General features: G+C 60.1%; 45 protein-coding genes and 2 pseudogenes. 27 read left to right on the forward strand and 20 right to left on the reverse strand.

Features of this window, described 5'->3' with window-relative positions:
• Positions 1 to 97 precede the first annotated feature (97 nt).
• Positions 98 to 1,276, forward strand: coding sequence for an NO-inducible flavohemoprotein (gene hmpA / locus UB23_RS25965; RefSeq protein ID WP_045062108.1), 1,179 nt, complete (start codon positions 98 to 100; stop codon positions 1,274 to 1,276).
• 199 nt (positions 1,277 to 1,475) lie between these two features.
• On the opposite strand, the gene UB23_RS25970 is transcribed toward hmpA, so the two are convergent.
• The 5 genes from UB23_RS25970 to UB23_RS25990 all read right to left on the reverse strand — a co-directional run bounded on the left by UB23_RS25970 (position 1,476) and on the right by UB23_RS25990 (position 6,792).
• On the reverse strand, positions 1,476 to 2,102 hold the full coding sequence (locus UB23_RS25970; protein ID WP_045062109.1) for a helix-turn-helix transcriptional regulator: 627 nt from the start codon (positions 2,100 to 2,102) through the stop codon (positions 1,476 to 1,478).
• An 81-nt stretch (positions 2,103 to 2,183) separates the two neighbouring features.
• Positions 2,184 to 3,320, reverse strand: coding sequence for an NAD(P)/FAD-dependent oxidoreductase (locus UB23_RS25975; protein ID WP_045062110.1), 1,137 nt, complete (start codon positions 3,318 to 3,320; stop codon positions 2,184 to 2,186).
• A 143-nt stretch (positions 3,321 to 3,463) separates the two neighbouring features.
• A complete protein-coding gene (locus tag UB23_RS25980; protein WP_045062111.1) occupies positions 3,464 to 4,411 on the reverse strand; it encodes an ornithine cyclodeaminase family protein in 948 nt (315 codons plus the stop codon).
• A 140-nt stretch (positions 4,412 to 4,551) separates the two neighbouring features.
• Entirely contained in the window at positions 4,552 to 6,039 is a 1,488-nt protein-coding gene (gene rhlB, locus UB23_RS25985; RefSeq protein ID WP_045062112.1) for an ATP-dependent RNA helicase RhlB, read from the reverse strand.
• Positions 6,040 to 6,135: 96 nt separating this feature from the next.
• Positions 6,136 to 6,792, reverse strand: coding sequence for an alpha/beta hydrolase (locus UB23_RS25990; protein ID WP_045062113.1), 657 nt, complete (start codon positions 6,790 to 6,792; stop codon positions 6,136 to 6,138).
• A 469-nt stretch (positions 6,793 to 7,261) separates the two neighbouring features.
• Here UB23_RS25990 and UB23_RS25995 point away from each other — a divergent pair, with 469 nt between their 5' ends.
• The 4 genes from UB23_RS25995 to UB23_RS26010 all read left to right on the forward strand — a co-directional run bounded on the left by UB23_RS25995 (position 7,262) and on the right by UB23_RS26010 (position 11,424).
• Positions 7,262 to 8,293, forward strand: coding sequence for an amino acid ABC transporter substrate-binding protein (locus tag UB23_RS25995; protein WP_045062114.1), 1,032 nt, complete (start codon positions 7,262 to 7,264; stop codon positions 8,291 to 8,293).
• A 65-nt stretch (positions 8,294 to 8,358) separates the two neighbouring features.
• Positions 8,359 to 9,540, forward strand: coding sequence for an amino acid ABC transporter permease (locus tag UB23_RS26000; protein ID WP_045062115.1), 1,182 nt, complete (start codon positions 8,359 to 8,361; stop codon positions 9,538 to 9,540).
• A 10-nt stretch (positions 9,541 to 9,550) separates the two neighbouring features.
• Positions 9,551 to 10,648, forward strand: coding sequence for an amino acid ABC transporter permease (locus tag UB23_RS26005; protein WP_045062116.1), 1,098 nt, complete (start codon positions 9,551 to 9,553; stop codon positions 10,646 to 10,648).
• An 11-nt stretch (positions 10,649 to 10,659) separates the two neighbouring features.
• Positions 10,660 to 11,424 carry an amino acid ABC transporter ATP-binding protein gene (locus UB23_RS26010; protein ID WP_045062117.1) on the forward strand — a complete coding sequence of 255 codons (765 nt, stop codon included), beginning with the start codon at positions 10,660 to 10,662 and terminating at the stop codon, positions 11,422 to 11,424.
• 73 nt (positions 11,425 to 11,497) lie between these two features.
• Here the strand turns inward: UB23_RS26010 and UB23_RS30430 are convergent, their stop codons facing one another.
• Together UB23_RS30430 and UB23_RS29845 are read right to left on the reverse strand one after the other, a co-directional pair.
• Positions 11,498 to 12,853 (reverse strand): S8 family peptidase, encoded by a 1,356-nt coding sequence (locus UB23_RS30430; RefSeq protein ID WP_201777879.1) that lies wholly within the window; start codon positions 12,851 to 12,853, stop codon positions 11,498 to 11,500.
• Positions 12,854 to 12,996: 143 nt separating this feature from the next.
• A complete protein-coding gene (locus UB23_RS29845; RefSeq protein WP_160298074.1) occupies positions 12,997 to 13,140 on the reverse strand; it encodes a hypothetical protein in 144 nt (47 codons plus the stop codon).
• 256 nt (positions 13,141 to 13,396) lie between these two features.
• On the opposite strand from UB23_RS29845, the gene UB23_RS26020 reads away from it, so the two are divergent.
• The 5 genes from UB23_RS26020 to UB23_RS26040 all read left to right on the forward strand — a co-directional run bounded on the left by UB23_RS26020 (position 13,397) and on the right by UB23_RS26040 (position 17,308).
• The gene (locus UB23_RS26020; RefSeq protein WP_045062157.1) at positions 13,397 to 14,056 is read left to right on the forward strand and encodes a FadR/GntR family transcriptional regulator; all 660 of its coding nucleotides are present in this window, start codon (positions 13,397 to 13,399) and stop codon (positions 14,054 to 14,056) included.
• Positions 14,046 to 15,353 (forward strand): CynX/NimT family MFS transporter, encoded by a 1,308-nt coding sequence (locus UB23_RS26025; RefSeq protein WP_045062119.1) that lies wholly within the window; start codon positions 14,046 to 14,048, stop codon positions 15,351 to 15,353. The genes UB23_RS26020 and UB23_RS26025 overlap by 11 nt, the downstream gene beginning before the upstream one ends.
• 112 nt (positions 15,354 to 15,465) lie before the next feature.
• Entirely contained in the window at positions 15,466 to 15,936 is a 471-nt protein-coding gene (locus UB23_RS26030) for a nuclear transport factor 2 family protein (RefSeq protein ID WP_045062120.1), read from the forward strand.
• A gap of 40 nt (positions 15,937 to 15,976) precedes the next feature.
• Positions 15,977 to 16,285: a GIY-YIG nuclease family protein gene (locus UB23_RS26035; RefSeq protein ID WP_045062121.1), complete on the forward strand. Its 309-nt coding sequence runs from the start codon at positions 15,977 to 15,979 to the stop codon at positions 16,283 to 16,285.
• Between the two features lie 84 nt (positions 16,286 to 16,369).
• Positions 16,370 to 17,308, forward strand: coding sequence for a glutathione S-transferase family protein (locus tag UB23_RS26040; protein ID WP_045062122.1), 939 nt, complete (start codon positions 16,370 to 16,372; stop codon positions 17,306 to 17,308).
• 80 nt (positions 17,309 to 17,388) lie between these two features.
• Here UB23_RS26040 and UB23_RS26045 read toward each other — a convergent pair whose 3' ends face one another.
• Positions 17,389 to 17,739, reverse strand: coding sequence for a glutaredoxin family protein (locus tag UB23_RS26045; RefSeq protein WP_045062123.1), 351 nt, complete (start codon positions 17,737 to 17,739; stop codon positions 17,389 to 17,391).
• Positions 17,739 to 18,743, reverse strand: a complete 1,005-nt coding sequence (gene yejK / locus UB23_RS26050; protein ID WP_045062124.1) for a nucleoid-associated protein YejK — start codon at positions 18,741 to 18,743, stop codon at positions 17,739 to 17,741. The genes UB23_RS26045 and yejK overlap by 1 nt, the downstream gene beginning before the upstream one ends.
• A 484-nt stretch (positions 18,744 to 19,227) precedes the next feature.
• On the opposite strand from yejK, the gene UB23_RS26055 reads away from it, so the two are divergent.
• Complete coding sequence (locus UB23_RS26055) at positions 19,228 to 19,509, forward strand: HU family DNA-binding protein (RefSeq protein ID WP_007905514.1); 282 nt, start codon at positions 19,228 to 19,230, stop codon at positions 19,507 to 19,509.
• A 187-nt stretch (positions 19,510 to 19,696) separates the two neighbouring features.
• On the opposite strand, the gene rlmF is transcribed toward UB23_RS26055, so the two are convergent.
• From rlmF to UB23_RS26085, 5 genes are all read right to left on the reverse strand, one after another.
• Entirely contained in the window at positions 19,697 to 20,713 is a 1,017-nt protein-coding gene (gene rlmF, locus UB23_RS26060) for a 23S rRNA (adenine(1618)-N(6))-methyltransferase RlmF (protein ID WP_045062125.1), read from the reverse strand.
• Positions 20,714 to 20,947: 234 nt separating this feature from the next.
• Positions 20,948 to 23,794, reverse strand: coding sequence for a valine--tRNA ligase (locus UB23_RS26065; protein WP_045062126.1), 2,847 nt, complete (start codon positions 23,792 to 23,794; stop codon positions 20,948 to 20,950).
• A 227-nt stretch (positions 23,795 to 24,021) separates the two neighbouring features.
• The gene (locus UB23_RS26075; protein WP_045062128.1) at positions 24,022 to 24,387 is read right to left on the reverse strand and encodes a hypothetical protein; all 366 of its coding nucleotides are present in this window, start codon (positions 24,385 to 24,387) and stop codon (positions 24,022 to 24,024) included.
• A gap of 8 nt (positions 24,388 to 24,395) precedes the next feature.
• Complete coding sequence (locus UB23_RS26080; RefSeq protein ID WP_045062129.1) at positions 24,396 to 24,824, reverse strand: DNA polymerase III subunit chi; 429 nt, start codon at positions 24,822 to 24,824, stop codon at positions 24,396 to 24,398.
• A 149-nt stretch (positions 24,825 to 24,973) separates the two neighbouring features.
• Positions 24,974 to 26,464 (reverse strand): leucyl aminopeptidase, encoded by a 1,491-nt coding sequence (locus UB23_RS26085; RefSeq protein WP_045062130.1) that lies wholly within the window; start codon positions 26,462 to 26,464, stop codon positions 24,974 to 24,976.
• 400 nt (positions 26,465 to 26,864) lie between these two features.
• On the opposite strand from UB23_RS26085, the gene lptF reads away from it, so the two are divergent.
• The 8 genes from lptF (at position 26,865) to pdxJ (ending at position 35,295) form a co-directional block, all read left to right on the forward strand.
• On the forward strand, positions 26,865 to 27,983 hold the full coding sequence (gene lptF, locus UB23_RS26090) for an LPS export ABC transporter permease LptF (protein WP_045062131.1): 1,119 nt from the start codon (positions 26,865 to 26,867) through the stop codon (positions 27,981 to 27,983).
• Positions 27,976 to 29,037: an LPS export ABC transporter permease LptG gene (gene lptG, locus UB23_RS26095; protein ID WP_045062132.1), complete on the forward strand. Its 1,062-nt coding sequence runs from the start codon at positions 27,976 to 27,978 to the stop codon at positions 29,035 to 29,037. Before lptF ends, lptG begins: the two co-directional genes overlap by 8 nt.
• 171 nt (positions 29,038 to 29,208) lie before the next feature.
• Positions 29,209 to 31,008, forward strand: coding sequence for a translation elongation factor 4 (lepA, locus tag UB23_RS26100; protein WP_045062133.1), 1,800 nt, complete (start codon positions 29,209 to 29,211; stop codon positions 31,006 to 31,008).
• Between the two features lie 5 nt (positions 31,009 to 31,013).
• The gene (gene lepB, locus UB23_RS26105; RefSeq protein WP_045062134.1) at positions 31,014 to 31,868 is read left to right on the forward strand and encodes a signal peptidase I; all 855 of its coding nucleotides are present in this window, start codon (positions 31,014 to 31,016) and stop codon (positions 31,866 to 31,868) included.
• 184 nt (positions 31,869 to 32,052) lie between these two features.
• Entirely contained in the window at positions 32,053 to 32,742 is a 690-nt protein-coding gene (gene rnc / locus UB23_RS26110) for a ribonuclease III (protein ID WP_010463056.1), read from the forward strand.
• Complete coding sequence (gene era, locus UB23_RS26115; protein WP_045062135.1) at positions 32,735 to 33,637, forward strand: GTPase Era; 903 nt, start codon at positions 32,735 to 32,737, stop codon at positions 33,635 to 33,637. The genes rnc and era overlap by 8 nt, the downstream gene beginning before the upstream one ends.
• Before the next feature lie 170 nt (positions 33,638 to 33,807).
• Positions 33,808 to 34,497, forward strand: coding sequence for a DNA repair protein RecO (gene recO / locus UB23_RS26120; RefSeq protein ID WP_045062136.1), 690 nt, complete (start codon positions 33,808 to 33,810; stop codon positions 34,495 to 34,497).
• A 51-nt stretch (positions 34,498 to 34,548) separates the two neighbouring features.
• Positions 34,549 to 35,295, forward strand: coding sequence for a pyridoxine 5'-phosphate synthase (gene pdxJ, locus UB23_RS26125; protein WP_045062137.1), 747 nt, complete (start codon positions 34,549 to 34,551; stop codon positions 35,293 to 35,295).
• 98 nt (positions 35,296 to 35,393) lie between these two features.
• Here the strand turns inward: pdxJ and mltF are convergent, their stop codons facing one another.
• Positions 35,394 to 36,854 (reverse strand): membrane-bound lytic murein transglycosylase MltF, encoded by a 1,461-nt coding sequence (mltF, locus tag UB23_RS26130; RefSeq protein ID WP_082069248.1) that lies wholly within the window; start codon positions 36,852 to 36,854, stop codon positions 35,394 to 35,396.
• 274 nt (positions 36,855 to 37,128) lie between these two features.
• On the opposite strand from mltF, the gene purL reads away from it, so the two are divergent.
• The 4 genes and pseudogenes from purL to UB23_RS26145 all read left to right on the forward strand — a co-directional run bounded on the left by purL (position 37,129) and on the right by UB23_RS26145 (position 42,162).
• Entirely contained in the window at positions 37,129 to 41,025 is a 3,897-nt protein-coding gene (gene purL, locus UB23_RS26135) for a phosphoribosylformylglycinamidine synthase (protein ID WP_045062138.1), read from the forward strand.
• Between the two features lie 5 nt (positions 41,026 to 41,030).
• Positions 41,031 to 41,342, forward strand: a complete 312-nt coding sequence (locus UB23_RS26140; RefSeq protein ID WP_045062139.1) for a Nif3-like dinuclear metal center hexameric protein — start codon at positions 41,031 to 41,033, stop codon at positions 41,340 to 41,342.
• A 240-nt stretch (positions 41,343 to 41,582) separates the two neighbouring features.
• A pseudogene (locus UB23_RS28930) lies at positions 41,583 to 41,860 on the forward strand (type II toxin-antitoxin system RelE/ParE family toxin).
• 14 nt (positions 41,861 to 41,874) lie between these two features.
• The gene (locus tag UB23_RS26145; RefSeq protein ID WP_082069249.1) at positions 41,875 to 42,162 is read left to right on the forward strand and encodes a HigA family addiction module antitoxin; all 288 of its coding nucleotides are present in this window, start codon (positions 41,875 to 41,877) and stop codon (positions 42,160 to 42,162) included.
• A 52-nt stretch (positions 42,163 to 42,214) separates the two neighbouring features.
• Here UB23_RS26145 and UB23_RS26150 read toward each other — a convergent pair whose 3' ends face one another.
• Both UB23_RS26150 and xseA read right to left on the reverse strand, forming a co-directional pair.
• Positions 42,215 to 43,036 (reverse strand): peptidoglycan DD-metalloendopeptidase family protein, encoded by an 822-nt coding sequence (locus UB23_RS26150; protein WP_045062140.1) that lies wholly within the window; start codon positions 43,034 to 43,036, stop codon positions 42,215 to 42,217.
• A gap of 3 nt (positions 43,037 to 43,039) precedes the next feature.
• Positions 43,040 to 44,419 carry an exodeoxyribonuclease VII large subunit gene (gene xseA, locus UB23_RS26155; protein ID WP_045062163.1) on the reverse strand — a complete coding sequence of 460 codons (1,380 nt, stop codon included), beginning with the start codon at positions 44,417 to 44,419 and terminating at the stop codon, positions 43,040 to 43,042.
• Between the two features lie 207 nt (positions 44,420 to 44,626).
• On the opposite strand from xseA, the pseudogene UB23_RS28935 reads away from it, so the two are divergent.
• The 4 genes and pseudogenes from UB23_RS28935 to guaA all read left to right on the forward strand — a co-directional run.
• Positions 44,627 to 44,891 (forward strand): annotated as a pseudogene (locus UB23_RS28935) (sulfite exporter TauE/SafE family protein); the annotation flags it as partial.
• Between the two features lie 162 nt (positions 44,892 to 45,053).
• Entirely contained in the window at positions 45,054 to 45,602 is a 549-nt protein-coding gene (locus UB23_RS26165; RefSeq protein WP_045062141.1) for a hypothetical protein, read from the forward strand.
• A 219-nt stretch (positions 45,603 to 45,821) separates the two neighbouring features.
• On the forward strand, positions 45,822 to 47,291 hold the full coding sequence (gene guaB / locus UB23_RS26170; protein ID WP_045062144.1) for an IMP dehydrogenase: 1,470 nt from the start codon (positions 45,822 to 45,824) through the stop codon (positions 47,289 to 47,291).
• Positions 47,292 to 47,390: 99 nt separating this feature from the next.
• Positions 47,391 to 48,968, forward strand: a complete 1,578-nt coding sequence (gene guaA, locus UB23_RS26175) for a glutamine-hydrolyzing GMP synthase (RefSeq protein WP_045062146.1) — start codon at positions 47,391 to 47,393, stop codon at positions 48,966 to 48,968.
• 268 nt (positions 48,969 to 49,236) lie between these two features.
• Here guaA and UB23_RS26180 read toward each other — a convergent pair whose 3' ends face one another.
• The 3 genes from UB23_RS26180 to UB23_RS30435 are packed head-to-tail and all read right to left on the reverse strand — an operon-like array spanning position 49,237 to position 50,469.
• The gene (locus UB23_RS26180; protein ID WP_082069250.1) at positions 49,237 to 49,782 is read right to left on the reverse strand and encodes a hypothetical protein; all 546 of its coding nucleotides are present in this window, start codon (positions 49,780 to 49,782) and stop codon (positions 49,237 to 49,239) included.
• Positions 49,783 to 49,806: 24 nt separating this feature from the next.
• Positions 49,807 to 50,133, reverse strand: coding sequence for a hypothetical protein (locus tag UB23_RS26185; RefSeq protein WP_045062148.1), 327 nt, complete (start codon positions 50,131 to 50,133; stop codon positions 49,807 to 49,809).
• 24 nt (positions 50,134 to 50,157) lie between these two features.
• Positions 50,158 to 50,469, reverse strand: coding sequence for a hypothetical protein (locus UB23_RS30435; protein ID WP_010655636.1), 312 nt, complete (start codon positions 50,467 to 50,469; stop codon positions 50,158 to 50,160).
• Positions 50,470 to 50,877: the final 408 nt, after the last annotated feature.

Genomic DNA, 50,877 nt, shown 5'->3' on the forward strand with positions numbered 1-50,877 from the left:
ACTATATAGTTGGTAAGCTATTGATATATATGAAAATTAAATCTGGCATGAAAACTGATACGTAAGGGCAAACGAATAGAAACCCAGGAGTTACCTTATGCTGAGCGCTCAAGATCGTGCCATCGTCAAATCCACCGTGCCGTTGCTGGAAAGCGGTGGCGAAACATTAATTACCCATTTCTACCGGATGATGCTCTCCGAGTACCCTGAAGTGCGCCCTTTGTTCAACCAGGCCCACCAGGCCAGTGGTGACCAGCCGCGTGCCCTGGCCAACGGTGTGCTGATGTATGCCCGTCACATCGATCAACTCGACCAGTTGGGTGATCTGGTGGCCAAGATCATCAACAAGCACGTGGCCCTGCAAATCCTGCCGGAGCATTACCCGATCGTTGGCAGCTGTTTGCTGCGTGCCATTTCCGAAGTGCTGGGTGACGAGATCGCCACGCCTGAAGTGATGGCCGCCTGGGGCGCTGCCTATGGTCAGCTGGCCGATATCCTGATCGGCGCGGAAAAAAGCATCTACGACCAGAAGGAACAGGCACCTGGCGGCTGGCGTGGCGCGCGGGAGTTCATCGTGGCGGCCAAGGTCGAGGAGAGTGCGGAGATCATTTCGTTCTACTTCGAGCCTGCCGACAAGGGCCCGATCCTGGCAGCAGAGCCTGGCCAGTACATCGGCATGAAACTGGTACTCGATGGTGAAGAAATTCGCCGTAACTATTCACTGTCGGCCTTGACCAATGGCCAATACCGCATCAGCGTCAAGCGTGAGCACGGCGGTCGTGCCTCCAACCACCTGCACGATCAACTGCACGTCGGTGCGTCCATCCAGCTGTTCCCGCCATCGGGTGAATTTACCTTGAGCGCCAGTAACAAACCCCTGGTGCTGATCAGTGGCGGCGTTGGTATTACCCCGACCCTGGCGATGCTTGAGGCGGCGCTGGCAACTGAGCGTCCGGTGCACTTCATCCATTGCGCGCGCAATGGCAGCGTCCATGCGTTTCGTGACTGGATCGACGGGCTTGCCGAACGTCATCCGCAGCTCAAGCGGTTCTACTGCTATGCCGAAGATGACGGCGTGAGCCCGGCGGCGCACAAGGTGGGGGTGTTGAGCCAGGAACAGTTAGGCGAGTGGTTGCCGCAGGAACGCGATCTGGATGCCTATTTCCTTGGGCCCAAGGGCTTCATGGCGGCGGTCAAGCGCCATCTCAAGGCGCTGGGTGTGCCGGAGAAGCAAAGCCGCTACGAGTTCTTCGGGCCAGCATCCGCGCTGGAATAGCCACCGCACCTTTTGCACGGGCGGATTGCAAAGGTGTAGCTGATGGCCTTATCGCGGGCAAGCCTTGCCCCCACAGGTGGTGAGGTCTGGCAGTGGCGGCAAGCCCTGTAACCACAGTCGGTGAGATCTGTGGGAGCAAGGCTTGCCCGCGATGAGGCCTGTACAGTCACCCTTGCAAGCCGGCCCCGGGAGAGTCAGGTCAGCCCTTGAGTTCCTTCAAATGTTTGTAAACCGTCGCCCGTCCCATGTTCAGGACATTGGCCACATAGTTGGAGGCGCTTTTGCCTTTGAAGGCGCCTTCGGCGTGCAGAGCCAGGACCAGTTCGCGTTTGTGGTCGCGGGTCAGCATGCTCAGGCTCAGCTGTCGCTCGCGCAGCCAGGCATGGAGGAAGGTGTTGATCCGCTCCTGCCAGTCATCACGGAACAGTGAGTCCGGTTGCGGTATCAGCTTGCTCGGCGACAGGAAAAGATCCAGCGCCGCCTTGGCGTTTTCGAACAGCGAAATATTCAGATTGATGCACAGCACCGCCAAAGGATGGCCAGCGCTGTCACGCAACACGCTGCTCAGGCTGCGAATTTTCTGACCATCCCAGTTGAGCTTTTCATACGGCCCGATGTTTCGTTCGCTGACCTCTTCACTGAGCATGTCTTCCAGCGAGGAATCGTCACCGACTTCACGTTTCGACAGGTTGTTGGCGATGTAGTCGACTTTCTGCGTGCGCAGATCGTGCAGCACCACTTCGGCATGGGGAAAGAACAGCGTCGCAATCGCGTCGCTGATGGCTCGGTAGTTATCCAGGGCCGGATCTTTCTCGGGGGCGTTCATTCAGTGGTGCTCCGGGCGACGTCAGCGCCCATAAGGCAGGGCGCTGGAAGTTTGCAGCAAACGGGAGTGGACGTCACCTGACTACCCCTGCTGGTTCAGGCGGGCGGGGGCGAGCATGGCGGCATTGAGGCCGAATTTCGACAGGGCTTCCGGCAGGTCCTGGCCGCGCACCAGTGCAGCGCTGGCCTGGCCCATCGCCGGAGAGGTCTGAATCCCGTAACCGCCTTGAGCCGCCACCCAGAACAGTCCAGGTACCTGCGGATCGAAGCCGGACAGCAAATCGCCGTCGCTGACAAAACTGCGCAAGCCCGCCCAGGTGCGGGTCGGGCGGCGGATGGTCAGGGTGGTGGCCTCCTCGATCTGGTAGATGCCCATGGCAATGTCCAGCTCTTCGGGTTGCACATCATGGGGTTCGACCGGGTCGGCATTGGCTGGGGAGCCAAGGAACATCCCGGCGTCGGGCTTCATGTAGAAGGATTCATCCAGGCTGACCAGCATCGGCCAGTGGTGGATGTCCACGCCTTCGGGCCCGGCAAAGATGAACGCCGCGCGGCGCTTGGGTTGCAGGCCCAGTGGCTGCGCGCCAGCGAGGGCGCCGATTTTGTCCGCCCAGGCGCCTGCCGCATTGATGATGACCGGGGCGCTAAAGGTTTGGCCGTCGGTTTGCACCTGCCAGATGCCCTCGGCGTCCCGGCTCAGGCTCACCACCTGAGTATCGGTCAGAACCTGGCCCTGGTTGCGGCGGATTCCGCGCAGGTAGCCCTGATGCAGCGCATCGGTGTCAATGTCGCTGGCGGTCGGGTCATAGATGGCGCCATGAACTTTTTCCCGGCGCAAGATCGGCAGGCGCACGCACGCTTCCTCGGCGCTGAGCAGCTGCATCTGCGGCACTGTGGCCTTGGCGCTCAGGTACTGGTTCTGCAGTTCGGCAGGGTCGCCGCTGAAGTCCACCGTCATCTCGCCGCGCGGGGTCAGCAGTGGATGTTCGCAGAAGCCTGGCGGTGGTGCATCGAAGAAATCCCGGCTGGCCTGGGTCAATGCCCGAACCTGTGGTGTGCCGTAAGCGGCGGTGTACAACGCCGCGGAACGGCCGGTGGAGTGGTAGCCCGGATGGGATTCGCGTTCGAGCACAATCACCCGCGCGTGCTGCGACAGCCAGAAACCGGTGGAAGCGCCGGCAATGCCGCCGCCGATGATGATGAAGTCTGCCTGGCTCATGCATGTCTCCTGTAGAGCGCGGATGCCATTGATATAGAGGAACACTGTGGGAGCCGGGCTTGCCCGCGATTGCATCACCGCGGTGTACCTGACAGAGCGCTGCGCCTGAATCGCGGGCAAGCCCGCTCCCACAGGGTCAGGTGTTAATGCTGTAGTTGGTAAAGGGCATTCGCCAGTGCGATGTCTTCCAGGCCCAGACCGATCGAGCGGAAGAACACGTGGCGATCGTAGGCCGGACGCTGCACTTTTTCGCTCATCAGCTCGGGCAGGTCGCCGACGATACTGTCCTTGTCCCAGCCATGCTGTTCGCCGGCAATCAGCATTTCCCCGGCCGAACCGGGCGTGGTCACACGATAGTCGCAGAACACCTGCATGGCGTTGAGGCATTGCGGCGGCACTTCGTGAGCCCGTGGCGCGTTGGTGCTGATGGAGGTGATCAGGGCCGGTTTGCTCAAGGTGGACGGGTCGATGACCGGGCCGGCGGAGGAGGTACACAGCATAATCACGTCAGCGTCCAGGACGGCCGCTTCGCGACTGGAAACCAGCGTCAGGCGCGGATCAAGCCCTGTGAGCCGTGCCTTCGCTTCAGCGTCAAGACCGTCCAGGCTCGGGGAATACAGGTTGATGCTCTGCCAGGCACGCAGGCCCTTCACGTAATGCAGGTGCGCCTGGGCCACCTTGCCGCTGCCGATAATTGCCAGGCGCTGCGCTGTTGGCGGCGCCAGGGCATCGACCGCCACGGCGGTGGTCGCCGCCGTACGTGCCGTGGTCAGTTCACCGGCATCACAGAGCAACAGCGGTTGACCAGTCTGCATCGACATCAGCAGCGTCCACGCCGTCACCAACGGGCCTTGCTCGCGCACGATGTAAGGCGACGTCTTGACCCCATAAACGCCATCTTTGGCCAGCACGCCCAAGTAGTTGATGAAGTCGCCAGCGCCTTGGGGGAATTCAACCAGTTGCTGCGCCGGTTGCACCGCGTGGCCTGCGGCCAGGTCACGGAACAGTTTGCGCAGGATCTGCGGCACGTCGATTTGATCGAGCAACTCGCGTGCTTGAGGTTGGGTGATCACGTAAGGCGTGCTGGACATGAACGGCTCCGGAGACTGCATCTGAACTATTTTGTCTATTATGGACTTTTAGTTTATTCCGGCAAGCTCCGTTCGAGAAAAACCAGGCAAAAAAAAGCGCAGTCCGTTGCCGGCTGCGCCTCTTCTACTGCGGCCCGTATTTACGGGCGCTTACGCTCAACCGCCCGCAACAAATGGGTCGGCGGCGTCTCGCAGCTGATCTTGCGACCCAGCAGTGCCTCGATGGACGGCAACTGGTAGGAGTCGTCTTCACCGGCGAAGCTGATGGACACGCCATCGGCGCCCGCACGTCCGGTGCGGCCGATACGATGCACGTAGTCGTCCGGCATTTCCGGCAGGGTGAAGTTGATCACGTGGCTGATGCCGTCAATGTGAATGCCGCGACCGGCAACATCGGTGGCGACCAGCACGCGGATCTTGCCTTCGCGGAAGCCTTCCAGCGTCTTGATGCGCTTGTGCTGCGGTACGTCACCGGACAACTGCGCGGCGTTGACGCCATCACGCACCAGCCGTTCTTCGATGCGACGCACTTCGTCCTTGCGGTTGGCGAACACCATCACCCGCTCCCAGCCGTTGTCGTTGACCAGGTTGTAGAGCAGTTTGTATTTGTCGGCACCGGCAACGGCGTAGATGTGCTGCTCGACGTTTTCGCTGGCGACGTTCTGCGACTCGATCTCGACGATCGACGGCTCGGTGGTCCATTGCTTGGCCAGGTTCATCACGTCTTCGGTGAAGGTCGCGGAGAACAGCAGCGTCTGACGCTCGTTCTTCGGCGGGGTCTGGCGAATGATCTGCCGCACCTGCGGAATGAAACCCATGTCGAGCATGCGGTCGGCTTCGTCCAGGACCATGACTTCGACCATGTCCAGGTGCACGTCGCCGCGCTGGTTGAAGTCCAGCAAACGGCCGGGCGTGGCCACGAGGATGTCGCAGTGACGGGCTTCGAGATGCTTGAGCTGCTTGTCGAAGTCCATGCCGCCAACGAACGTCATGACATTGAGGCCGGTGTACTTGGTCAGGTCAGCGGCGTCCTTGGCAATCTGCACCACCAGTTCCCGGGTTGGCGCGATGATCAATGCCCGTGGCTCGCCCATGTAGCGCTCTTTGGGCGGCGGGGTTTGCAGCAACTGGGTGATGATCGAGATCAGGAACGCAGCGGTCTTGCCGGTGCCGGTCTGGGCGCGGCCGATGGCATCCTTGCCAGCGAGGGTAAAGCCCAGCACCTGGGCCTGGATCGGCGTGCAATACGGGAAGCCCAGGTCCTGGATGGCGTGCATCAGCTCAGGGGCGAGTTTGAAATCGTGGAAACGGGTTTTGCCTTCCTGGGGTTCGACGACGAAGTCTTCGAGTTTCCAGGGAATAACCGGTGCCTTGGGCTTGGGTTCGCGACGCGGCCTGACAGGCTTGGGGGCTTCGCTGCGCGGCGGCTCGTCGGCTGTTACCTCGACAGTGGGGGCAGCCGGTGGGGTCATCGGCTCGTGCTTGGGTACCGCTGCGGTGGCGGTCCGGCCAGACTGATTACCGTCGGCGCGGTGGCTGGGTGAGTGAGACGGAGCGCTGGAGGCTGGCGCGAGCTGCTCAGTCTCGCTTTTACCGAACATTTTCTTGAGTGCTTTGAGCACGGTCATCTCATCAATTGATTAAGGAATGTACGCCGGCCAGTGTAATGCAAGAATCGGGCGCGGCGTAGTGTGATGATCAAAGGCAGCTTTTACACAGTCTGTTTAGCGTAGGCGCTCGGTCAGCCAGGCGCCGATATCGCTGATCTCTTCGGGTAACACTTCGTGCCCCATTGGGTATTCCTGCCATGTCACGGTGACACCACGGGCCTTCAAGTGCTCGTAGGCACTGCGCCCCATCGAATTTTGCACCACGTCATCGTACTGGCCGTGCAGGCACAGCACGGGAATACGCTGCTGGCTGGCGGAAATGTCCAGCGCGTCGCTGAACGTCGGAGCGTAGGTGGAGAGGGCAAGTACGCCACCCAGCGGGCCTTGCCATTTCAGGAAGGCCGCGTGCAACACCACGGCACCGCCCTGGGAAAAACCGGCGAGAAAAATTCGCGAGGCGTCTATTCCGCTGGCGCGCTCAGTTTCGATCAAGTCCAGCACCCGTTTTGCTGACTCATCCAGCTGCTCGCGGCTGATTGCCCGGGCCGGGCTCATGGCCAATATGTCGTACCAGCTTGGCATCTCGTAGCCACCATTAATGGTGACCGCGCGCGTGGGTGCCTGGGGTAAAACAAAGCGGGTGCTCAACAAGGTTTCCTGCAACGCTTCGGCCACTGGCAGGAAGTCATAACGGTCGGCGCCCAGGCCGTGCAGCCAGATAACACAGGCGTCTGCTGGCTTGACGGGTTGAAGAATCAGGGGCTCGGTCATGTTCGCTCCATTTTTGTGCGTGCGCTCTCATTGAGTGCGAGATCTGAGTGCGCGTCTGGTTGATCAGTTAAGAAGATGTCGCAAGGTTACAAGTTTTGCTATTGACCTGTCTTTGAATCGCTTTGGCGGGCGGTCTGGTACGGGCTTTGCTATGGGAAAACCCGAGCAATCAATCCAGCGACTGGCGGTAACACTATCAGTGTACTGCTGGTGGCGGGATAGCAACAAAAATCCGGTGATGGATGTTCGCCAGTGGCCGCTACGGGCTTCGCGAACGTGAAGGGCTACAGCCCGTTCGGCCGACTGGTGAGAAGTGAGTGATCCATGATGTGGATTTTCTCCTACTAGACTCATAGCTAAGGTCCTACGTCGCTTGACCCTAAAAAAAGCCAACACGGGTCAACAACGCCTCATAAGGGTGCGACTGGACTCACGCTCCGACACAACAAGAGCAAAACTGGAGGTTTGAATGAAGATGTTGAAATCCACCCTGGCCGTCGTGACTGCAGCCGCAGTACTTGGCGTCAGCGGGTTCGCTCAGGCGGGTGCAACCCTGGATGCAGTGCAGAAGAAAGGTTTTGTACAGTGCGGTGTAAGTGACGGCCTGCCGGGTTTCTCGGTTCCGGACGCCACTGGCAAGATCCTCGGCATCGATGCTGACTTCTGCCGCGCTGTAGCCGCTGCCGTATTCGGCGACGCGACCAAGGTTAAATTCAGTCAGTTGAACGCCAAGGAGCGCTTCACCGCGCTGCAGTCCGGCGAAATCGACATCCTGTCGCGCAACACCACCATGACCAGCTCCCGTGACGCGGGCATGGGCCTGAAATTTCCAGGCTTCATCACCTACTACGACGGCATCGGCTTCCTGGTAAACAACAAGCTGGGCGTCAAGAGCGCCAAGGAACTGGACGGTGCAACCATCTGCATCCAGGCCGGTACCACCACTGAGCTGAACGTTTCCGACTACTTCCGTGGCAACGGTCTGAAATACACCCCGATCACCTTCGACACCTCCGACGAAAGCGCCAAGTCGCTGGAATCCGGTCGTTGCGACGTGCTGACCTCCGACAAGTCCCAATTGTTCGCCCAGCGCAGCAAGCTGGCCGCGCCGAAAGACTACGTGGTTCTGCCGGAAACCATCTCCAAGGAGCCACTGGGCCCTGTCGTGCGTAACGGCGATGACGAGTGGCTGGCGGTGGTCCGCTGGACTGGCTACGCCATGCTCAACGCTGAAGAAGCCGGCATCACTTCGAAAAACGTCGAAGCTGAAGCCAAGGCCACCAAGAACCCGGACGTCGCTCGTATGCTCGGGGCTGACGGTGAATACGGCAAGGATCTGAAACTGCCGAAAGACTGGGTCGTACAGATCATCAAGCAAGTAGGTAACTACGGCGAAGTGTTCGAGAAAAACCTCGGCAAGGGCACCCCGCTGGAAATCGACCGTGGCCTGAACGCGCTGTGGAACAACGGCGGCATTCAATACGCACCACCAGTGCGCTGATGGTTCTATCACCCGGTGGGCCAACCGCCGGGTGATGTTCTGTTCCATTCTTTGCGGGGCACTTCATGCAAAATTCAATCGGCGCACCAAAGCAGAGGCTCAGCCTCAGCGATCCCAAAGTGCGTGCGTGGCTATTCCAGATCATCACCATTGTGGCGGTGGTCTCGCTGGGCTGGTTTCTGTTCGACAACACCCAGACCAACCTGCAACACCGGGGCATCACTTCCGGCTTCGACTTTCTGGAGCGCAGTGCCGGTTTCGGCATCGCTCAACACCTGATCGACTACACCGAATCGGACAGCTATGCCCGGGTGTTTGTCATCGGCCTGCTCAATACGCTGCTGGTGACGTTCATCGGCGTGATCCTGGCGACGATCCTCGGGTTCATCGTCGGCGTGTCACGGCTGTCAAAAAACTGGATTATTGCCAAGCTGGCGACGGTGTATGTAGAGGTTTTCCGCAACATTCCGCCGCTGCTGCAGATCCTGTTCTGGTATTTCGCGGTATTCCTGACCATGCCAGGACCGCGTGCCAGTCATAACTTTGGCGATACCTTCTTTGTCAGCAGCCGTGGCCTGAACATGCCGGCGGCGTTGGCGTCTGATGGTTTCTGGCCATTCGTGGCCGGCGTGGGCGTGGCCATTGTCGCTATCGTGCTGATGTGCCGCTGGGCCAACAAACGTTTCGAAGAAACCGGCGTGCCATTCCACAAGTTCTGGGTCGGCCTGGCGCTGTTTCTGGTGATCCCGGCACTGTGCGCGTTGATCTTCGGCGCGCCGGTGCATTGGGAAATGCCCAAGCTGCAAGGCTTCAACTTCGTCGGTGGCTGGGTATTGATCCCCGAACTGCTGGCGTTGACCCTGGCGCTCACCGTGTACACCGCGGCATTCATTGCCGAGATCGTGCGCTCGGGCATCAAGTCGGTCAGCCATGGCCAGACCGAGGCGGCGCACTCCCTGGGGCTGCGCAACGGTCCGACCCTGCGCAAGGTGATCATCCCGCAAGCCCTGCGCGTGATCATTCCACCGCTGACCAGCCAATACCTGAACCTGGCGAAAAACTCCTCGCTGGCTGCCGGTATCGGTTATCCGGAAATGGTTTCGTTGTTTGCCGGCACGGTGCTGAACCAGACCGGACAGGCGATCGAGGTGATTGCCATCACCATGAGCGTGTACCTGGCGATCAGTATCAGCATTTCCCTGCTGATGAACTGGTACAACAAGCGCATTGCGCTGATCGAGCGGTAAGGAATAGCGCATGAGTACTCATATTTTCAAACCTGACATGCCGCCACCGGACCGCAGTATCGGTGTGGTGGCGTGGATGCGCGCCAACATGTTCTCCAGCTGGCTCAACACCCTGCTGACCCTGTTTGCGTTCTACCTGATCTACCTCGTGGTGCCGCCGATCCTCAGCTGGGCGATCATCAATGCCAACTGGGTCGGGACCAGCCAGGCCGACTGCACGAAGGAGGGCGCCTGCTGGGTGTTCATTCAGCAGCGCTTCGGCCAGTTCATGTACGGCTACTACCCGGTGGACATGCGCTGGCGCGTGGACCTGACCGTGTGGCTGGCGGTTATCGGCGTGGCCCCGTTGTTCATCTCGCGCTTCCCGCGTAAAGCGGTGTACGGGCTGAGCTTCCTGGTGCTGTATCCGATCATTGCCTGGTGCCTGTTGCACGGTGGTGTGTTTGGCCTGACCCAGGTGGCGACCAGCCAATGGGGCGGCCTGATGCTGACCCTGGTGATCGCCACCGTAGGGATTGCCGGCGCCTTGCCGCTGGGTATTGTCCTGGCACTGGGGCGGCGCTCGAACATGCCGGCGATTCGCGTGGTCTGTGTGACCTTCATCGAATTCTGGCGCGGCGTGCCGTTGATCACGGTGTTGTTCATGTCCTCGGTAATGCTGCCGTTGTTCCTGCCAGAAGGCATGAACTTCGACAAGCTGCTACGGGCCCTGATCGGCGTGATCCTGTTCCAGTCGGCCTATGTGGCCGAGGTGGTGCGCGGTGGCTTGCAGGCGATTCCCAAAGGTCAGTACGAAGCAGCCGCAGCGATGGGCCTTGGCTACTGGCGCTCGATGGGCCTGGTGATCCTGCCGCAAGCCCTGAAGCTGGTGATCCCTGGCATCGTCAACACCTTCATTGCGCTGTTCAAGGACACAAGCCTGGTGATCATCATCGGCCTGTTCGACCTGCTCAACAGCGTCAAGCAAGCGGCCGCCGACCCGAAATGGCTGGGCATGGCCACTGAAGGCTACGTGTTCGCCGCCCTGGTGTTCTGGATTTTCTGTTTTGGTATGTCGCGCTATTCCATGCATCTGGAACGCAAGCTCGACACTGGCCACAAGCGTTAGGAGTTCTTTTTATGAGCGAAGCAATTAAACAGCCTGTGAGCCCTGAAGGCATTATCCAGATGCAGGGCGTGAACAAGTGGTACGGGCAGTTTCACGTACTCAAGGACATCAACCTGAACGTCAAGCAGGGCGAGCGAATCGTCCTGTGCGGCCCGTCGGGTTCCGGCAAATCCACCACTATTCGCTGTCTTAATCGCCTGGAAGAACACCAGCAGGGGCGCATCGTGGTCGATGGCGTGGAGCTGACCAACGACCTCAAGCAGATCGAGTCGGTGCGTCGCGAAGTCGGCATGGTGTTCCAGCACTTCAACCTCTTCCCGCACCTGACCATCCTGCAGAACTGCACCTTGGCGCCGATGTGGGTGCGCAAGATGCCCAAGCGCAAGGCCGAGGAAATCGCCATGCACTACCTGGAACGCGTACGCATTCCGGAGCAGGCGCATAAATTCCCGGGGCAACTGTCCGGCGGTCAGCAGCAGCGCGTGGCGATTGCCCGTGCCCTGTGCATGAAGCCGAAAATCATGTTGTTCGACGAACCGACTTCGGCACTCGACCCCGAGATGGTGAAAGAGGTGCTGGACACCATGATCGGCCTGGCCGAAGACGGCATGACCATGCTTTGCGTGACCCACGAAATGGGCTTCGCTCGTACCGTGGCCAACCGCGTGATCTTCATGGACAAAGGCGAGATCGTTGAACAGGCGGCGCCGAATGACTTCTTCGACAACCCTCAGAATGAGCGCACCAAGCTGTTCCTGAGCCAGATCCTGCATTGATCGACGCTCGGCAGTGAAATAAACCCGGACTGAGTGCCGGGTTTATTTTTTTCCAATCGACAACCGGCTGCTATCAGCTGGTCTTTTTATCCAAGGCCAACTGCACTGCCTTCAATGCATTGAGCCTGCCGTGACCGTAATAGTGGCTATGGCCATTCTGATCATATTCTCCCATCGCTCCATCCAGGAAATGAGTGATCTTGTCGCAACAGTCAGCAAGGATCGAGCGAACCTCGGTGCGTGTCAGCGCGGGGTTGGCCGATAAAACCAGAGCCGCCACCCCGGCGGCGCCGGGGCAGGCGCTCGACGTTCCGCCAAAGCTCTCGGTGTAGTTGCCCCACAAGTCACCTTGCCCAAGGGCTTTGTCGTTGTAGCCATTTCTTCCTCGCAGATCTGTTGTCCATATGCCGCGGGTGCGAGCGGGAAAACTGCTGGGCTGGAAATTGTAATCCGGGTGCTGTTCCTGATCGCTGGGAAACGCGCACCAGATGGCTTTTCCGTAATCACTGTAGGCGCTGCGGCGGCTGTGGTCGTTGCAGGCGGCTACGGCCATGACCAGTGGATGGCTGGCATAACCATCATTGTCGACACTTTCACTGCCATTGCCGGCGGCGAAGAAAATCGGGCAGCCCTTGCCCTTTCGCCCTCTGAGCGCGGCGAAATTGATGGCCAGGCGAATACTGGCGGGTAACGGATGGACTTGATGATGGGCCGGATCCATAGGGTCGGCCCAATTTCCGTCCGGAGGGCCCCAACTGCAACTGATGATGTCCGCGCCATTGAGCGCAGCCCAGACGAAAGCGTTCGCTTCGGTCTGACCTCCAAGTGACTCCGCGTCACCCAGGCTGATCGGCATCAGTCTTGCTCTGGGTGCGACTCCGCTTGCGCCATGCAGGCCATCGGCACAGGCGACACCTGCGGCGGCGGTACCATGGCTTTCATCGGCGTGCTGAGGGCGCGGGTCAGCTCCGGGTTGCCTGGGGTTTCTGTAGCTCCTCGGGGCGACGATCTTGTCGGCCGAGGTGAATTCGGGATGGTCGATATCAAAAGCATCGTCTATGACGGCGATCACTACATTCGCGCCCAGACTCAGGGCGTGGGCCGCCTCGACGTTGGCACTGGCATCAATTTCATACTGATAGCTTACAGTGGTTTTTTTCAGGTGCCACTGATTGGGGTGGATAGTGCGTGAGTGACGTTTTGTCAGGAGTTCAGGATGGCAGTACTCCACATCCTCACGTTCGAGCAAGGTCAGGGCCTGATTGAATACCTGTGTGCCGCAGCCTTCTCCTGGCGTCACGAAATAAGCGTTTTGTGCGTAAACGACTTTTGTCTTGATCGTCAGTCCTGCTTCTTCGAGTACGGTTTCGCAGGCCAGCGAGTCGTGTGAGTCGATAAACTTGATGAAGATATTTTCGGTATAGATCACGGGTTCCCTGGTGTCCCCCGCCACCAGGACGCTGCCGGCGAAACGCACGTTGGGTAGTTGACGCAAGCAGCGCTTGCAGGCCTGCAGATTCCCGGAGTCGGCTGGCAGCTTGAAAACGCTCAGTCCTGACGACTCGAAATGAATCACCCGTTGTGCATGGTCCAGGGGGGGGCGGTGGTGTCGAGAAGGGCTGGCAAGCCGGGAAGGGTTCGGACGACGACCAGATCAGGGGCAGTGTCCAGAAAGAATGAAGGTTCTGATTTGTTGCCGTATTTGAATTCCTGCATAGCGTGTTCCTTGTCTGTGTGAAGTTAGGAGGCGCTGAAGCACGCCCCAAGGCAGTGCCTTGGGTGCAGGAAGTCTATTGGCCGGGTGCAGCGATCATCTATCGGAAAGGCCTGAGGCTGTTGCGGGAAAGTTCCTCAATATCTGTCGGATGTGAGCTGGCTGTTCTACCTGGATGGAGCAGCGGTTGCCTTTAGGAGCAAACCTGACTAACATGTCAGGAAATACATCCTATGATTGGATGACTGCAAGGGTGTCTTGGCTCAGATGTCTCCATTGGTAAAAAGATCTCTGGTCGACCAGGCGTTGGATCAGCTTCGTTTACGCATTACCGAAGGCACGTGGACTGTGGGCCAACGCCTGCCCACCGAACCCGAGTTGTCCGCAGAGCTCGGTATCAGCCGTAATACCGTGCGTGAAGCCATGCGCGTGTTGGCCTTTTCCGGATTGATTGAGATTCGCCAGGGTGACGGTAGTTACTTGCGCGCGGTGATCGATCCACTCGACACCCTCAAAGCGCTGTCCCGCTGCTCTCATGAGCAGGCCCGCGAAACCCGGCACATTCTTGAAGTCGAGGCCATTGGCCTGGCCGCCTTGCGCCGCACTGACGAAGACCTGGTGGCCTTGCGTGAAGCACTGGGGGTCAGCGGCAGCCACTACCATGGCGATCTCGACAGCTACATCGCCTGCGACCTGGTGTTTCACCGGCGCCTGGTCGATGCCGCACACAACCCCACGCTCAGTGAGCTGTATCGCTACTTCTCCAGCATCGTCGGTGCGCAACTGCGCCAGACCCTGAACATCACCCCACGGCGCCAGGAAGTGTTCGACCTGCATATCGAACTGCTGGACGCCGTCGAGCAACGTGACCCGGAACGGGCCAAAGCCCTGTCCAGGCAGTTGATCAATGAACCTTGAACACGAGAAAACCATGTCCAGCCGTAACAGCAACATCCCTGAAGCCAAACGCACGGCAGAGCTCGAAGAGCTGCTGATCGACGCCGAGGCCGATGACGACGAGGTGCAGAACAGCCATCCGATCCTGCGCCGGCCCTGGCTGCTGTTGCTGGGCCTGATCCTGGTGGCATTGAACTTGCGCCCGGCGCTGTCGAGCATGGCGCCGATGCTCAGTGACGTGTCGAAAAGCCTCGGATTATCGGCGGCCCAGGCCGGTCTGCTGACCACCTTGCCGGTGCTGTGCCTCGGCCTGTTCGCACCGCTGGCACCGATCCTGGCGCGCCGTTTCGGCGCCGAACGGGTGGTGCTGGGCATTCTGCTGACGCTGGCCGGAGGAATCATCCTGCGCAGTTCGTTTGGCGAAATCGGCCTGTTTGCCGGCAGCGTGCTGGCGGGTGCCAGCATTGGTGTGATCGGCGTATTGCTGCCGGGTATCGTCAAGCGCGACTTTGCCAAACACGCGGGTACCATGACCGGGGTCTACACCATGGCCCTGTGCCTGGGGGCAGCGATGGCCGCAGGCGCCACCGTGCCGCTGAGCGAACATTTCGACCAGAGCTGGGCAACGGGCCTGGGCTTCTGGGTTATTCCGGCGTTGGTCGCGGCGCTGTTCTGGCTGCCGCAAGTCGGGCACAAACACGGTGCGCACAATGTCGCCTACCGGGTTCGCGGTTTGCTGCGTGACCCGCTGGCCTGGCAAGTGACCCTGTACATGGGCCTGCAATCGTCCCTGGCGTATATCGTGTTTGGCTGGTTGCCTTCGATCCTGATCGGTCGCGGCCTGACGCCGACCCAGGCGGGGCTGGTTCTGTCCGGCTCGGTGATTGTGCAGTTGGCCAGTTCCTTGGCGGCTCCCTGGCTGGCGACTCGCGGCAAGGACCAGCGCCTGGCCATCGTGGTCGTTATGGCTTTGACCCTCAGTGGCCTGTTCGGGTGCCTGTATGCGCCGATCGATGGCTTGTGGGGCTGGGCGATTCTGCTCGGGCTGGGACAGGGCGGGGCGTTCAGCCTGGCGCTGACCCTGATCGTGCTGCGCTCGCGAGATGCCCACGTAGCGGCGAACCTGTCGAGCATGGCCCAAGGCTTCGGCTACACCCTGGCATCCATGGGGCCATTGGCGGTCGGCATCGTGCATGACTGGACCGGCGGCTGGGCGGCGGTCGGCTGGATTTTCGGGGTCATCGGCCTGGGCGCGATCCTTGCCGGCCTGGGAGCCGGGCGATCGTTGTACGTTCAAGTAGTCAGCGAAAAACTCTGACACCTCGGACACTATCGGTATTCGGCCCACGAATGCCGATAGTGTTCCGCGAATTGGCAGGCTATCGTGCGGGCAGTCTTCAAAACTGTTTTGCAACCCAGGGAGCCTGCACATGAGTGATGCCCACCAAGCATTGATTACCCGGTTTTACCAGGCTTTCCAGCGGCTGGATGCCGAGGCCATGAGCGCCTGCTACACCGATGACGTGGTGTTCAGTGACCCGGCCTTCGGTGAACTGCATGGGCGTGATGCGGGTGATATGTGGCGCATGCTCACCACTCGCGCCAAGGACTTTTCCCTGACGTTCGACGACGTGCGCGCCGACGAGCGCACCGGGAGTGCACATTGGGTGGCGACGTACCTGTTCAGCCAGACCGGCAATACCGTGGTCAACGACATCCAGGCGCGGTTCGTGTTTCGCGACGGAAAAATCTGCGAGCACCACGACCTTTTTGACCTGTGGTCCTGGTCGCGCCAGGCGCTGGGTTTAAAAGGTCTGCTATTGGGCTGGTCGCCCTTGGTAAAAAACGCCGTTCGGGCCCAGGCCTTGAAGGGGTTGAAGGCATTCCAGGCCGGGCGCTGATAAGATCGCCACTTGTTTCTTTTCCAATCCAGATCGTCAATTGAACAGTCTCAGCCAAACGTCTGTTAGCGCCGTCGAAACGCCGCTGGTCAGCAAGCCCTGGTTCGTCTACCTCGTACGTGCCGCCAATGGTTCACTGTACTGCGGGATCAGCGACGACCCCGTGCGCCGCTTCGCCACTCACCAGCGGGGTAAAGGTGCGCGCTTCTTCCTCTCAAGCCCGGCCGTGGCCCTGGTGTACACCGAGGCCTGTCGCGACAGGAGTGAAGCGCTACGTCAGGAGCGGCTGATCAAGAAACTCAGGAAAAGCGCCAAGGAGTGCCTGGTCGCGAACTATCAATCTGACTGATCAGTTCCCATCAGGCAGACCCGTAGGCCGCCTGCCGATTGCGCGCTAAGCTGCTGACTCCTAATTCGCGCGGCGGAGCCGAGCATGTCCGAGTTGATCCTGCATCATTACCCGACGTCCCCTTTCGCCGAAAAGGCCCGCCTGTTGTTGGGTTTCAAGGGGCTGTCCTGGCGCTCGGTGAAGATTTCACCGGTGATGCCCAAGCCTGACCTCACCGCCTTGACGGGTGGCTATCGCAAGACGCCGGTGTTGCAGGTCGGTGCAGACATCTACTGCGACACTGCGTTGATTGCCCGGCGCCTGGAGCAGGAAAAAGCCTTGCCGGCACTCTTCCCGGAAGGTCAGGAGATGATCGCTGCGTCCTTCGCCGCCTGGGCGGACTCAGTGGTGTTCCAGCATGCCGTTAGCCTGGTGTTCCAGCCGGAATCTGTCGCCGTGCGTTTTGCCAGCCTGCCGCCGGAAGCAATCAAGGCCTTCCTGGCGGATCGCGCCGGGCTGTTCAGTGGTGGCAGCGCCACCCGCGTGTCTGCCGAGCAAGCCAGGCACCAGTGGCCGACGATCATGGCGCGACTCGAACAGCAACTGGAGCGCGAGCAGGGTGATTTCCTCTTCGGCGAGCCGTCGATTGCCGATTTCGCCCTGGCGCATCCACTGTGGTTCCTCAAGGCGACGCCGGTCACTTCGCCGCTGGTCGATGGGTATCCGGCAGTGTCAGCCTGGTTGGGCCGCGTCTTGGGCTTTGGCCATGGGGCTGCGAGCGAGATGACTGCAGAGCAAGCGCTTGAGGTGGCACGCAGCGCTACACCGGCGCAGTTGCCGCAGGAACGCTTTGCAGAACCTAACGGTTTCGAGGCGGGTCAGCGGGTAGTGATTGCGGCCACGGATTATGGGGTTGATCCGGTGGCGGGTGAGTTGGTGTTTGCCGGAAGTGAAGAGCTGATTCTGCGTCGCGAGGATGAGCGGTGCGGGGTGGTGCATGTGCATTTCCCGCGATTCGGGTTTCGTCTCGAAAAGCAGCGGTAGATCAACAGATCCCAGCCTCCGGCAGTTCCTGAATTAGAGCGGTGCTCATCTGCAGGCGCTGCCGAAGGCTGCGATCTTGTTTATTTCAAGGCTGCGAGTATGGCGTCCGGGTCATACCCGCGAATCAACGTCCCGTTTACATCGATGATCGGAATGCCGCCGCCACCCAGCGCCTCGTAAGCCTTGCGCGCCTGGGCATCCTTCTCGATATCGAACTCCTTGTAGGGAATGCCTTTCTGGTCGAGAAACCGTCGGGTCAACTTGCAGTAACCACACCATTCAGTGGCGTAGAGCACCACATCGGCCTTGGCCTGGGTCTGCTCCGATACCACCTGGGACGGATTGAACACCCGCTCGATCTTGCCCCAGTTCTGATAGACCACGATCACCAGCAGGATCAGCAGGAATTTTTTCAGCACGCCCCGCAGCATCAGTTGCGACGCTTGAGCTGATCGGTGAGCTGGGTTGGCAGGCCCTTGATGATCAGGGTGCCGGCTTCTTCGTCGTACTCGATCTTCGAGCCCAGCAGGTGCGCCTCAAAGCTGATGGAGAGGCCCTCGGCACGGCCCGTGAAACGACGGAATTGATTCAGGGTACGTTTGTCCGCAGGGATCTCCGGAGACAGGCCGTAGTCCTTGTTGCGGATGTGATCGTAGAACGCCTTAGGACGTTCTTCATCAATCAACCCGGACAGTTCCTCCAGGCCCATGGGCTCACCCATCTTGGCCTGGCTGCTGGCGTAGTCCACCAGCGTCTTGGTTTTCTCCCGGGCGGACTCTTCCGGCAGGTCTTCGCTTTCAACGAAATCACTGAAGGCCTTGAGCAGCGTGCGGGTTTCACCGGGGCCGTCGACGCCTTCCTGGCAGCCGATGAAGTCGCGGAAGTACTCCGAGACCTTTTTCCCGTTCTTGCCTTTGATGAACGAAATGTACTGCTTGGACTGCTTGTTGTTCTGCCACTCCGACACGTTGATCCGCGCCGCGAGGTGCAGCTGACCCAGGTCCAGGTGGCGGGACGGGGTCACATCGAGCTGCTCGGTCACGGCGACGCCTTCGCTGTGATGCAGCAGGGCGATGGCCAGGTAGTCAGTCATGCCTTGCTGATAGTGTGCAAACAGCACGTGCCCACCGACCGAGAGGTTGGATTCCTCCATCAGCTTCTGCAGATGCTCCACCGCCACCCGGCTGAATGCCGTGAAGTCCTTGCCGCCTTCGAGATACTCCTTCAGCCAGCCGCTGAACGGGTGCGCCCCGGACTCGGCATGGAACAAACCCCATGCCTTGCCTTGTTTGGCGTTGTAGCTCTCGTTGAGGTCGGCAAGCATGTTCTCGATGGCGCTCGACTCAGGTAACTCTTCGTCGCGGGCATGCAGAACTGCAGGCGTGCCGTCGGGTTTTTTGTCGATCAGGTGGACGATGCAATGGCGGATCGGCATGGGCTTCTCGGCTGATTGTAGAGGGGAGGGCGCGCTCCCCGAAAAAGCGCCCAGTGTACCGCAACTAGGTATGCATGCCCTTTGTAGGAGCTGCCGAAGGCTGCGATCTTTTGACTTTGCTTTTTAAACAAAAAAGATCAAAAGATCGCAGCCTTCGGCAGCTCCTACGGGGGTTGAGGGGCAATTTGCGGGTGCGCAGCGGCCCTTATGCTGTTTTTTAACGTTTTAGACCAATAAAGCTGACCAAATGGGTAGCTAGAGGCGGATATTTCCCCGTCTCTGTGCTAGTTTTGCCCGGTCTTGCGCGAAGTCACTGCGTTAAGCGTGCATTCAGCATTTGTCAGGTCGAACCAAACCCTGATTTCGGTATCTATAACCCCGATCCCGTGGTTATTGGCCGAGGGTGCCAGATCCAGAAGATCGGGCTCGATGGCTGACACTGCACTCTGCAATCCATATGAATTTGATAGGGAAGGAACACTACATGGCTCTTACTAAAGACCAACTGATCGCCGACATCGCTGAAGCTATCGACGCGCCAAAAACCACCGCGCGTAATGCTCTGGACCAACTGGGCCAAATCGTTGCCGATCAGCTGGAAAATGGCGGCGAAATCACTCTGCCAGGTATCGGCAAATTGAAAGTGACCGAACGTCCTGCCCGTACTGGCCGCAACCCTTCGACTGGCGCTGCCATCGAAATCGCTGCCAAGAAAGTTATCAAGCTGGTTGTGGCCAAAGGCCTGACCGACGCTGTTAACAAGTAAGACGTGTAAAAAAACCGTGCTCCGGAGCGATCCGGGCACGGTTTTTTTGTGCCTGTGATTTGCCGGAGGGCTCGAACCATCGCGGGAGTATCACCGCTGTAGGCGCTGTCGAGTGAAACGAGGCTGCGATCTCTTGATCTTTCACAACAACATCAAGAGATCGCAGCGTGCCGCAGCGCCTACGGTCTCAGCGAGCCCAGCGCTGACGCCAGATTTGCTGTTCGCTCTTGGTCTGGAACGTCCAGGCGACGAAACGGCTTTTCTTCTGCCCCTGGGACATTTCCACGACCTGGCTTTCCAGCACGCCGGCCTTTTTCAGGGCGATCTCGATCGCGGGCAGGTTCGACGCCTTGGACACCAGGGTGCTGAACCACAGCACCTTGTGCTGGAAATGCGCGCTCTCGGCGATCAATTGAGTCACGAAGCGGGCCTCGCCGCCCTCGCACCACAGTTCAGCCGACTGGCCACCAAAGTTCAGCACCGGCAGCTTGCGTTTCGGGTCGGCGCGACCCAGTGCGCGCCATTTACGCTCGCTGCCCTTGGTGGCTTCGTCCATCGAGGCGTGGAACGGCGGGTTGCACATGGTCAGGTCGAAGCGTTCGCCCGGCTCCAGCAACCCCAGCAGGATGTGCTTGGGGTTGGTTTGCTGGCGCAACTGAATGGCCTTGTTCAGCCCGTTGGACTGGACGATGGCCTTGGCAGCGGCCACGGCGGTCGGGTCGATTTCCGAGCCGAGGAAGTGCCAGCGGTAGTCGCTGTAGCCAATCAGCGGATAGACGCAGTTGGCGCCCATGCCGATGTCGAGCACCTTGACCGGCGCGCCACGGGGGATTTCGCCGTCATTGACGCTGGCCAACAGGTCGGCCAGGAAGTGCACATAGTCGGCACGCCCCGGAACCGGCGGGCACAGGTAATCCGCCGGGATGTCCCAGTGGGCCACGCCGTAGAACGACTTGAGCAGCGCGCGGTTGAACACCCGCACCGCGTCCGGGCTGGCGAAGTCGATGCTTTCCTTGCCGTATGGGTTGGTGATCACGAACTTCGCCAGTTCGGGCGTGGTCTTGATCAGCGCCGGGAAGTCATAACGACCCTGGTGGCGGTTGCGCGGGTGCAGGCTGGCCTTTTCGCGGGGCTCGACGGCTTTGGCCGGGGTCGCGGATTCGGGCTTCTTGCGCGCAGGGCGGGGTGTGCGGGGGGCGTTCATGGGTGTGATCGATTCGGGTATGGCTGAAAGTGACGGGCATTGTCCCACATTAGCTACCCAATGACGCATATCCCCTGTAGGAGCTGCCGAAGGCTGCGATCTTTTGATCTTGATTTTGAAGATCAAAAGATCGCAGCCTTCGGCAGCTCCTACAGGGGGCGGTGTTTGTGGGTGAGTGGCAGGCACAAAAAAGGGAGGCCATTTCTGGCCTCCCTTTTTCATTGCGATTTGCCGTTACAAACTGGCAATCCGCGCATGCTGCTCGGCCAGTTTGCCCAAAGCCTGTTGCGCTTCGGCCAGTTTGGCGCGTTCCTTCTCGATGACTTCGGCCGGCGCCTTGTCGACGAAACCGGCGTTCGACAGCTTGCCGCCCACGCGCTGGACTTCACCTTGCAAGCGCAGGATTTCCTTGTCCAGGCGTGCCAGCTCGGCGTCCTTGTCGATCAGGCCGGCCATTGGCACAAGCACTTCCATCTCGCCGACCAGGGCGGTCGCGGACAGTGGTGCTTCTTCGTCTGCTGCCAGCACAGTGATCGACTCGAGGCGCGCGAGCTTCTTCAGCAGGGCTTCGTTTTCGCTGAGACGACGCTGGTCTTCGGCGCTGACGTTCTTCAGGAACAGGTTAAGCGGCTTGCCTGGACCAATGTTCATTTCGGCGCGAATGTTACGCGTGCCGAGCATCAGCGTTTTCAGCCATTCGATGTCATCTTCGGCGGCTGCGTCAATGCGCTCTTCATTGGCCACTGGCCAAGGCTGCAGCATGATTGTCTTGCCTTCGATGCCGGCCAGCGGCGCGATACGCTGCCAGATTTCTTCGGTGATGAACGGCATGAACGGGTGCGCCAGGCGCAGGGCGACTTCCAGTACGCGAACCAGGGTGCGACGGGTGCCGCGCTGGCGTTCGACCGGCGCGTTTTCGTCCCACAGCACCGGCTTGGACAGTTCCAGGTACCAGTCGCAATACTGGTTCCAGATGAACTCGTACAAGGCTTGTGCGGCCAGGTCGAAGCGGAACTGGTCGAGTTGACGGGTCACTTCGGCTTCGGTGCGTTGCAGCTGCGAGATGATCCAGCGATCCGCCAGGGACAGTTCGTAGGCTTCGCCGTTCTGGCCGCAGTCTTCGCCTTTGTCCAGCACGTAGCGCGCCGCGTTCCAGATCTTGTTGCAGAAGTTGCGATAGCCTTCGACGCGGCCCATGTCGAACTTGATGTCGCGACCGGTGGAGGCCAGCGAGCAGAAAGTGAAGCGCAGGGCGTCGGTGCCGTAGCTGGCGATGCCGTCGGCGAATTCGTCGCGGGTCTGCTTCTCGATCTTCTTCGCCAGTTTCGGCTGCATCATGCCGGAAGTGCGTTTCTGCACCAGATCTTCCAGCTCGATGCCGTCGATGATGTCCAGCGGGTCAAGGACGTTACCCTTGGACTTGGACATCTTCTGGCCCTGGCCATCGCGCACCAGGCCGTGCACATACACGGTCTTGAATGGAACCTGCGGCGTGCCGTCTTCGTTTTTCACCAAATGCATGGTGAGCATGATCATCCGGGCAACCCAGAAGAAAATGATGTCGAAACCGGTCACCAGCACGTCGGTGGAGTGGAACTTCTTCAGGAATTCGGTCTGCTCAGGCCAGCCGAGCGTGGAGAACGTCCACAGGCCCGAACTGAACCAGGTGTCGAGTACGTCGTTGTCCTGTTGCAATGCCACGTCCGGGCCGAGGTTGTGCTTGGTGCGCACTTCGGCTTCGTTGCGACCGACGTAGACTTTGCCCGACTCGTCGTACCAGGCCGGGATCCGGTGACCCCACCACAGCTGACGGCTGATGCACCAGTCCTGGATGTCACGCATCCACGAGAAGTACATGTTTTCGTATTGTTTCGGCACGAACTGGATGCGGCCGTCTTCAACGGCAGCAATTGCAGGCTCGGCCAAAGGCTTGGTCGACACGTACCACTGGTCGGTCAGCCACGGCTCGATGATGGTGCCCGAGCGATCGCCTTTCGGCACTTTCAGGGCGTGATCGTCGACGCTGACCAGCAGGCCGGCGGCGTCGAAGGCGGCAACGATTTGCTTGCGCGCCTCGAAGCGGTCCAGGCCTGCGTATTCAGCCGGGATCTTGCCGTCGATGCTTTCGTTCAGTGTGCCGTCGAGGTTGAACACCTGGCAGGCCGGCAAGACGGCGGCGTTCTTGTCGAAGATGTTCAGCAGCGGCAGGTTGTGACGCTTGCCGACTTCGTAGTCGTTGAAATCGTGGGCCGGGGTGATTTTCACACAACCGGTGCCGAACTCAGGATCGCAGTAATCGTCGGCGATGATCGGAATGCGGCGGCCGACCAGCGGCAGCTCGACAAATTTGCCGATCAGGGCTTTGTAGCGTTCATCGTTCGGGTTAACGGCCACGGCGGCGTCGCCGAGCATGGTTTCCGGGCGAGTGGTCGCGACGATCAGGAAGTCGTTGCCTTCAGCGGTTTTCGCGCCGTCGGCCAACGGGTACTTGAGGTTCCACAGGAAACCTTTCTCGTCGTGGTTTTCCACTTCGAGGTCGGAAATCGCCGTGTGCAGCTTGGTGTCCCAGTTGACCAGGCGCTTGCCGCGGTAGATCAGGCCGTCTTCGTGCAGGCGCACGAATGCTTCCTTGACCGCTTCAGACAGGCCGTCGTCCATGGTGAAGCGCTCGCGGCTCCAGTCTACGGACGAGCCGAGGCGGCGGATCTGGCGGCTGATGTTGCCACCGGACTGATCCTTCCATTCCCAGATTTTCTCGAGGAATTTCTCGCGACCAAGATCGTGGCGACTCTGACCCTGGGCTTCGAGTTGACGCTCCACCAGCATCTGCGTAGCGATACCGGCGTGGTCGGTACCCGGCTGCCACAGAGTGTTGCGACCCTGCATGCGGCGGAAACGGATCAGGGCGTCCATGATCGCGTTGTTGAAGCCGTGCCCCATGTGCAGGCTGCCCGTCACATTCGGCGGCGGGATCATGATGGTGTAGGACTCGCCCGCGCCTTGCGGGGCGAAGTAATTCTCAGACTCCCAGGTGTTGTACCAGGAAGTTTCAATGGCGTGCGGCTGGTAGGTCTTATCCATGCGCGGCGGGACCCTATTGGCATTAATTCAGGAAAAGCCGACGAGTATAGCGGGGCATGGGGCGAAGGGCGAGCAGGGGCGGACAGGGCGCGTCATCTCTCACGGTGCGAACACGGTAGGAGCTGCCGCAGGCTGCGATCTTTTGATCTTGATCTTTTCCGGAATAGTCGAAGATCGAAATCAAAAGATCGCAGCCCGCAGCAGCTTCTGCAGTGCCAGGGTGGGGGCTACTCGTACTGGCTGAGCAACCGCTCCATCCGCGCCGCCAGTCGGCGTTTGATTTCGGTTTCGATGTGCGGCGCAAAGTCGTCGATCACGTCTTGCATGATCAGCATGGCAGCGGCGCGCAGTTCGCCGTCCAGATGCAGCAAGGCGTCCGGGCCTTTATCTTCGGCAGCCGGGGCAGGGGGCGGTTCGCTGGCGGCTGGCGGGTTGCCGGCAGCCTCGAACAGCATGGGGATCTGTTCCTGATCCTCGTCCTCGACCGTGTCGGTCAGCAACGGTGGTTGCAGGTTGTCATCGCCGAGCAGTTGGCGGATCGACTCGAGGTCGTCCAGCAGATGCGCGGACTGTTGCTGTTTTGGCGTGTCCATCGGAATACTCAGAGTCGCTGTAAACGGTGGTCTTGCAAAGGATAGCCCTGTTCGCGATAGAAACGGAAACTCTCCCGCGCGGCCTGGCGAATCACCGGGTCTTCCACCACCACTTCCGCCACGCGGGCGAACTTGTTGGCAAAGGTCGGTACTTTCAGGTCGAGATTAACCAGCAGGTCCTGATGTTGACCGCAGTCGTCTCCCAGGCCCAGCACAATCAAACCCTGCGGCTCGCTCTCGGCGGGGCCATGGGGCACGAAACTTTCGCCCTTGAACGCCCAGAGGCGTGCGTCGAGATCGTCACGTTGGCTCGCATCGCTGCAATGCAGGTAGATGCGATGGCCCATGCGCCAGGCTTTTTCAGTGAGCTTGCAGGCGAAATCCAGCCGCGCCGACGGATCGGCGCTGGGCAGGATATAGAAGTCGACTTTGGTCATTGCGGTTCCTGGAATCAACTTCCGCGGAATCTGTAGGAGCGAGCTTGCTCGCGAAGGTCGTCAACGATTACGCGGGAAACCAGGTTAATCGCGGTGATCTTGAGTTTTTCGCGAGCAAGCTCGCTCCTACAGTGGTCAGTGAGCGATATTTAGGCTTTGGCGCGGTCCAGCAGGTACTGGGTCAGCAGGGGCACCGGACGGCCAGTGGCGCCCTTGTCCTTGCCGCCGCTGGTCCAAGCGGTGCCGGCGATGTCCAGGTGCGCCCAGTTGAGGTTCTTGGTAAAGCGCGACAGGAAGCAGGCTGCGGTGATGGTGCCGGCTTTCGGCCCGCCAATGTTGGCGATGTCGGCAAACGGGCTGTCGAGCTGTTCCTGGTACTCATCGAACAGTGGCAACTGCCAGGCACGGTCGTCTGCGGACTGACCGGCGCTGAGCAGCTGGCCGATCAGTTCGTCGTTGTTGCCCAGCAGGCCGGAGGTGTGTGCGCCCAGGGCGACGACACAGGCGCCGGTCAGGGTCGCGATGTCGATCACGGCCTGGGGCTTGAAACGTTCTGAATAGGTCAGGGCGTCGCACAGCACCAGGCGGCCTTCGGCGTCGGTGTTGAGGATTTCCACGGTCTGGCCGCTCATGGTGGTGACGATGTCGCCTGGGCGCGCAGCGTTGCCGCTCGGCATGTTCTCGGCGCAGGCCAGGATGCACACCAGGTTGATCGGCAGTTTCAGTTCGAGCACGGCGCGCAGGGTACCGAAGACGCTGGCGGCGCCGCCCATGTCGTACTTCATTTCGTCCATGCCGGCGCCCGGCTTGAGGCTGATGCCGCCGGTGTCGAAAGTGATGCCTTTGCCGACCAGGGCGAACGGCTTCTCGGATTTCTTGCCGCCGTTGTATTGCATGACGATCAGGCGCGGAGGCTGGGCGCTGCCCTGGCCCACGGCGTAGAACGAGCCCATGCCCAGGTCCTTGATCTTCTTCTCGTCAAGGACTTCGACTTTCAGGCTCTTGAATTCCTTGCCCAGGCTCTTGGCCTGCTCGCCCAGGAAAGTCGGGTGGCAGATGTTCGGCGGCAGGTTGCCCAGGTTGCGGGTGAACGCCATGCCGTTGGCGATCGCGGTAGCGTGGGCCACGGCACGCTCGACTTCAGCCTGGGCGGCCTTGATGGTCACCAGGGTGATTTTCTTCAGGGCGCGCGGCTCGGCTTTCTGGCTCTTGAACTGGTCGAATGTGTATTGGCCGTCCACCAGGGTTTCAGCCAGCAGGCGGGTCTTGCCGTAGCTGTCACGACCCTTGACCACGACTTCGTCCAGTGCCAGTACCGCATCGCTGCCGTTCAGGCCCTTGAGGGTATTGAGGATGCCGGCAATGATTTTACGGAATGGGCGATCACCCAGTTCTTCGTCCTTGCCGACGCCGACCAGCAATACGCGCTCGGCCTTGAGGTTGGGCAGGCTGTGCAGCAGCAGGCTCTGGCCAACTTTGCCGGCGAGGTCGCCACGCTTGAGCACGGCGCTGATCGCGCCGCCGCTCAGTGCGTCAATTTGGCTGGCCACGGCGCCGAGTTTGCGGCCTTCGCTGACGGCAACCACCAGCGTGGCGGTTTTCAACGTTTGCGGATTAACGCTTTTTACAACCAGTTCCATGTCGGGGCCCCTGAATCAATGATCAACACGCAAGTGTCTGAACTTGCCTATAAATAGAGTACGCAAGGCAGGCTTGCGGCAAAGGCCGCAGTTTGAACCTCGTCGGCGGCGCCTGACAACCCTGGGTCGCAGGTTCGTCACGGTTCCGGCCGCTCTTGCAGGAGCGAACTGGATCCGGGCGGCGTTGCGCCGATGAACCTGAGAGCACCGTTGAGTGTCAGACGTCCCGCGTAATCGTTGACGAGCACGCGAGCGAGCTCCCGCATGGCGAACGCGCGCAGTGACAGGCGCATGCAATCACAGGATAATGCGCCATCTTTTTCGGCGGCCCTGCTTTGCGGTCCGCCTGCTACGTTTGCTTGTTTGGCCGCCTTCGCCTGACAACCCTGGAGTGTCTGGTTTGATTGTCTTTCGTTACCTATCCCGCGAAGTCCTGTTGACCTTGAGCGCCGTCAGCGCCGTGCTGCTGGTCATCATCATGAGCGGACGCTTCATCAAATACCTCGCCCAGGCCGCTGCGGGCCTTCTGGATCCAGGCTCCCTGTTCCTGATCATGGGGTTTCGTCTGCCGGGCTTCCTGCAACTGATCCTGCCACTGGGCCTGTTCCTGGGCATTCTGCTGGCTTACGGTCGCCTGTACCTCGAAAGCGAAATGACCGTGTTGTCGGCCACCGGCATGAGTCAGCAACGCCTGTTCGCCATGACCCTGTTCCCGGCCACCCTGGTGGCATTGGTGGTGGCATGGCTGAGCCTGAGCCTGGCGCCACAAGGGGCCAACCAGTTCCAGTTGCTGCTGAACAAGCAAGACGCCCTGACTGAATTCGACACCCTGGAGCCGGGCCGCTTCCAGGCCCTACGTGATGGAACGCGGGTGACCTACACCGAGACCCTGACGGACGATCGCATCAACCTCGGTGGCGTGTTCATTTCCCAGAAGAACACCAGCACCGACCAGAAGGATCGCGGAATTTCCGTGCTGGTGGCCGAGAGGGGTCGCCAGGAAATCCGCCCTGACGGCAACCGCTACCTGATTCTCGACAATGGCTATCGCTACGACGGCAAGCCGGGCCAGGCCGACTATCGCGCCATCAAGTACGACGAGTACGGCGTGCTGCTGCCCAAGCCGGATGTCAGCGACGAAGTCACCGACCGTGACGCGATGCCCACCAGCAGCCTGATTGGCAGCGATGACGTTCGCTCGCGCACCGAATTGCAATGGCGCATGTCCCTGCCGTTGCTGGTCTTTATTGTCACCCTGATGGCGGTGCCGCTGTCGCGAGTGAATCCGCGCCAGGGGCGATTCCTCAAGCTGCTGCCAGCGATTCTTCTTTATATGGCCTACCTGACCATCCTGATTGCCGCTCGCGGCGCGCTCGAAAAAGGCAAGATCCCGATGGCCCTCGGCTTGTGGTGGGTGCACGGGATCTTCCTGGCGATTGGGCTGGGCTTGCTCTATTGGGAGCCCCTGCGCCTGAAGATGGCGAGTCGCCGCAGCGCGCTGGAGGTGGCCCGTGGTTAAGCTGGATCGCTACATTGGTAGCAGTGTTTTCGTCGCCATCCTGGCCGTATTGGGCATCATTCTCGGTTTGGCGACGCTGTTCGCCTTCATCGACGAGATGGGCGATGCGAGCGATACCTACACCTTGCTGGACGTGTTGAGTTACGTCCTGCTGACGGCCCCCCGACGTTTGTACGACATGTTGCCGATGGCGGCCTTGATCGGCTGCCTGATCGGCCTGGGGAGCCTGGCCAGCAACAGCGAACTGACCATCATGCGCGCCGCTGGCGTGTCCATTGGCCGGATCGTCTGGGCAGTAATGAAGCCGATGCTGGTGCTGATGGTTGTCGGAGTCCTGATCGGCGAGTACGTTGCGCCGGCCACCGAAAGCGCTGCCCAGGCCAATCGTTCGCTGGCCCAGGGCAGCGGTGACGCGCAAAGTGCCCGTCACGGCCTGTGGCATCGCCAGGGTGACGAGTTCATTCACGTCAACTCGGTACAACCCAACGGCTTGCTGTACGGTGTCACCCGCTATCGCTTCGACAAAGAGCGGCACATGCTGTCGGCCAGCTTCGCCAAGCGTGCGGAGTTCGACAAGGACCACTGGCAGCTGAGCGATGTCACCACCACGGTATTCCATGAGAAGAACACTGAAGTGGTTGCGGCCCCGGTCGAGCGCTGGGAAGTTGCCCTCAGTCCGCAACTGCTGAGCACGGTGGTCATGGCGCCAGAGTCTCTGTCGATCTCCGGTTTGTGGGGGTATATCCATTACCTGGCCGACCAGGGGCTGAATAACGGCCGTTACTGGTTGGCATTTTGGGTCAAGGTGTTGCAGCCGCTGGTCACTGCGGCACTGGTGCTGATGGCGATCTCCTTCATCTTTGGTCCGCTGCGCTCGGTGACCCTCGGTCAGCGGGTGTTCACCGGTGTACTGGTGGGGTTCACCTTCCGAATCGTTCAGGATCTGCTGGGGCCATCGAGCCTGGTGTTCGGTTTCTCGCCGCTGTTTGCGGTGCTGGTGCCTGCCAGCGTGTGCGCCCTGGCCGGGGTCTGGTTGTTGCGCCGGGCCGGTTGATTGCGGGTATTTCCCGAACAACGAGCCAATGAAAAACGCCCTTGTCGTGAGACCGGGGCGTTTTTGTCAGTGCCGTCCGACCTGCGCAGGTGACGCTTGCGCCGTGGATCAGGTACAATTCCCGGCTATTTTTCCGCGGGCTATGCCTGCAGCCTTTTTGAGTGTTGATCCGTGAGTGATTTGAGTCATATCCGCAATTTCTCCATCATCGCCCACATTGACCATGGCAAGTCGACGCTGGCCGATCGATTCATCCAGATGTGCGGCGGCCTTGCCGAGCGCGAAATGGAAGCCCAGGTACTGGACTCCATGGACCTGGAGCGTGAACGCGGGATCACCATCAAGGCCCACAGCGTCACCCTTTATTACACCGCTCGCGATGGCATCAAGTACCAACTGAACTTCATCGACACCCCGGGCCACGTCGACTTCACCTATGAAGTCAGCCGCTCGCTGGCGGCCTGTGAAGGTGCTTTGCTGGTGGTCGACGCTGGCCAGGGCGTGGAAGCGCAGTCGGTTGCCAACTGCTACACGGCGATCGAGCAGGGCCTGGAAGTCATGCCCGTGCTGAACAAGATCGACCTGCCGCAGGCCGATCCGGACCGCGTGAAGGAAGAAATCGAGAAGATCATCGGCATCGATGCCACTGATGCCGTCGAGTGCAGCGCCAAGACCGGCCTGGGCGTCGATGAAGTCCTCGAGCGTCTGGTGCGCACCATTCCTGCGCCGACCGGCAACTACGAAGATCCGCTGCAAGCGTTGATCATCGACTCCTGGTTCGACAACTACCTGGGCGTTGTTTCCCTGGTACGCGTGCGCCATGGCCGCGTGAAGAAGGGCGACAAGATTCTCGTCAAGTCCACCGGCAAGATCCACCTGGTGGACAGCGTCGGTGTATTCAACCCTAAACATACCGCTACCACTGACCTTAAGGCCGGTGAAGTAGGCTTCATCATCGCTGGCATCAAGGACATTCACGGTGCGCCGGTGGGTGACACCCTGACCTTGAGCTCAACCCCGGACGTCGACGTCCTGCCGGGTTTCAAGCGCATTCAGCCGCAGGTTTACGCCGGCCTGTTTCCGGTCAGCTCCGACGACTTCGAAGATTTCCGTGAGGCCCTGCAAAAGCTCACCCTCAACGACTCGTCGCTGCAGTACACCCCAGAGAGTTCCGACGCCCTGGGCTTCGGCTTCCGTTGCGGGTTCCTCGGCATGCTGCACATGGAAATCATCCAGGAGCGCCTGGAGCGCGAGTATGACCTGGACCTGATCACCACGGCGCCGACGGTAATTTTCGAGCTGTTGCTGAAAACCGGTGAAACGATTTACGTCGACAACCCGTCGAAGCTTCCAGACCTGTCTTCCATCGAAGACATGCGCGAGCCGATCGTGCGGGCCAACATTCTTGTGCCGCAAGAGCACCTGGGCAACGTCATTACCCTGTGCATCGAGAAGCGTGGCGTGCAGCACGACATGCTGTTCCTCGGTACCCAGGTCCAGGTGACCTACGATCTGCCGATGAACGAAGTGGTCCTGGACTTCTTCGATCGCCTGAAGTCCACCAGCCGCGGCTATGCTTCGCTGGACTACCATTTCGATCGTTATCAGTCGGCTAACCTGGTGAAACTGGATGTGCTGATCAACGGTGACAAGGTCGACGCCCTGGCGCTGATCGTGCACAAGGATAACGCGCACTACAAAGGTCGCCAGTTGACCGAGAAGATGAAAGAACTGATTCCGCGCCAGATGTTCGACGTCGCGATCCAGGCCGCCATTGGCGGGCAGATCATTGCGCGAACCTCCGTCAAGGCACTCAGAAAGAACGTATTGGCCAAATGCTACGGCGGCGACGTCAGCCGTAAGAAGAAACTGCTTGAAAAGCAAAAGGCCGGTAAAAAACGCATGAAGCAAGTCGGCAACGTGGAAATTCCACAAGAAGCCTTCCTTGCAGTGCTCAGGTTGGATAGTTAGGTCCTATGTCACTAAATTTCCCGCTGTTGCTGGTCATCGCCGTGTTCGTCTGCGGCCTGTTGGCGTTGCTCGATCTGGTTTTTCTCGCGCCGCGTCGGCGTGCAGCCATTGCATCCTATCAGGGCAGCGTCAGCCAGCCTGACGGGATGGTGGTCGAAAAACTGAACAAGGAGCCGCTGCTGGTCGAATACGGCAAGTCGTTCTTCCCGGTGTTGTTCATCGTGCTGGTGCTGCGTTCGTTCCTGGTGGAACCGTTCCAGATTCCATCCGGCTCGATGAAACCGACCCTGGACGTTGGCGATTTCATTCTGGTGAGCAAGTTCTCCTACGGGATCCGCTTGCCGGTGATCGACAAGAAAGTGATCGAAATCGGTGACCCGCAGCGCGGCGATGTGATGGTTTTCCGCTATCCGAGCGATCCGAACGTCAACTACATCAAGCGTGTAGTGGGCCTGCCGGGCGACCAGATTCGCTACACCGCCGACAAGCGCCTGTTCGTCAACGGCGAGTCCGTTGCCGAGCAGTTGATCGGCTCCGAGCCGGGCACCCTGGGCAGTGCCGAGCTCTACAAGGAAAAACTCGGTGTCGCCGAGCACCTGATCCGCAAGGAAATGAGCCGCTATCGCGCAACGCCGGACCGTTCGTGGACCGTGCCTGCCGGGCACTACTTCATGATGGGCGACAACCGCGACAACTCCAACGACAGTCGCTATTGGGATGATCCGAGTATTCCCAAGGACCTGCTGGGCATGGTCCCCGACAAGAATATCGTCGGCAAGGCCTTCGCGGTCTGGATGAGCTGGCCTGAACCCAAACTCAGTCACCTGCCGAACTTCTCGCGGGTTGGCCTGATCAAGTAATCACACACGGCGCTGTTGAACACAGCGCCGAATGCATTTCTGGAGCCGCTACAATCGGCGCCCGAAGCATGAAAACAATGATATTCAGGACGTAATTTTTGAACACAGCGTTAATTGTCCCAAGCCTGCGCCGCACCCCGGCGATGGCGGTGGAATCCAGCCACGAACTCAGCGTGGGTACACCGTGAGCGTTTCCTTAAGCCGTCTAGAGCGTCAGCTCGGCTACACCTTCAAGGACCAGGAACTGATGGTCCTGGCCCTGACTCACCGCAGCTTTGCCGGGCGCAACAACGAACGCCTGGAATTCCTCGGTGATGCCATCCTCAATTTCGTCGCTGGCGAGGCGCTGTTCGATCGCTTCCCGCTGGCTCGCGAAGGCCAGTTGTCGCGTCTGCGCGCACGCCTGGTGAAAGGTGAGACCCTGGCTGTACTGGCCCGCGGTTTCGATCTGGGCGAGTACCTGCGCCTGGGCTCTGGCGAGTTGAAGAGCGGCGGTTTCCGTCGCGAGTCGATTCTGGCCGATGCCCTGGAAGCGCTGATTGGTGCAATCTACCTGGACGCGGGCATGGACATGGCGCGCGAGCGCGTGCTGGCCTGGCTGGCCGGTGAGTTCGAAGGCCTGACGCTGGTCGACACCAACAAAGATCCAAAGACCCGCCTGCAGGAATTCCTGCAATCGCGTGGGTGTGAGCTGCCGCGTTACGAAGTGGTGGATATCCAGGGTGAGCCGCATTGCCGGACGTTCTTCGTCGAATGTGAAATCACCTTATTGAATGAAAAAAGCCGAGGTCAGGGTGTGAGTCGTCGTATTGCCGAACAGGTAGCGGCCGCCGCAGCACTGATTGCCCTGGGTGTGGAGAATGGCAATGACTGATTCAACCGCAACACGCTGTGGCTATGTTGCCATCGTCGGCCGTCCCAACGTGGGCAAGTCCACGTTGCTGAACCACATCCTCGGCCAGAAGCTCGCGATCACTTCGCGCAAGCCGCAAACCCCCCGCCACAACATGCTGGGCATCAAGACCGAAGGCGCCGTGCAGGCGATCTACGTCGACACTCCGGGCATGCACAAAGGTGGCGAAAAAGCCCTCAACCGCTACATGAACAAGACGGCCTCGGCAGCCTTGAAAGACGTGGACGTGGTGATCTTCGTAGTCGACCGCACCAAGTGGACCGACGAGGACCAGATGGTCCTGGAGCGCGTCCAGTATGTGACCGGCCCGCTGATCGTGGCGTTGAACAAGACGGATCGCATCGAAGACAAAGCCGAGCTGATGCCGCACCTGAGCTGGTTGCAGGAGCAGCTGCCGAACGCGCAGATCATGCCGATCTCGGCCCAGCACGGGCACAACCTCGAAGCGCTGGAGCGGGTGATTGCCGGCTACCTTCCGGAAAACGATCACTTCTTCCCCGAAGACCAGATCACCGACCGCAGCAGTCGCTTCCTCGCCGCCGAACTGGTGCGCGAAAAGATCATGCGCCAGATGGGTGCAGAGCTGCCGTACCAGATCACCGTCGAAATCGAAGAGTTCAAGCAGCAGGGCAAGACCCTGCATATTCATGCCTTGATCCTCGTCGAGCGCGACGGCCAGAAGAAGATCATCATTGGCGACAAGGGCGAGCGCATCAAGCGCATCGGCACCGAGGCGCGCAAGGACATGGAGCTGCTGTTCGACTCCAAGATCATGCTCAACCTCTGGGTGAAAGTGAAAGGCGGCTGGTCCGATGACGAGCGCGCGCTGCGTTCGCTGGGTTACGGCGACCTGTAAACCCGATCGACGCTGCACCGCAGAACCTGTGGGAGCGGGCTTGCCCGCGATGAGGATGTAACATTCAATATAGATGTTGGATGTCAGTCCGCCATCGCGGGCAGGCCCGCTCCCACATTGGTTTTTGTTGTTTGTAGAGCTGCGCACTTTCTTCGAGAACCCTGACTTCCATGTCGCAAACCCCACCCATTCCCCAGCCCGCCTTCGTACTCCACTCTCGCGCCTACCGCGAGAGCAGCGCGTTGGTCGACTTCCTTACGCCGCAAGGTCGGCTACGGGCGGTGTTGCGCAGTGCGCGGGGCAAGGCCGGGACCTTGGCCAGGCCCTTCGTGCCCCTGGAAGTCGAATTTCGCGGGCGAGGGGAGCTGAAGAACGTCGGGCGGATGGAAGCCTCGGGGGTTTCCACCTGGCTCAACGGCGAAGCGCTGTTCAGTGGCCTGTACCTCAATGAACTGCTGATTCGCCTGCTACCCGCCGAAGACCCGCTGCCGGGTGTGTTCGACCACTACGCCGCGACGTTGCTGGCGCTGGCCGAAGGTCGTCCGCTGGAGCCGTTGCTGCGCTCCTTTGAATGGCGGTTGCTCGATGATCTGGGCTACGGCTTCGCGCTCGGCACGGATATCCACGGTGAGCCTGTAGCGCCGGACGGTCTGTATCGCCTGCAGGTGGACGCGGGACTGGAGCGGGTGTACCTGTTGCAGCCCGGACTGTTCAACGGCACTGAATTGCTGGCCATGGCCGAAGCGGACTGGTCGGCACCGGGTGCTTTATCGGCCGCCAAACGGTTGATGCGCCAGGCACTTGCCGTGCATCTGGGCGGTCGTCCCCTGGTTTCCCGAGAGTTGTTTCGAAAGCCGTAAAATCCCCGTGTATGCTGTGCACCGAACTTTCCCCTCTTCAGGAGCGCTTCCGTGACCACCAGCAATCGCATTCTTCTTGGCGTGAACATCGACCACGTTGCCACCCTGCGTCAGGCCCGGGGCACTCGTTACCCGGATCCGGTCAAGGCCGCACTGGACGCGGAAGAGGCGGGCGCTGACGGCATCACCGTGCACCTGCGCGAAGACCGTCGCCATATTCAGGAGCGCGACGTGCTGCTGCTCAAGGATGTGCTGCAGACCCGCATGAACTTCGAGATGGGCGTCACTGAAGAGATGATGGTGTTCGCCGAGCGCATCCGCCCTGCGCACATTTGCCTGGTCCCGGAAACTCGCCAGGAGCTGACCACTGAAGGCGGGCTGGATGTAGCGGGGCAGGAGACTCGGATCAAGGCGGCGGTGGACCGACTGGCGAAAATTGGCTGCGAGGTGTCGTTGTTCATCGACGCGGACGAGCGCCAGATCGAAGCGTCCCGCCGAGTGGGTGCGCCGGCCATCGAGCTGCACACGGGGCGTTACGCGGACGCCGAGACGCCGACGCAAGTGGCTGAAGAGCTCAAGCGTGTAGCGGATGGCGTGGCTTTTGGTCTGGCCCAGGGTTTGATCGTCAACGCCGGCCACGGTCTGCACTACCACAACGTTGAAGCGGTGGCTGCGATCAAGGGCATCAACGAACTTAATATCGGCCACGCGCTGGTCGCCCATGCTCTATTTGTCGGCTTCAAGTCGGCGGTGTCGGAGATGAAATCGCTGATTCTGGCAGCGGCGTTGAAAGGCTAAGATCAAAAGATCGCAGCCTCCGGCAGCTCCTACAGGTGTACGCATAACCCTGTAGGAGGTGCCGGAGGCTCGGGCCGCGTTCGGACGATCTTTTTGCTTTAAAGCTGCGGCGATTCCTGGTTCGGTTTGGACTTGTCGATCCCCGGCACATGCAAATTGCCTTCAGCCACCTGATCACCCTCAAGCTGCGGCTGTGTCACCCAGGTCAGGATGTCGTAATACCGGCGGATGTTCGCCACAAAATGCACCGGCTCGCCGCCCCGGGCATAACCATAGCGGGTCTTGCTGTACCACTGCTTCTGCGACAGGCGCGGCAGGATCTTCTTCACGTCCAGCCATTTGTTCGGATTCAGCCCTTCCTTGGCGGTCAGCTTGCGCGCGTCATCCAGGTGGCCGCTGCCGACGTTGTAGGCCGCCAGGGCAAACCAGGTGCGGTCTGGCTCCTTGATTGAATCGTCCAGCTGTTCCTTCATGTAAGCCAGGTACTTGGCGCCGCCCATGATGCTCTGCTTGGGGTCCAGGCGATTGGACACGCCCATGGCCTGCGCAGTGTTCTGGGTCAGCATCATCAGGCCACGCACGCCGGTCTTGGACGTCACTGCGGCCTGCCACAGGGATTCCTGATAACCCACCGCCGCCAGCAGGCGCCAGTCGACCTTTTCTTTCTTGGCGTAGGCCTTGAAGTGCTGTTCGTACTTGGGCAGCCGTTGCTGCAAATGCTGGGCGAAGGTCGTGGCGCCCATGTAGCCGAGCACGTCGACGTGACCGTAGTAGCGGTCCTTCAAACGTTGCAGGGTGCCGTTCTTCTTGACCTTGTCGAGGTAGTCGTTGATCTCGTTGAGCAGGCTGTTGTCTTCGCCTGCCGCCACGGCCCAGCTCTGGTTGCTGGCGTCACCCAGGTCAAAGGCGACCCGCACGTTGGGGAAGTAGACCTGGTTCATCGCCACTTCGTTGGAGTCGACCAGGGTCAGGTCGATCTGGCCTTCATCGACCATGCGCAACAGGTCCACGACTTCGACGGCGTCGGACTCTTCGTATTCAATGCGCGGAAATTTCCGTTTAAGCTCTGTCAGTTGCTCGGCATGGGTGCTGCCCTTGAGCACCATGATCTTCTTGCCCACCAGATCCCCCGCATCGGTAGGCCGTGACTGGCCGTTGCGATAGATGATCTGCGGGGTGACTTCCAGGTAGGAGTGGGAGAACCGCACCTGCTTTTTGCGTTGCTCGCTGCTGACCAGTCCGGCAGCAGCCAGCACAGGGCCGTTGGGCTTGCCCACCTGATTGAACAGGTCGTCCAGATTGTCGGCGGTTTCGATTTTCAGCTCGACCCCCAGATCGTCGGCGAAACGTTTCACCAGCTCGTATTCAAAGCCGGTTTCACCGCTGCGATCCTGAAAGTAGGTGGCGGGGCTGTTTCGGGTAACCACCCGCAGCACGCCATCCTCCTTTACACGCTCGAGTGTGTTGGGTTTATCAACACAGCCACCAAGCATCAGGAAGAGTCCGGTTGCGATCAGCCATTTGGCGTACCGCGGACGCAAAGCCGTTGGGGAAAACATCTGCGCAGTATACGCAAAGGACCACGAGCGCCATATCTCGACAGCACTGGGCCAGTCTGCTAGAGCAGCAAAAAACGGCGCACAACCCGCAGGAATGGGCTTTTACGGCGCTTCTTGATGGAAAAAATAAGCGCTGAACGCCTCCTGTTTCTGCCCTGAAACCCCGGCCCGACGTTCGGGTACGGCCGTGCGTACCGTTTCGGGTGATGTCACGGGCGGTTTAGGCTAGAATGCACGGCCTCAAAGCACACCCCTTCCCGAGGCTGTCCCGAAGATGTTGATCCTGCGCGGCGCTCCTGCCCTTTCTGCCTTTCGCCACAGCAAACTCCTTGAGCAACTTCGCCGATGCGTCCCGGCTGTCAGCGGCTTGTATGCTGAATTCGCTCACTTCGCCGAGGTTACCGGCGTCCTGACCGGCGACGAACAGCAGGTGCTCGCGCGCCTTCTGAAGTACGGCCCAAGTGTTCCAGTCCAGGAGCCGACCGGTCGTCTGTTCTTGGTGTTGCCACGTTTCGGCACCATCTCGCCCTGGTCCAGCAAAGCCAGCGACATCGCTCGCAACTGCGGCCTGGGCAAGATCCAGCGCCTTGAGCGCGGCATCGCCTTCTATGTCGCCGGCCAGTTCAGCGAAACTGAAGCGCAGCTGATCTCGGACGCCTTGCACGACCGCATGACCCAGATCGTCCTGGCCAACCTGGAGCAGGCCGCAGGTCTGTTCAGCCACGCCGAGCCCAAGCCCCTGACCGCGATCGACGTGTTGGGCGGCGGCCGCGCCGCGCTGGAAAAAGCCAACACCGAGCTGGGTCTGGCCCTGGCCGAAGACGAGATCGACTATCTGGTCAACGCTTTCGTCGGCTTGAAGCGCAACCCACACGACATCGAACTGATGATGTTCGCCCAGGCCAACTCCGAGCACTGCCGTCACAAGATCTTCAACGCCAGTTGGGACATTGACGGTCAGAGCCAGGAAAAAAGCCTGTTCGGCATGATCAAGAACACCTACCAGATGCACAGCGAAGGCGTCCTGTCCGCTTACAAGGACAACGCCTCGGTGATCGTCGGTAACGTCGCCGGTCGTTTCTTCCCGGACCCTGAAACCCGCCAGTACGGCGCGGTGCAGGAGCCGGTGCACATCCTGATGAAGGTGGAAACCCACAACCACCCGACCGCGATCGCCCCGTTCCCGGGCGCATCCACCGGTTCCGGTGGCGAGATCCGCGACGAAGGCGCTACCGGTCGCGGCGCCAAGCCAAAGGCTGGCCTCACTGGTTTCACCGTGTCGAACCTGCAGATCCCGGGCTTCGAACAGCCGTGGGAAGTGCCGTACGGCAAGCCTGAGCGCATCGTTACCGCGCTGGACATCATGATCGAAGGCCCACTGGGTGGCGCCGCGTTCAACAACGAATTCGGCCGTCCCGCCCTGACCGGCTACTTCCGTACCTTCGAACAGTCGATCACCACTCCCCGTGGCGACGAGGTTCGCGGTTACCACAAGCCGATCATGCTGGCCGGCGGCATGGGTAACATCCGTGCCGAACACGTACAGAAAGGCGAGATCATTGTCGGCTCCAAGCTGATCGTCCTCGGTGGCCCGGCCATGTTGATCGGCCTGGGTGGCGGCGCGGCTTCCTCCATGGCCACCGGCACCAGCTCGGCTGACCTGGATTTTGCATCCGTACAGCGCGAAAACCCGGAAATGGAACGTCGCTGCCAGGAAGTCATCGACCGTTGCTGGCAGTTGGGTGACAAGAACCCGATCAGCTTCATCCATGACGTCGGCGCCGGCGGCCTGTCCAACGCTTTCCCGGAACTGGTCAACGACGGCAACCGTGGCGGTCGCTTCGAACTGCGCAACATTCCAAACGACGAGCCGGGCATGGCCCCGCACGAAATCTGGAGTAACGAATCCCAGGAACGTTACGTCCTGGCGGTTGGCCCTGCGGACTTCGAACGCTTCCAGGCGATCTGCGAACGCGAGCGTTGCCCGTTTGCCGTCGTCGGCGAAGCCACTGCCGAGCCGCAACTGACCGTTACCGACAGTCACTTCGGCAACAACCCGGTGGACATGCCACTCGAAGTGCTGCTGGGCAAGGCTCCGCGCATGCACCGCTCGGCTGTTCGTGAAAACGAACTGGGCGATGACTTCGATCCGGCGACGCTCGAGATCGCCGACTGCGTTGAACGCGTTCTGCATCACCCGGCCGTCGCCAGCAAAAGCTTCCTGATCACCATCGGCGACCGCACCATCACCGGCCTCGTGGCCCGTGACCAGATGGTCGGCCCGTGGCAGGTTCCAGTGGCCGACGTTGCCGTCACCGCCACCAGCTTCGACGTCTACACCGGTGAAGCCATGGCCATGGGCGAGCGGACTCCGCTGGCTCTGCTGGACGCTCCGGCGTCGGGCCGCATGGCCATTGGTGAGACCCTGACCAACATCGCCGCTTCGCGCATCAACAAGATCTCCGACATCAAACTGTCGGCGAACTGGATGTCCGCGGCCGGTCACCCGGGTGAAGACGCACGTCTGTACGACACCGTGAAGGCAGTTGGCATGGAATTGTGCCCGGACCTGGGTATCACCATCCCGGTGGGCAAGGACTCCATGTCCATGGCCACCCGCTGGAACGATAACGGCGAAGACAAGACCGTCACCTCGCCGATGTCCCTGATCGTGACCGGTTTCGCGCCAGTGGCTGACATCCGTCAGACCCTGACTCCGGAACTGCGCATGGACAAGGGCACCACCGACCTGATCCTGATCGACCTGGGCCGTGGCCAGAACCGCATGGGCGCCTCGATCCTGGCCCAGGTTCACGGCAAGCTCGGCTCGCAAGCGCCGGACGTCGATGATGCCGAAGACCTGAAAGCCTTCTTCGCAGTGATCCAGGGCCTCAACGCCGATGGTCACCTGCTGGCTTACCACGACCGTTCCGACGGTGGCCTGCTGACCAGCGTAGTGGAAATGGCGTTTGCCGGTCACTGCGGCCTGAGCCTGAATCTCGATGGTCTGGCAGAAACCTCCGCTGACATCGCCGCGATCCTGTTCAACGAAGAACTGGGCGCCGTGATCCAGGTTCGTCAGGACGCCACGCCAGACATCCTCGCGCAGTTCAGCGCGGCCGGTCTGGGCGACTGCGTGTCGGTGATCGGTCAGCCAATGAACAATGGCCAGATCAACATCACGTTCAACGGCGAAACCGTATTCGAAGGCCAGCGTCGTCTGCTGCAACGTACCTGGGCTGAAACCAGCTACCAGATCCAGCGTCTGCGCGACAACGTCGACTGCGCCGAACAAGAGTTCGACGTGCTGCTGGAAGAAGACAACCCGGGCCTGAGCGTCAAGCTGAGCTTTGACGTCAACCAGGACGTCGCTGCGCCTTACATCAAGAAAGGCATTCGTCCACAGGTTGCCGTATTGCGTGAGCAGGGCGTCAACGGTCAGGTGGAAATGGCGGCGGCATTTGATCGCGCCGGCTTCAACGCCATTGACGTGCACATGAGCGACATCCTGGCCGGCCGTGTCGACCTGAACGAGTTCAAGGGCCTGGTAGCCTGCGGTGGTTTCTCCTACGGCGACGTACTGGGTGCCGGCGAAGGCTGGGCCAAGTCCGCGCTGTTCAACAGCCGTGCTCGCGATGCGTTCCAGGGCTTCTTCGAACGCAACGACAGCTTCACTCTCGGTGTGTGCAACGGTTGCCAGATGATGTCCAACCTGCATGAGCTGATCCCGGGCAGCGAGTTCTGGCCACACTTCGTGCGCAACCGTTCCGAGCAGTTCGAAGCGCGCGTGGCGATGGTTCAGGTCCAGGAATCGAACTCGATCTTCCTCCAGGGCATGGCCGGTTCGCGTATGCCGATCGCCATCGCCCACGGTGAAGGCCATGCCGAGTTCGCCAGCGAAGAAGCCTTGCTCGAAGCCGATCTGTCGGGGTGCGTGGCGATGCGTTTCGTCGACAACCACGGCAAGGTCACCGAGAAGTATCCGGCCAACCCGAACGGCTCGCCGCGCGGCATCACCGGGCTGACCAGCCGTGACGGTCGCGTGACCATCATGATGCCGCACCCTGAGCGTGTATTCCGCGCCGTGCAGAACTCGTGGCGCTCGGAAGACTGGAACGAAGACGCGCCGTGGATGCGCATGTTCCGCAACGCTCGCGTGTGGGTGAACTAAGCCCCATGTTCAAGCTCGCCTTTTTCGTTCCGACCAGCCACGTCGATGGGGTCAAGAGTGCTGTGTTCGCTGCCGGTGGCGGTCGAATCGGTGCCTATGACCACTGTTCGTGGCAGGTCCTGGGCCAAGGCCAGTTCCGCCCGCTGGACGGCAGTCAGCCGTTCATTGGCGAGGCTGGCGAGGTCGAGCAGGTGGAGGAATGGAAAGTCGAGCTGGTCGTGGCGGATGAGCTGATCGTGGCCGTGGTGGCCGCGTTGAAGCTCAGTCACCCGTATGAGACACCGGCTTACGAGGTATGGCGGCTGGAGGATTATTGATCTCTGGTTGCTGAGGCAGGAAACCCGCTGGGCCAGTTTGGTCGGCGGGTTTTTTGTTGCCTATAAGCTCCGTCTGACGTGTGCTTCGCAGGGTTCCTACAAGTTTTTAGGGTTGTCGCTCGGAACCCGAATCTCTAGTTTCCTGGGTTTAAATACCTGAGTGACCGACCCCATGAAGCCCGATCAAAAATCCTCCGATAAGCCATTGCGGTGTGTGATGTATCGCGTCACAGTCCTCGCATGATTGTCAGCTGGAAACATAAAGGCCTCAGAGCTTTCTATGAGACTGGTTCAACCAAAGGCATCAACACGAATCATGCAAAGCGCTTGCGTCGAGTCCTCCTCATCCTGGACAGCGCCCGCCACTCAAGTGAGCTGGATCTCCCCGGTTGGCGATTCCATAGTTTGAGAGGCGAGCTGGCTGACTATTGGTCGGTCAGCATAAGTGGTACTGGCGCATCATTTTTCGCATGTTCGACGACCACGTCGAGCTGGTTGATTATCTTGACTACCACTGAGCAGAGGCAGCTGAATGGGTATGCACAATCCTCCTCATCCTGGCGAAATCTTGCTTGAGGACGTGGTTCCCGGACTGGGGATCACCATTACTGAAATGGCTCGACGTCTCGGGTATGCCCGGGAAACTTTTTCCAGAATATTGCATGGGCACGCGCCTATCAGTCCCGATCTGGCTGTACGTTTGGAGCGCGCTGGCATCAGCAAGGCCCAAACCTGGCTGGCCATGCAGTGCAGCTACGATTTGTGGCAGGCCGAGCACCGCGAGCAGCCTCAGATCGAGCGGTTTGCTCGCATCGATTGAGCTACGATCAAACCCGCTTTCTCAGCCGTGCGCTGATTGATGGGGGGATCACTTACGGCTGAAACGCCCCAATGAAAATCGCCGGATCCACCCGCGCATCATTCAGGCTCACATTCCAGTGCATGTGCGGGCCGGTGGCGCGGCCGGTGGCGCCGACTTTGCCGACTACGCCGCCGCGAGGCATTTGCTGGCCGACGTTCACGTCGATTTTCGACATGTGGCAGAACATGCTGATAAAGCCCTGGCCGTGGTCGACGAACACCGTGTTGCCGTTGAAGAAGTAGTTGCCGATCAGGATCACCTTGCCGGCGGCGGGGGTCTTGATCGGGGTGCCGGCGGGTACGGCGAAGTCCAGGCCGGAGTGGGCGTTGCGTTCTTCGCCGTTGAAGAAGCGACGCACGCCGAACTTGCTGGAGAGGGGGCCGTTGACCGGTTTGTCCAGCAGCAGGTTGCTCGGGGTGTTCGGGCTGAAGGTGCGGTAGGCCTTGATCTGCTCGGCCAGCTCGCCCTCAATGCGCTTGAGGTTGGCCGGGTTCGGGTTGACCTGCTGGGTGTTTTTCAGGGTGATGTGCTGTTCCGGGTACTTCTTGCTGCCAACGGTGAACACCAGGTTGCGCCCGCCGCTGCTGACTTGCTGGTGGCCAGGCTTGACCGTCAGCGGCACGCCGACAATGGCCAGCCAGTTGTTCTGTTCCTTTACCACCAGCACCGGCTTGCCTTGATAGCTGGCCTTGGGTGGTTGCGCAGAGGTGCCCAGGTCCACCACCGCCACGCCGCCCGGCACCGGTTTGTTGAGCAAGCGAGTGATGTAGCTGTCGGCGTGGGCGTTGAAGGTCAGGCACAAGAAAAACAGCGAGGCGAGAATGCGCGGCATGGATCAATCCAGTAAAGAAAGGGTGACGGGCGTCAGGTGATTGTCTTCGACCCTGACTTGCAGCTCGCCTTCGCCCAGCCTGGCTTTGAGGCGCTGGCCGGTGTGGGTCTGGGCGGCGTTACGAATCGCATTACCGCGTTCATCCAACAGGATGCTGTAGCCGCGGCCAAGGGTCGCCAGGGGGCTGACCACGTGCAACGTTTGCATCTGGTTTTGCAGCTGCATGCGCCGGTCCTTGAGCCCTTCGCGCATGGCCCTGGGCAGGCGTTCCGCGAGACTGTCGAGGCGCTGGCGCAGCATCGCCAATTGGCGCCCGGGATGCTGGCCGGCGAGGCGGGTTTCCAGGCGGATCAAACGTTCGCGACGGGTGTTGAGGCTGCGCTCGAAAGCCCGGCGCATGCGCATGTCCAGGTCGTCAAGGCGTTGCGCTTGCTGACGCAGGCGCTCACCGGGATGACGCAGGCGCCGGGACATGCCCTCCAGGCGCAGACGATCGCGCATCAGGCGATCGCGAATGCGCATCACCAGGCGCCGATGCAGGCTTTCGACACGGCGCACCAGGTCGCTGGAGTCCGGCGCGAGTAACTCCGCAGCCGCCGAAGGGGTAGGGGCGCGTACGTCGGCGACGAAGTCACTGATCGACACATCGGTCTCGTGACCGACCGCGCTGACAATCGGCGTCACGCAGGCGTCCACGGCGCGGGCTACGGCTTCTTCGTTGAAACACCAGAGGTCTTCCAGCGAGCCGCCACCACGGGCCAGGATCAACGCGTCAAAGCCTCGGGCATCCGCCAGCTTCAGTGCCCTGACAATCTGGGCCGTGGCTTCGCGACCTTGCACGGCCGTCGGGATCAACGTCAGTTGAACCTGCGGAGCACGGCGGCGGAACACGCTGATGATGTCGCGAATCACCGCCCCCGTCGGCGAACTGATGATGCCGATGCGTTGCGGATGCGCCGGCAGCGCCACTTTGCGTTCGGCACTGAACAGGCCTTCAGCGCTGAGTTTTTCCTTCAGCGCATCGAACGCCAACCGCAGCGCTCCGTCACCGGCCGGCTCCACGGTGTCGAGGATCAGTTGGTAATCACCACGGCCCTCGAAAAGCGAAACCTTGCCGCGCACCTTCACCGCCAGGCCATCCTTCAGCGCCTGGCGGACCCGCGCGGCGTTTTGCCGAAACAGTGCGCAACGCACCTGGGCGCCGCTGTCTTTGAGGGTGAAATACACATGGCCGGACGCCGGGCGGGCGAGGTTGGAAATTTCGCCTTCGACCCAGATGTTGCTGAACACGTCTTCCAGCAACACCCGCGCGCGGCCGTTGAGCTGGCTGACAGTCAGGACTTCACGGTCCAGGCCGAGTCTTGCAAAGGGATCTTTAATCATGGGGCGCATGATAAAGGCAATCTCCTGCGCAATGCACGATCCCCGTAGGAGCCGCCGCAGGCTGCGATCTTTTGATCTTGAAAAATGCCTGCTTCGCCGAAAATCCAGATCAAAAGATCGCAGCCTGCGGCAGCGCCTGCAGGGTATTTTTGAAATGTCCATGGAGGCGCCGTCTTGGCTGTCCAGGTAGTCACCTGGGCCACGCAATTGTTTATCAGCGCCTACGGGATTTACAGCCTGTGGGTCAAAGCCCGTCCAACCCGGTTGTCTGCCGCCTGTTCGCTGTCGCAGGGGTGTACGCCGAGCTACCCTTGTTGTTACTGGCGCTGTGTTTGTTGCCGGCCATGGCGGTGGGTTGTGGGTTGGCCGGCGGTTGACCCTGAGGTTGTCCCGCGAGGCGTTCGTGCGGCTGGTGACCTGGCTGGTGCTGGCCAGCGGGATCGCGTTGATCGGGCGTTATTTGAGTACTTGACCTGAGTGCGTCAGGGATTAAGCTGCCGGCCGCAAATCCATGTGGGAGCGAGCCTGCTCGCGATGGCGGTGGGTCAGGCAACTTCAAAGTGGCTGCAACGACCGAATCGCCAGCAGGCTCACTCCCACAAGGGTGATCATTCAGAACATGCAGGCTTGTGCCATGAATTCTCAAAGCATCATCGTCCCGAAAATCTCCACCCTGCCGGTGCACGAACCCCGAGCAAGGGCGGTCGTGCGGTGGCTGGTGCGCAAGAACATCATCAAGGAAGAACTCACCACCTGCGGCCGCACCGGCAGCCGCATGGGCCACGCGATCGCCGACGGTGCCCGTGCCGTGGTGCTGCACCCGCAAGCGCTGCCGTTCGGTGAGCCGATCAATGGCCTGGAGATCATTACCAAGCGCTGCATCTATACGCCGGCCAAGGGCTTTCTGGAGGAAGCGGGCTGCGCCGAGTGCCGCAAGGAAGTCGGCGAGGCGCTGTTCGAAAGCCTGGAAGACTGGATGCCGGGGCGTACCGATAACTTCACCTGCCCCGAATGCGGGCATGAAGATGACATCAACGGATTTCTGTTCCTGCAGGAGTGCGGGTTTTCCAACCTGGGGTTTATCTTCAACAATTGGGCCGAGGCAGGGTTCAAACAGAGCTTTATCGATGAGTTTGCCGATTGGCTGGATCAGCCGGTCAGTTGGGTAAAAGTCGAACTCTGATCCCTGCCCCCCCCCCTGTAGGAGCTGCCGCAGGCTGCGATCTTTTGATTTTGATCTTCATAAAGCAAGATCAAAAGATCGCAGCCTGCGGCAGCTCCTACAGGGGCGATATGTTCCGTATATCTATAAGGTTGATAATAGACAGAGTTTTACATTGAACCCGAGGGGGTGTCTGACTATAATGGCGCGCTTCCATTTTCCCGCTCGGGAGCCCCCGCGATGCTGCGTATCAGCCAAGAAGCTCTGACATTCGACGACATTCTCCTAGTGCCCGGTTATTCCGAGGTGCTTCCTAACGAAGTCAGTCTCAAGACCCGCCTAACCCGTGGCATCGAGCTGAATATTCCTCTGGTTTCTGCCGCCATGGACACCGTCACTGAAGCCCGACTGGCAATTGCCATGGCTCAGGAAGGTGGCATCGGTATTATCCACAAGAACATGACCATCGAGCAGCAAGCTGCCGAAGTGCGCAAGGTCAAGCGTTACGAAGCCGGCGTGGTCAAGGATCCGATCACCATCGAGGCTGACGCCACGGTGCGTGAACTGTTCGAACTGACCCGCCTGCACAACATCTCCGGTGTTCCGGTACTGCACGATGGCGACCTGGTCGGCATCGTCACTTCCCGTGACGTGCGTTTTGAAAATCGTATGGAAGCCACTGTCCGTGAAGTGATGACGCCTAAAGAGCGCCTGGTCACGGTCAAGGAAGGCGCCGACAAGAACGACGTTCGCGAGCTGTTGCACAAACACCGCATCGAACGCGTCCTGATCGTCGACGGAAAGTTTGCCCTCAAGGGCATGATGACCGTCAATGACATCGAAAAAGCCAAGGCTTACCCGCTGGCCAGCAAGGACGATCAAGGTCGTCTGCGCGTAGGCGCTGCAGTCGGCACCGGTAAAGACACCGGCGATCGCGTTGCGGCGCTGGTAAATGCCGGCGTTGACGTGGTGGTGGTCGACACCGCCCACGGTCACTCCAAGGGTGTGATCGACCGCGTTCGCTGGGTCAAGCAGAACTTCCCTGACGTGCAGGTCATCGGCGGCAACATCGCCACCGGCGCTGCCGCCAAGGCCCTGGCCGAAGCGGGTGCTGATGCAGTCAAGGTCGGTATCGGCCCTGGCTCGATCTGCACCACCCGTATCGTCGCTGGTGTAGGCGTGCCGCAAATCAGTGCCATCGCCAACGTCGCCGCAGCCCTTGAAGGCACCGGCGTTCCGTTGATCGCCGACGGCGGCATCCGTTTCTCCGGTGACCTGTCCAAGGCCATCGTAGCCGGTGCTTCCTGCGTGATGATGGGCTCGATGTTCGCCGGTACTGAAGAAGCGCCGGGCGAAATCGAACTGTTCCAGGGCCGTTCGTACAAGGCTTACCGTGGCATGGGTTCGCTGGGCGCCATGTCCCAGGCCCAGGGCTCTTCCGACCGCTACTTCCAGGATTCCTCGGCAGGCGCCGAGAAGCTTGTACCTGAAGGCATCGAAGGGCGTGTTCCGTACAAGGGCACCCTGAGCGCCATCATTCACCAGCTGATGGGCGGCCTGCGTTCCTCGATGGGTTACACCGGCAGTGCCGACATCGAAGAAATGCGCACCAAGCCCGAGTTCGTGCGGATCACCGGCGCCGGCATGGCCGAGTCCCACGTGCATGACGTGCAGATCACCAAGGAAGCGCCAAACTACCGCGTAGGTTGAGGCTTCAAGCACAAAGTTAAGTAACCGGGGCTGTTTTCTTCAGCCCCGAGTTGTTTCTGAATCACGACTGTTTCTGAATTACTTAGACGAGACTGAATCATGTCCCTCGACATTCACGCTCACCGCATCCTGATCCTCGACTTCGGTTCCCAGTACACCCAGCTGATTGCCCGCCGCGTGCGTGAGATCGGCGTGTACTGCGAACTGCATCCGTTCGACATGGATGAAGACGCGATTCGCGAATTCGCTCCGAAAGGCGTCATTCTCGCCGGCGGCCCCGAGTCCGTGCACGAAGCCAACAGCCCGCGCTGCCCGCAGGCGGTGTTTGACCTGGGCGTGCCGGTCTTCGGTATCTGCTACGGCATGCAGACCATGGCTGAACAGCTGGGTGGCAAGGTTGAAGGTTCCGAGCTGCGTGAGTTCGGTTACGCCCGTGTCGACGTGGTCGGCAAGAGCCGCCTGCTCGACGGCATCGAAGACCACATCGACGCTGACGGCCTGTTCGGCCTCGACGTGTGGATGAGCCATGGTGACAAGGTCACCAGGATGCCGCAGGAATTCCACATCCTGGCCAGCACTCCAAGCTGCCCGATCGCCGGCATGTTTGACGACGCTCGCGGCTACTACGGCGTGCAGTTCCACCCGGAAGTGACCCACACCAAGCAGGGCGGTCGCATCCTGTCGCGTTTCATCCTCGACATCTGCGGCTGTGAAGCCCTGTGGACTCCGTCGAAGATTGCCGAAGACGCCATCGCCAACATCCGCGCCCAGGTGGGTACCGACAACGTACTGCTGGGCCTGTCCGGCGGCGTCGACTCCTCGGTGGTTGCGGCCCTGTTGCACAAGGCCATCGGCGACCAGCTGACCTGCGTCTTTGTCGACAACGGCCTGCTGCGCCTGCACGAAGGTGAGCAAGTGATGGCCATGTTCGCCGAGAACATGGGCGTCAAGGTGATCCGCGCCAACGCTGAGGACCAGTTCCTCAACAACCTGGCTGGCGAAAGCGACCCGGAGAAAAAGCGCAAGATCATCGGTCGCACCTTCATCGACGTGTTTGATGCCCAGTCCAACAAACTGGACAACATTAAATACCTCGCCCAGGGCACCATCTATCCGGACGTGATTGAGTCGGCTGGCGCGAAAAGCGGCAAGGCCCACGTGATCAAGTCGCACCACAACGTGGGCGGCCTGCCGGAAGAAATGAACCTCAAGCTGGTTGAACCCCTGCGCGAGCTGTTCAAGGACGAGGTCCGTCGCCTGGGCCTGGAACTCGGCCTGCCGTACGACATGGTCTACCGTCACCCGTTCCCGGGCCCGGGCCTGGGCGTGCGGATCCTCGGTGAAGTGAAGAAGGAATACGCCGACCTGTTGCGTCGTGCCGACCACATCTTCATCGAAGAACTGCGCAAGGCCGACTGGTACCACAAGGTCAGCCAGGCGTTCGTAGTGTTCCAGCCGGTGAAATCGGTTGGCGTGGTTGGCGATGGCCGTCGTTACGCCTGGGTCGTGGCCCTGCGTGCCGTGGAAACCATCGACTTCATGACCGCGCGTTGGGCACACCTGCCCTACGAACTGCTGGAAACCGTCAGCGGCCGGATCATCAATGAAATCGAAGGCATCTCCCGCGTGACCTACGACGTGTCGAGCAAGCCGCCAGCGACCATTGAGTGGGAGTGAGGTTTGGTTTCAACTATCTGATTTTATTGTAAAAATAAGAATTGATAGTGATCTTCACTACGTCATCAATGGCGTTTTTAATGGCGCCCATCGTACGTATGTGAGAGAGCTACATCGATACCATGTCCCGGACAAGGAATGCCGGCATGGTATCGAGAACGCTTGGCAGCGCAGATGTCAGCAATAACTGTTTGCCCATCTCCCCTATGGTGTTGGCGTGTGTTTTGAAGAAATTTACGCGCAACCTTCAACCCGCGCAGATTTCCGGCTAGAAGTTATCAATCGCGTTGCACATCGACACCTTCCCTGCTGGCTGCGGTTGGACCATCGCCCACTGCTTGCCGCCCGCCTCCAATTCATCCAGCTGGAACGAACAGTCCGCCGACATGGTGGCCTGCACCATGTAGTCCACGCCAGGCCGAGGGACGAAGGTCATGGTCTTGGCACACTGCCGGGAATATTGCAGGCGCCCCAGGTAATGGAACGCGATCGGCTTGTTCGCCGGCACCACCAGCTCCGACGAGACCGCACCGGCCCACGAAAAGATCGGTCCGGGAATGCCGAGGTTTTCGCCGTTATGGTCGGGGAAGCCGGGTTTCGCCGACGCCATCACCCCCGCGCCGGGCACGTTCCAGTCGAGGCAATCACGCTCCGGCACGGCGCGCACCAGGCCGTCGGTGAGCAGGCGGATACGCGCGGTCTCGCCGCCCTGCGGGGGCACATAGCCGGTGGACAGCGAACGCACGTTCGCCACTTGGCCGCAGCCGCCGAGCGATAGCAGCAGCACGGCGGGGATTACAGGCAACAGTCTCATCAGGAATCGACTCGTAGGGGGAAGTTAAGGCTGGCGGCAGTTCTGGTTGACCGACAGATGTGGCGCCGGCTCATAGCTCACGCGCTGCAAACCATCGGCGTCCTGGAACAGGAAGTATTTGACGCGACAGTCCTTGAACATCCCTGAGTAACCCTCCGCCCGGAAGCCTTGGCCATCGACCTGTTTGGTCACGGTATTGTTGCGGCTGACCACCGCGAGCACCTTCTGATAGCTGTCGCCCATGTTTACCCCAGGCTCGCCGGTGATCGCGGCCGAGGAGGCGCAACCACCCAGCGCTGTTGCCGCCAGGGCCAATGCGGCACCATACAATCCGTTGCGTAGATTGTTCATTCCCTGTGTCCTTTTGGTGATGGATTAACGGCGGCCGTCGCACACCGGCGATTCGCCAATACGACCGAGCTTGCACATGTCCAAGTTATCTTTGCGTTTGTAGCCTGCGTCTTTCATGCAATAGAAGTTCAGTAACCTCACATCGATTGGCGACCTGTCTCCTGCGCCGTCAACATTGGTATATCCGCACGCACGCATCGCAGCAATGATCCCGGTCTGCGATACGCCCTCCTTGTACCATTTTGTGTAATCCGGAGCCGGGGGTTGAAAGCCCCTTCCCGTGCAGCCAACCAGTAACACAGCGCAAAAACTCAGCAACAGGCTCCTCGTGAACATGGCGTTCTTCCTTATGGGTTGACTCGGATAAGTGTGGGACGCCGTAGGGTGAGTCGCTCTAGAAGGGTTTGCAAGCGGCCCCGGCATCCTCATAGCGGTTATGCACTGTTTGATTGCCGTCCAGCACGTTCAGTCATTCCCATAGGCGAGCATGTTTCAGCTTATGAAGTATTGGTCCATTTACCAACATTTCACTGACCGTAACTCCTGGTCTGCGAGTACTTTCCGGTATTGGATCTTGAGTCAATATAGGATCAGTGCGGTATTGGCAGACGGGTCAATTCCCCAGCCGAGCATGACATCGCATGAATGATGCATTGCGTGTGAAAACAGGTTTTCGTTTATGATATTTTTCGTGGTATCAGCAGAGATGATCAAAATAAAGATATGATTTATATTGGTTTTTTA

The sequence above is a fragment of the Pseudomonas sp. ES3-33 genome (genome assembly GCF_000952175.1).
Classification (GTDB): Bacteria; Pseudomonadota; Gammaproteobacteria; order Pseudomonadales; family Pseudomonadaceae; genus Aquipseudomonas; species Aquipseudomonas gregormendelii.

Bases quoted from the DNA above. Each gene is read 5' to 3' on its own strand.
- hmpA (WP_045062108.1), top strand. From the start codon at position 98: ATGCTGAGCGCTCAAGATCGTGCCATCGTCAAATCCACCGTGCCGTTG.
- UB23_RS25970 (WP_045062109.1), bottom strand. From the start codon at position 2,102: ATGAACGCCCCCGAGAAAGATCCGGCCCTGGATAACTACCGAGCCATC.
- UB23_RS25975 (WP_045062110.1), bottom strand. From the start codon at position 3,320: ATGAGCCAGGCAGACTTCATCATCATCGGCGGCGGCATTGCCGGCGCT.
- UB23_RS25980 (WP_045062111.1), bottom strand. From the start codon at position 4,411: ATGTCCAGCACGCCTTACGTGATCACCCAACCTCAAGCACGCGAGTTG.
- rhlB (WP_045062112.1), bottom strand. From the start codon at position 6,039: ATGACCGTGCTCAAAGCACTCAAGAAAATGTTCGGTAAAAGCGAGACT.
- UB23_RS25990 (WP_045062113.1), bottom strand. From the start codon at position 6,792: ATGACCGAGCCCCTGATTCTTCAACCCGTCAAGCCAGCAGACGCCTGT.
- UB23_RS25995 (WP_045062114.1), top strand. From the start codon at position 7,262: ATGAAGATGTTGAAATCCACCCTGGCCGTCGTGACTGCAGCCGCAGTA.
- UB23_RS26000 (WP_045062115.1), top strand. From the start codon at position 8,359: ATGCAAAATTCAATCGGCGCACCAAAGCAGAGGCTCAGCCTCAGCGAT.
- UB23_RS26005 (WP_045062116.1), top strand. From the start codon at position 9,551: ATGAGTACTCATATTTTCAAACCTGACATGCCGCCACCGGACCGCAGT.
- UB23_RS26010 (WP_045062117.1), top strand. From the start codon at position 10,660: ATGAGCGAAGCAATTAAACAGCCTGTGAGCCCTGAAGGCATTATCCAG.
- UB23_RS29845 (WP_160298074.1), bottom strand. From the start codon at position 13,140: ATGCAGGAATTCAAATACGGCAACAAATCAGAACCTTCATTCTTTCTG.
- UB23_RS26025 (WP_045062119.1), top strand. From the start codon at position 14,046: ATGAACCTTGAACACGAGAAAACCATGTCCAGCCGTAACAGCAACATC.
- UB23_RS26030 (WP_045062120.1), top strand. From the start codon at position 15,466: ATGAGTGATGCCCACCAAGCATTGATTACCCGGTTTTACCAGGCTTTC.
- UB23_RS26040 (WP_045062122.1), top strand. From the start codon at position 16,370: ATGTCCGAGTTGATCCTGCATCATTACCCGACGTCCCCTTTCGCCGAA.
- UB23_RS26045 (WP_045062123.1), bottom strand. From the start codon at position 17,739: ATGCTGCGGGGCGTGCTGAAAAAATTCCTGCTGATCCTGCTGGTGATC.
- yejK (WP_045062124.1), bottom strand. From the start codon at position 18,743: ATGCCGATCCGCCATTGCATCGTCCACCTGATCGACAAAAAACCCGAC.
- UB23_RS26055 (WP_007905514.1), top strand. From the start codon at position 19,228: ATGGCTCTTACTAAAGACCAACTGATCGCCGACATCGCTGAAGCTATC.
- rlmF (WP_045062125.1), bottom strand. From the start codon at position 20,713: ATGAACGCCCCCCGCACACCCCGCCCTGCGCGCAAGAAGCCCGAATCC.
- UB23_RS26065 (WP_045062126.1), bottom strand. From the start codon at position 23,794: ATGGATAAGACCTACCAGCCGCACGCCATTGAAACTTCCTGGTACAAC.
- UB23_RS26075 (WP_045062128.1), bottom strand. From the start codon at position 24,387: ATGGACACGCCAAAACAGCAACAGTCCGCGCATCTGCTGGACGACCTC.
- UB23_RS26080 (WP_045062129.1), bottom strand. From the start codon at position 24,824: ATGACCAAAGTCGACTTCTATATCCTGCCCAGCGCCGATCCGTCGGCG.
- UB23_RS26085 (WP_045062130.1), bottom strand. From the start codon at position 26,464: ATGGAACTGGTTGTAAAAAGCGTTAATCCGCAAACGTTGAAAACCGCC.
- lepB (WP_045062134.1), top strand. From the start codon at position 31,014: ATGTCACTAAATTTCCCGCTGTTGCTGGTCATCGCCGTGTTCGTCTGC.
- era (WP_045062135.1), top strand. From the start codon at position 32,735: ATGACTGATTCAACCGCAACACGCTGTGGCTATGTTGCCATCGTCGGC.
- recO (WP_045062136.1), top strand. From the start codon at position 33,808: ATGTCGCAAACCCCACCCATTCCCCAGCCCGCCTTCGTACTCCACTCT.
- mltF (WP_082069248.1), bottom strand. From the start codon at position 36,854: ATGTTTTCCCCAACGGCTTTGCGTCCGCGGTACGCCAAATGGCTGATC.
- purL (WP_045062138.1), top strand. From the start codon at position 37,129: ATGTTGATCCTGCGCGGCGCTCCTGCCCTTTCTGCCTTTCGCCACAGC.
- UB23_RS26140 (WP_045062139.1), top strand. From the start codon at position 41,031: ATGTTCAAGCTCGCCTTTTTCGTTCCGACCAGCCACGTCGATGGGGTC.
- UB23_RS26145 (WP_082069249.1), top strand. From the start codon at position 41,875: ATGGGTATGCACAATCCTCCTCATCCTGGCGAAATCTTGCTTGAGGAC.
- UB23_RS26150 (WP_045062140.1), bottom strand. From the start codon at position 43,036: ATGCCGCGCATTCTCGCCTCGCTGTTTTTCTTGTGCCTGACCTTCAAC.
- xseA (WP_045062163.1), bottom strand. From the start codon at position 44,419: ATGATTAAAGATCCCTTTGCAAGACTCGGCCTGGACCGTGAAGTCCTG.
- UB23_RS26165 (WP_045062141.1), top strand. From the start codon at position 45,054: ATGAATTCTCAAAGCATCATCGTCCCGAAAATCTCCACCCTGCCGGTG.
- guaB (WP_045062144.1), top strand. From the start codon at position 45,822: ATGCTGCGTATCAGCCAAGAAGCTCTGACATTCGACGACATTCTCCTA.
- guaA (WP_045062146.1), top strand. From the start codon at position 47,391: ATGTCCCTCGACATTCACGCTCACCGCATCCTGATCCTCGACTTCGGT.
- UB23_RS26180 (WP_082069250.1), bottom strand. From the start codon at position 49,782: ATGAGACTGTTGCCTGTAATCCCCGCCGTGCTGCTGCTATCGCTCGGC.
- UB23_RS26185 (WP_045062148.1), bottom strand. From the start codon at position 50,133: ATGAACAATCTACGCAACGGATTGTATGGTGCCGCATTGGCCCTGGCG.
- UB23_RS30435 (WP_010655636.1), bottom strand. From the start codon at position 50,469: ATGTTCACGAGGAGCCTGTTGCTGAGTTTTTGCGCTGTGTTACTGGTT.